This is a genomic window from Pseudomonas sp. AC070, from assembly GCF_979258635.1.
Genome location: NZ_OZ409871.1, coordinates 3,322,671 through 3,380,341 on the forward strand (window position 1 = coordinate 3,322,671; position 57,671 = coordinate 3,380,341).

The 57,671-nt window shown below is 63.4% G+C and carries 38 protein-coding genes and 1 pseudogene (2 of these 39 cut by a window edge); 11 read left to right on the forward strand and 28 right to left on the reverse strand.

Annotation, left to right across the window (positions count from 1 at the left end; genetic code table 11):
* The 3 genes from ACZZ0Q_RS14920 to ACZZ0Q_RS14930 all read right to left on the reverse strand — a co-directional run.
* A protein-coding gene (locus tag ACZZ0Q_RS14920) for an START domain-containing protein (protein ID WP_463541763.1) crosses the window boundary here: on the reverse strand, positions 1–429 show its 5' portion. 180 nt of this gene lie to the left of the window's left edge; the window shows 429 of its 609 coding nt (coding positions 1–429); it begins with the start codon at positions 427–429; its stop codon lies off the left edge, out of view.
* A gap of 63 nt (positions 430–492) precedes the next feature.
* Entirely contained in the window at positions 493–753 is a 261-nt protein-coding gene (locus ACZZ0Q_RS14925) for a YkgJ family cysteine cluster protein (RefSeq protein WP_463541762.1), read from the reverse strand.
* Between the two features lie 109 nt (positions 754–862).
* Positions 863–1,726: an NAD(P)-dependent oxidoreductase gene (locus ACZZ0Q_RS14930; RefSeq protein WP_463541761.1), complete on the reverse strand. Its 864-nt coding sequence runs from the start codon at positions 1,724–1,726 to the stop codon at positions 863–865.
* Between the two features lie 165 nt (positions 1,727–1,891).
* Here ACZZ0Q_RS14930 and ACZZ0Q_RS14935 point away from each other — a divergent pair, with 165 nt between their 5' ends.
* The 3 genes from ACZZ0Q_RS14935 to rhtA all read left to right on the forward strand — a co-directional run bounded on the left by ACZZ0Q_RS14935 (position 1,892) and on the right by rhtA (position 3,872).
* Positions 1,892–2,437: a 3'-5' exonuclease gene (locus ACZZ0Q_RS14935; RefSeq protein WP_463541760.1), complete on the forward strand. Its 546-nt coding sequence runs from the start codon at positions 1,892–1,894 to the stop codon at positions 2,435–2,437.
* 90 nt (positions 2,438–2,527) lie between these two features.
* Complete coding sequence (gene ppnP / locus ACZZ0Q_RS14940) at positions 2,528–2,809, forward strand: pyrimidine/purine nucleoside phosphorylase (protein ID WP_122497096.1); 282 nt, start codon at positions 2,528–2,530, stop codon at positions 2,807–2,809.
* Between the two features lie 163 nt (positions 2,810–2,972).
* A complete protein-coding gene (gene rhtA / locus ACZZ0Q_RS14945; protein WP_463541759.1) occupies positions 2,973–3,872 on the forward strand; it encodes a threonine/homoserine exporter RhtA in 900 nt (299 codons plus the stop codon).
* Here rhtA and ACZZ0Q_RS14950 read toward each other — a convergent pair.
* Entirely contained in the window at positions 3,856–5,649 is a 1,794-nt protein-coding gene (locus ACZZ0Q_RS14950; protein WP_463541758.1) for an ABC transporter transmembrane domain-containing protein, read from the reverse strand. The two genes, rhtA and ACZZ0Q_RS14950, sit on opposite strands and share 17 nt — an antisense overlap.
* Positions 5,650–5,798: 149 nt before the next feature.
* A complete protein-coding gene (locus tag ACZZ0Q_RS14955; protein WP_463541757.1) occupies positions 5,799–6,941 on the reverse strand; it encodes an ATP-NAD kinase family protein in 1,143 nt (380 codons plus the stop codon).
* 157 nt (positions 6,942–7,098) lie between these two features.
* Between ACZZ0Q_RS14955 and ACZZ0Q_RS14960 the strand changes: the two genes are divergently transcribed.
* Entirely contained in the window at positions 7,099–7,278 is a 180-nt protein-coding gene (locus ACZZ0Q_RS14960) for a PA1571 family protein (protein WP_463541756.1), read from the forward strand.
* A 94-nt stretch (positions 7,279–7,372) separates the two neighbouring features.
* Here the strand turns inward: ACZZ0Q_RS14960 and pdxB are convergent, their stop codons facing one another.
* Positions 7,373–8,503, reverse strand: coding sequence for a 4-phosphoerythronate dehydrogenase PdxB (gene pdxB / locus ACZZ0Q_RS14965; protein WP_463541755.1), 1,131 nt, complete (start codon positions 8,501–8,503; stop codon positions 7,373–7,375).
* A 226-nt stretch (positions 8,504–8,729) separates the two neighbouring features.
* On the opposite strand from pdxB, the gene ACZZ0Q_RS14970 reads away from it, so the two are divergent.
* Positions 8,730–10,127, forward strand: coding sequence for an MATE family efflux transporter (locus tag ACZZ0Q_RS14970; RefSeq protein ID WP_463560709.1), 1,398 nt, complete (start codon positions 8,730–8,732; stop codon positions 10,125–10,127).
* Positions 10,128–10,211: 84 nt separating this feature from the next.
* Here the strand turns inward: ACZZ0Q_RS14970 and tusA are convergent, their stop codons facing one another.
* Both tusA and rlmM read right to left on the reverse strand, forming a co-directional pair.
* Entirely contained in the window at positions 10,212–10,469 is a 258-nt protein-coding gene (tusA, locus tag ACZZ0Q_RS14975) for a sulfurtransferase TusA (protein WP_122451156.1), read from the reverse strand.
* A 22-nt stretch (positions 10,470–10,491) separates the two neighbouring features.
* Positions 10,492–11,547, reverse strand: coding sequence for a 23S rRNA (cytidine(2498)-2'-O)-methyltransferase RlmM (rlmM, locus tag ACZZ0Q_RS14980; protein ID WP_463560711.1), 1,056 nt, complete (start codon positions 11,545–11,547; stop codon positions 10,492–10,494).
* 200 nt (positions 11,548–11,747) lie between these two features.
* Between rlmM and acnA the strand changes: the two genes are divergently transcribed.
* Positions 11,748–14,489 carry an aconitate hydratase AcnA gene (gene acnA / locus ACZZ0Q_RS14985; RefSeq protein WP_463541753.1) on the forward strand — a complete coding sequence of 914 codons (2,742 nt, stop codon included), beginning with the start codon at positions 11,748–11,750 and terminating at the stop codon, positions 14,487–14,489.
* Between the two features lie 180 nt (positions 14,490–14,669).
* Positions 14,670–16,235, forward strand: coding sequence for a methyl-accepting chemotaxis protein (locus ACZZ0Q_RS14990; RefSeq protein ID WP_463541752.1), 1,566 nt, complete (start codon positions 14,670–14,672; stop codon positions 16,233–16,235).
* A 219-nt stretch (positions 16,236–16,454) separates the two neighbouring features.
* On the opposite strand, the gene ACZZ0Q_RS14995 is transcribed toward ACZZ0Q_RS14990, so the two are convergent.
* The 14 genes and pseudogenes from ACZZ0Q_RS14995 to kdpF all read right to left on the reverse strand — a co-directional run bounded on the left by ACZZ0Q_RS14995 (position 16,455) and on the right by kdpF (position 35,025).
* Positions 16,455–17,222 carry a CHAD domain-containing protein gene (locus ACZZ0Q_RS14995; protein ID WP_463541751.1) on the reverse strand — a complete coding sequence of 256 codons (768 nt, stop codon included), beginning with the start codon at positions 17,220–17,222 and terminating at the stop codon, positions 16,455–16,457.
* A 12-nt stretch (positions 17,223–17,234) separates the two neighbouring features.
* Positions 17,235–19,229: a transglutaminase TgpA family protein gene (locus tag ACZZ0Q_RS15000; protein ID WP_463541750.1), complete on the reverse strand. Its 1,995-nt coding sequence runs from the start codon at positions 19,227–19,229 to the stop codon at positions 17,235–17,237.
* Entirely contained in the window at positions 19,226–20,185 is a 960-nt protein-coding gene (locus ACZZ0Q_RS15005) for a DUF58 domain-containing protein (RefSeq protein ID WP_463542320.1), read from the reverse strand. The genes ACZZ0Q_RS15000 and ACZZ0Q_RS15005 overlap by 4 nt, the downstream gene beginning before the upstream one ends.
* Positions 20,182–21,099: an AAA family ATPase gene (locus ACZZ0Q_RS15010; RefSeq protein WP_122497068.1), complete on the reverse strand. Its 918-nt coding sequence runs from the start codon at positions 21,097–21,099 to the stop codon at positions 20,182–20,184. Before ACZZ0Q_RS15010 ends, ACZZ0Q_RS15005 begins: the two co-directional genes overlap by 4 nt.
* Positions 21,100–21,394: 295 nt before the next feature.
* Entirely contained in the window at positions 21,395–22,684 is a 1,290-nt protein-coding gene (locus ACZZ0Q_RS15015; protein ID WP_463541749.1) for an NAD(P)/FAD-dependent oxidoreductase, read from the reverse strand.
* A gap of 131 nt (positions 22,685–22,815) precedes the next feature.
* The gene (locus ACZZ0Q_RS15020) at positions 22,816–24,183 is read right to left on the reverse strand and encodes a glutamine synthetase family protein (protein ID WP_463542319.1); all 1,368 of its coding nucleotides are present in this window, start codon (positions 24,181–24,183) and stop codon (positions 22,816–22,818) included.
* Between the two features lie 667 nt (positions 24,184–24,850).
* On the reverse strand, positions 24,851–25,561 hold the full coding sequence (locus ACZZ0Q_RS15025; RefSeq protein WP_463561026.1) for an NAD-binding protein: 711 nt from the start codon (positions 25,559–25,561) through the stop codon (positions 24,851–24,853).
* Positions 25,553–26,674, reverse strand: a pseudogene (locus tag ACZZ0Q_RS15030) (monovalent cation:proton antiporter-2 (CPA2) family protein); the annotation flags it as partial. The pseudogene ACZZ0Q_RS15030 and the gene ACZZ0Q_RS15025, both read right to left, overlap by 9 nt.
* Before the next feature lie 110 nt (positions 26,675–26,784).
* Entirely contained in the window at positions 26,785–27,477 is a 693-nt protein-coding gene (locus ACZZ0Q_RS15035; RefSeq protein ID WP_463541747.1) for a response regulator, read from the reverse strand.
* On the reverse strand, positions 27,474–30,119 hold the full coding sequence (locus ACZZ0Q_RS15040; protein WP_463541746.1) for a DUF4118 domain-containing protein: 2,646 nt from the start codon (positions 30,117–30,119) through the stop codon (positions 27,474–27,476). Before ACZZ0Q_RS15040 ends, ACZZ0Q_RS15035 begins: the two co-directional genes overlap by 4 nt.
* A gap of 476 nt (positions 30,120–30,595) precedes the next feature.
* Positions 30,596–31,147 carry a potassium-transporting ATPase subunit KdpC gene (gene kdpC / locus ACZZ0Q_RS15045; protein WP_463541745.1) on the reverse strand — a complete coding sequence of 184 codons (552 nt, stop codon included), beginning with the start codon at positions 31,145–31,147 and terminating at the stop codon, positions 30,596–30,598.
* A 22-nt stretch (positions 31,148–31,169) separates the two neighbouring features.
* Complete coding sequence (kdpB, locus tag ACZZ0Q_RS15050; protein ID WP_463541744.1) at positions 31,170–33,215, reverse strand: potassium-transporting ATPase subunit KdpB; 2,046 nt, start codon at positions 33,213–33,215, stop codon at positions 31,170–31,172.
* 12 nt (positions 33,216–33,227) lie between these two features.
* Entirely contained in the window at positions 33,228–34,925 is a 1,698-nt protein-coding gene (gene kdpA, locus ACZZ0Q_RS15055; protein WP_463541743.1) for a potassium-transporting ATPase subunit KdpA, read from the reverse strand.
* Positions 34,926–34,935: 10 nt separating this feature from the next.
* The gene (kdpF, locus tag ACZZ0Q_RS15060) at positions 34,936–35,025 is read right to left on the reverse strand and encodes a K(+)-transporting ATPase subunit F (protein WP_108097287.1); all 90 of its coding nucleotides are present in this window, start codon (positions 35,023–35,025) and stop codon (positions 34,936–34,938) included.
* A gap of 365 nt (positions 35,026–35,390) precedes the next feature.
* Here kdpF and ACZZ0Q_RS15065 point away from each other — a divergent pair, with 365 nt between their 5' ends.
* Positions 35,391–36,134: a response regulator gene (locus ACZZ0Q_RS15065; RefSeq protein ID WP_463541742.1), complete on the forward strand. Its 744-nt coding sequence runs from the start codon at positions 35,391–35,393 to the stop codon at positions 36,132–36,134.
* Positions 36,134–37,174: a sensor histidine kinase gene (locus ACZZ0Q_RS15070; RefSeq protein WP_463560713.1), complete on the forward strand. Its 1,041-nt coding sequence runs from the start codon at positions 36,134–36,136 to the stop codon at positions 37,172–37,174. The genes ACZZ0Q_RS15065 and ACZZ0Q_RS15070 overlap by 1 nt, the downstream gene beginning before the upstream one ends.
* 856 nt (positions 37,175–38,030) lie before the next feature.
* On the opposite strand, the gene ACZZ0Q_RS15075 is transcribed toward ACZZ0Q_RS15070, so the two are convergent.
* The 3 genes from ACZZ0Q_RS15075 to ACZZ0Q_RS15085 are packed head-to-tail and all read right to left on the reverse strand — an operon-like array spanning position 38,031 to position 51,995.
* Positions 38,031–50,963: a non-ribosomal peptide synthase/polyketide synthase gene (locus ACZZ0Q_RS15075; protein ID WP_463541741.1), complete on the reverse strand. Its 12,933-nt coding sequence runs from the start codon at positions 50,961–50,963 to the stop codon at positions 38,031–38,033.
* 53 nt (positions 50,964–51,016) lie between these two features.
* Positions 51,017–51,775 (reverse strand): thioesterase II family protein, encoded by a 759-nt coding sequence (locus ACZZ0Q_RS15080; protein WP_463541740.1) that lies wholly within the window; start codon positions 51,773–51,775, stop codon positions 51,017–51,019.
* A gap of 1 nt (position 51,776) precedes the next feature.
* Positions 51,777–51,995 (reverse strand): MbtH family protein, encoded by a 219-nt coding sequence (locus ACZZ0Q_RS15085; protein ID WP_122451137.1) that lies wholly within the window; start codon positions 51,993–51,995, stop codon positions 51,777–51,779.
* A 255-nt stretch (positions 51,996–52,250) separates the two neighbouring features.
* Between ACZZ0Q_RS15085 and ACZZ0Q_RS15090 the strand changes: the two genes are divergently transcribed.
* On the forward strand, positions 52,251–52,784 hold the full coding sequence (locus ACZZ0Q_RS15090) for an RNA polymerase factor sigma-70 (RefSeq protein WP_122451136.1): 534 nt from the start codon (positions 52,251–52,253) through the stop codon (positions 52,782–52,784).
* Between the two features lie 61 nt (positions 52,785–52,845).
* Here the strand turns inward: ACZZ0Q_RS15090 and ACZZ0Q_RS15095 are convergent, their stop codons facing one another.
* Positions 52,846–53,832, reverse strand: coding sequence for a GNAT family N-acetyltransferase (locus tag ACZZ0Q_RS15095; protein ID WP_463560715.1), 987 nt, complete (start codon positions 53,830–53,832; stop codon positions 52,846–52,848).
* Between the two features lie 141 nt (positions 53,833–53,973).
* Between ACZZ0Q_RS15095 and ACZZ0Q_RS15100 the strand changes: the two genes are divergently transcribed.
* Positions 53,974–54,489 carry a DUF1993 domain-containing protein gene (locus ACZZ0Q_RS15100; protein WP_463541739.1) on the forward strand — a complete coding sequence of 172 codons (516 nt, stop codon included), beginning with the start codon at positions 53,974–53,976 and terminating at the stop codon, positions 54,487–54,489.
* A gap of 199 nt (positions 54,490–54,688) precedes the next feature.
* Here the strand turns inward: ACZZ0Q_RS15100 and ACZZ0Q_RS15105 are convergent, their stop codons facing one another.
* Together ACZZ0Q_RS15105 and ACZZ0Q_RS15110 are read right to left on the reverse strand one after the other, a co-directional pair.
* The gene (locus ACZZ0Q_RS15105; protein WP_463560717.1) at positions 54,689–56,146 is read right to left on the reverse strand and encodes an efflux transporter outer membrane subunit; all 1,458 of its coding nucleotides are present in this window, start codon (positions 56,144–56,146) and stop codon (positions 54,689–54,691) included.
* On the reverse strand, positions 56,143–57,671 hold the 3' portion of the coding sequence (locus ACZZ0Q_RS15110; protein WP_463560720.1) for a multidrug efflux RND transporter permease subunit. It continues 1,582 nt past the right edge of the window; 1,529 of the gene's 3,111 nt are visible here — the last part of the coding sequence; the start codon falls outside the window, past its right edge; the stop codon is at positions 56,143–56,145. Before ACZZ0Q_RS15110 ends, ACZZ0Q_RS15105 begins: the two co-directional genes overlap by 4 nt.

Below are 57,671 nucleotides of genomic sequence, written 5' to 3' on the forward strand. Positions count from 1 at the left end.
GCGCACATAGCCCTTCTCTTCCGGCTGATAGGTGGGCAAGCCTTCAAGCTTGCGCAGCACGGTGCCGTCAGGTTCCTCGGTGGTGGTCACGTGGATGATCGAATCACGCGGCGTCACCGGCCACGGTGGGCTGAAGCGGCTGTAAGTCCAGCTTTGCGCGCCTTCGCTCTTGATCAGCTTTTGCTCGCTGCATTGGAAAATCCACTTGCACGAACCGCTGACGTCTTCCTGCAGCGCGCGCAGGGTAGCGATGTCGCTCTTGATGGTGGTCACGCCCCGGTAGGCTTTGTATTGCGAGCCGGACACTTCGCTCAGAAAAACCTTGATGCCGTCTTCATCCTTGGCCAGTTTCCAATCCTCGGCATGCGCCGCTGCAGATGCCAGCAGACTTACGGCACACACACCGGCCACTCGACTTAGCAAACCCATCACGAACTCCTTACTGATGATGCGCGAGGTGCCAGAGGCCCTCGGGCTTTATTGGATTACCGCTTAGACGCCCAGGCTGGTGGCCTGTTCCAGCCAACCCAGCAAACGGATCGCCTCCTCGCGGCTGCTGCCACATACCTCAACATCGGCGCTAAACGCCGCGCACACGGTCGGGCGCTGCGGCGAACCGAACAGCGCGCACAAATTATCGACCGACAGATGCAAACAACGTTCGCCGGCCCGCTTGCCGTTAGGCAAACCGGGCATCGGCGAGCTGATGGAGGGGGCGATGCAGCAGGCACCGCAACCGGGGCGGCAATTCATGACAACGGATACCTCGTAAACCTAGCCAACCGTGCGCGCTCAACCCCGGCGCGCCGGCAACGGGCGGCGATTCTACCCGCGCGCCCGGCCACCGCAAAGCCACCGCGAACTACTTCAGACGCGTAATCAAACTGGAGGTATCCCAGCGTCCCCCGCCCTGCCCTTGTACCTCGGCGTAAAACCGGTCCACCAGCTCCGTCACCGGCAACTGCGCACCGTTACGCTTGGCTTCCTCGAAGACCATGGCGAAGTCTTTGCGCATCCAATCCACGGCAAAACCGTTGTCGAACTTGCCCTCCAGCATCGTTTGATAGCGATGCTCCAATTGCCACGACTGCGCCGCGCCGTGGCTGATGATGTCCATGGCGCTGGGCACGTCCAGGCCGGCATGGCGGGCAAATTGCAGCGCTTCGGCCAAGGCTTGCAGCAAGCCGCCCACGCAAATCTGGTTGACCATCTTGGTCAACTGGCCGCTGCCGACCGGCCCCATGCGCTTCACCCGCTTGGCGTAGCTCTCGATCACCGGCGCCGCCCGTTCGAACAATGCCGCGTCGCCGCCGACCATCACCGTTAACATGCCGCCCTCCGCGCCCGACTGGCCGCCCGACACCGGCGCATCGAGAAAACCCACCTCGCGCTCGGCCGCCAGCGCCGCCATTTCACGCGCAATATCGGCCGAAGCCGTGGTGTGATCCACCAGCACGCTGCCGGCCGCCATGCCCGCGAATGCCCCGTTTTCGCCGAGCAGTACCGCGCGCAATTGTTCGTCATTGCCCACGCAGGTCATCACCCATTCCGCGCCCTCGGCCGCCTCGCGCGGGGAAGCGGCGCTCTCGCCTGCAAACTCTTCGCACCACACTTCAGCCTTGGCCTGGGTGCGGTTGTACACGGTCACCTGATGCCCTTCGCACGCCAGGTGCCCCGCCATATGAAAGCCCATGGTGCCGAGCCCGATAAACGCCACAGTCGCCATCACATCTCTCCTTTCTTGGGTTACCACAAGCGTAGAGCGCCCTGACGATTTGGCCGGGAGAAAAACCGGGGCTTCGTCGGTCATACGCCACGCAGGCGCCTGGAATGGGGTTTGCGGGGCGTCGAAAGGCCTTCCATACTGCTTGCCCAACGGATGGAGAGAACGATGGGATATTGGTTGGTGATCGACCTGGAAGCCACGACCGAAGAAGGTGGCTGGCCGGTTACAGACATGGAAATCATCGAAATCGGCGCCAGCCTGGTGAACGCCGAAGGCCGGGAGGTTGACCATTTCCAGCGCTTCGTCCGCCCGCTGCGGCGGCCCCACCTCACCAGTTTTTGTCGGCAACTCACCCATATCACTCAGGCGAATGTCGATGCTGCGGCGCCGCTTGTAACGGTGTGGCCGCTGTTCGAGCGCTGGCTCGGCGCCCATCAACCGCGCCTGGTGGGTTGGGCCAGTTGGGGCGACTACGACCGCAAACAGCTTGAGCAGGATTGGCACCAGCACCAGCTCACCAGCCGGCTCAGCGCAGTGCCGCACGTGAACCTCAAACAGCGTTTCGCCAAGGCCCGCCAACTGCAAAAACCGGTGAGTTTGAACACCGCCCTGCAATTGGCCGGCCTGAGTTTTCAAGGCCAACAGCACCGTGCCCTGGAAGATGCGCGCAACACGGCGCGGCTGTTGCCCTTAGTGCTGCCCGCCTCGTAAACGCCGCCGCAGCGCGGCCCGCGAAGGTGACGGGGGCCAGCGCCTTGGGCATACTGACCGACCTTTTTTTCGTCCCTTAAAGGAAATGTCATGTTCAAGGTCAACGAATACTTTGACGGTACCGTTAAATCCATCGCCTTCGGCATGGAACAAGGCCCGGCCACCATCGGCGTCATGGCCGCTGGCGAGTACGAATTCGGCACCAGCCAACTCGAAGTCATGCACGTCGTCGCCGGCGCCCTGACCGTCAAACTGCCAGGCACCGACGCCTGGGAAACCTTCGAAACCGGCAGCAACTTCACCGTTCCGGCCAACAGCAAATTCCAGCTGAAAGTCGCCGTCGACACCGCCTACCTGTGCGAGTACCGCTAAGCTTCTCGCCACGCCGTTGATAAAAATTCCGGAGCGGTAAAAACCGCCCAACAGCATCGCGGCTGAAGCCGCTCCCACACAAATTCCTGTGGGAGCGGCTTCAGCCGCGATCAGCTCCAGCACCAAATTTTGCTCACTGCCACGCTCCAACCGGACACTCCCCATGCCTGGGTCCAAACCCGCCGTCTCGATTGCCATCCCCATTCTTTTGCTGATCATCGCCATGAGCTCCATTCAAGGCGGTGCGGCGCTGGCCAAAGGCATTTTCCCCGTAGTGGGCGCTGAAGGCGTATCGGCGCTGCGCCTGAGCCTTGGGGCAATCATTCTGTGCCTGGTAATGCGCCCGTGGCGCGCGCCGTTCAACCGCGCCGGCTTGCTGTCGCTGTTGGGTTACGGCGCATCGCTCGGGGTGATGAACCTGCTGTTTTATATGTCGCTGAAAACCGTGCCGCTGGGCATCGCGGTGGCACTGGAGTTCACCGGCCCGTTGGTGCTGGCCATGCTCTCGTCGCGGCGTTTTATTGATTTTGTCTGGATCGCCCTGGCCGTCGTCGGCCTGGCCTTGCTGCTGCCAGTGAACCCGGCCAATGCCGAGCTCGACCCACTGGGCGCCGCGCTGGCCCTGGGCGCTGGCGTGTGCTGGGCGTTGTACATTTTGTTCGGCCAACGCGCCGGTGCCGAACACGGCAGCCAAACCGTGGCGCTGGGCACGGTGGTCGCGGCCATCATTGTGTTTCCGATCGGGGTGGTTTCGGCGGGCAGTGCGATGTTCCACTTCACCTTGCTGCCAGTAGCAATCGGCGTGGCGATTCTGTCCACCGCCCTGCCCTACAGCCTGGAAATGTTCGCCCTCACCCGCCTGCCGGCGCGCACCTTCAGCACGCTGATGAGCATGGAACCGGCGATTGCCGCGATGTCGGGGCTGATCTTCCTGCAAGAGAAACTCAGCAGCAGCCAATGGGTGGCCATTGGCTCGATCATCGTCGCCGCCATCGGCGTGGCGCTGACCGTGAAACCGCAGCCGGCGAAGAATCCGCCGCGCGACATCAAGCTGGCTGAGTAAACGGCGTCTCGTCGCTGCTGGTGTTGAACTGCAACTCGGCCAGGCGGCGATACAGCGGATTGCCCGCCACCAATTGCGCATGACTGCCCAGCGCCACCAGTTGCCCGTTGTCGATCACGGCAATGCGGTCCGCGCTTTTCACCGTGGCTAACCGGTGGGCAATCACCAGCGTGGTGCGCCCGGCCATCAAGCTCGGCAAGGCCTGTTGAATCAGGTGTTCGCTCTCGGCGTCCAGGGCGCTGGTGGCTTCGTCCAGCAACAGAATCGGCGCATCCACCAGCAACGCCCGGGCAATCGCCAGGCGTTGGCGCTGACCGCCGGATAACCCGAGCCCGCCGTCGCCCAAATGGGTTTTGTAGCCGTCCGGCATCGCCATGATGAATTCGTGAGCGTGAGCGGCACGGGCCGCCGCTTCCACTTCCGCTTGCGTTGCAGACGCTCGGCCATAACGGATGTTGTCTTCGACGCTGCCGAAAAACAGCGCCGGGTTTTGCGATACCAAGGCAAAGCAGCGACGCAGGTCGACCGGGTCGAGCTGGGCGATGGGCAGCCCCTCCACCCGAATCTGCCCTTCTTGCGGGTCGAAAAAGCGCAGCAGCAGATCGAACAGCGTCGACTTGCCAGCGCCGGACGGCCCCACCAACGCCAGGGTCTCGCCCGGCTCCACCTGCAGACTGATGCCATCCACCGCAAAGCGATCACGGCGCGTGGGATAGGCGAACCGCACGGCATCCAGCTCGATGCGGCCACTGACGCGCTCGGGCAGCACCTGCAAATCGCTGGCGGGGGCGAAAATCTCACTGCGTGCCTGAAGCAGTTCGGCAATGCGTTCGGCCGCGCCAGCCGCGCGTTGCAGCTCGCCCAGCACCTCGCTCAAAGTGCCAAATGCGGTGCCGACGATCAGGCTGTAAAACACAAACGCCGCCAGCTCGCCGCCGCTGATGCGCCCGGCAATTACATCCATGCCGCCGACCCAGAGCATCACGCCCACCGCGCCCAGCACCAGCAGAATCACCACGCTGATCAGCCAAGCGCGCTGGGAAATTCGCTTGCGCGCGGTTTCAAAGGCGTCTTCCACCGTGCCACCGAAGCGACGTTTGTCCTGCTCCTGATGGTTGTAAGCCTGCACGGTTTTGATTTGGCCCAGGCTTTCGCCGACGTAGCTGCCGACGTCGGCAATGCGGTCCTGGCTTTGGCGCGAAAGGCTGCGCACGCGGCGGCCGAAAATCAGAATCGGCGCGATCACCAGCGGCAAGGCGGCGATTACGATCAGCGATAACTTGGGGTTGGTGACAAACAGCAGCACGATGCCGCCGACCAGCATGAGGGCATTGCGCAACGCCAACGACAGCGACGAGCCGATCACCGACTGCAACAAGGTGGTATCGGCTGTCAGTCGAGACTGGATTTCCGAACTGCGGTTGGTCTCATAAAAGCCGGGATGCAGTGTGATCAGATGGTTGAACACCTTCTTGCGGATATCCGCCACAAAGCGCTCGCCAATCCACGACACCAGGTAAAACCGCGAAAACGTACCCACCGCCAGTGCGACCACCAGCACCATAAACAGCGCGATGGACTGGTTAAGCATATGCGGCGACTGGGTGGCGAAACCCTGGTCCACCAACAGCTTCACGCCCTGCCCCATAAACAGCGTGATACCGGCCGTGAACATCAACGCCACCAGCGCGCCGATTACCTGCCAGCGGTACGGCGCAACAAACTCACGCGTCATGCGCAGCGCCTTGCGCTGGCGGGAAGACAAAATGGAGATCATGCGGCGACTCGCAGAGAGGAAGGGGCTAGCGGTAGATGGGGACGGTGGGTGCGGACCTCAAGCAAAACGCAAACAAATATCGGCATGGCTTCTGTAGGAGCGAGCTTGCTCGCGAACCCTGCAAAAGGCATTCGCGAGCAAGCTCGCTCCTACAAAGGATCGCGAGTAGCTTCGCCCCCCACCGACAGCAGATACACCAACTCCTCCTTGTACCCCGCCCACACCTTCGCCACGTCCGGAAAACTGTCGTCCAGCGCCACATCGCCGCTGTCCACCAACAACGGCCGCCCTTCCAGCGTGGCCAGTTTGCGTTTGGTCGCTACCACCCGCAGGTTGTGCAAACCAATAGCACGTAACACCCGCGGGCTGATCTGCTGATTGCCGCGCCCAAGAATATGGCCTTGGCCGCCAATGGCGGTCATCAGCACCCGCGCCGCCTGACCATCCACCAGCTCAAACAACTGAGCCTCCGTCACGTCGCGGGCCAGCACGCGGCCGTTTTCAATAACGTCCACGCCCAGCAACGTGGTGTTCAGCCCAAGGTTGTGAGCCAGGCCATGCAACGTCGAGCCGGGGCCGAAGACGTAGCGCACGCCCGCTTCCCAGGTGTCTTCCAGCCAGGCCGCAATTTCGTTGAGCACCAGCTCTTCCGATTCCACGCCGCCCTGCTTTACCTGCTGCACAAAGCCGCCTTCTTGCGGCACGCTCAATTCGCCATACCAGCGCGCCGTAACGCGCCCTTCGCGCAAGGCGCTTTCGTCGATATCGCGCACCTCGGCGCTGCTCAAGCGAACCAGCCCGCCTTCGACCAAACGCCGCGTAAGCTCGCCAGCCGCGCGCGGGCTGACGGCGTAAACGCCCGATTGAATTTTCACCCCGGCCGGAATACCCAATACCGCTTGCCCTTCGCGCGCCACCTCGCAGACATCACGCGCGGTGCCGTCGCCGCCAGCAAACAACAGCAGGCCGACACCTTCGGTTTGCAAGGCCTGAACGGCGGCGCGGGTGTCGGCAGCGCTGCTGTCAGCGCCCGCCAGTTCGCCGAGCACGCGACGGTTGAAACCCATCTGCGCGAGCAAATCGCCGCCCATGGCGCCGGGAAAAGTCAGAAACTCCAGCCGTTCCTTCAATGGCAACAACCGCTCCAGCGCAACTCGCGTGCGCTCGGCAGCACGCGGTTCAGCGCCGCGTGCCAGGGCCTCTGCAGCCATGCCGTCGCTGCCCTTGAGGGCCGCCGGGCCGCCCAATCCGGCAAGAGGGTTGATGATCAAACCCAGGTGAAAAATCGACATACGCACCCCATGCGCGGGAACTACTCGGCCCGCATCGTTTCACAAAACTACGCCCCGCTTAGCGGGAATGGCCGCGCGCTGCTGTGGCGCGCCTTTGTCATTGGGCTTTCATCAAGGCCCGCTATTGTCGGCACACCACCTGATGAGGAGACGAGCCATGAGCTTGCACACCCTGCATACCGCCGAACGCCGCGTACAACCGGTGCCTCCCCAACACCCTGTCGGCGGCGCCGTGATCGACGCCCAAGGCCGGGAAATTCCGATTACCGAAGGCATGGTTCAACAGGCTTGTGAAAAGCTGGAAGAAATCGCGCTGGGCGAGCCTGACCAAGAGTAATTCCGGGAAAAACCATCGAGGCTAAAGCCTCTCCTACAGACCATCGCGACGTGTGGGAGAGGCTTTAGCCTCGATTGCCCAACGCAGTGCTCGCCTACACCAACGTTCCACCCAACGCCCGCACCACCTGCGCCAGCTCTGGCGCTTCGCCGCTCAATTTCACATGCAGCCCATCAATTTCACGCCGCGCCGGATAGTGCTTGCGCAGGGCGTCGAACGCGCTTTTGCGTTCGGCAGCATTGCCGGTAAGGCTGCGGCGAAAATCGGCGTCGTCGCGGCGCGGGTCGTAAATGGCGCGGCATAAGGCGGCCAGTGCCATTGGCACAGAGGCCGTCGCATCCAGGCCCAACTCGGTCAGCCAAAACGGCGGCAGCAGGTCGTCCAGTTGCACCCGTGGCGGCAGGTTGAAGTGCTGGCAGAACGCCTGGTAAATCTGCGCGGTGCCGCGCAATTTGCCGTCCAGGCTGTAGCCGGCAATGTGCGGCGTGGCGATCAGGCACAGCTCGGCCAAATCCGCGTCCACCTGCGGTTCGCCTTCCCATACATCCAGCACCGCTTCAAGGTCGTGCCGTTGTTGCAGCAGCTCGCGCAGCGCGGCGTTATCCACGACGGCGCCACGGCTGGCGTTGATGAGCCAGGCGCCAGATCGCAACTGGGCCAGGCGCTCGGCGTTGAGCAAGTGGCGGGTGCTGGCGATCAGCGGCGTGTGCAGGCTGATGACATCGCAGCGCTGAATGATTTCTTCCAGGCTCACGTAATCACCACCCTCCGCCGCCTGGCGCGGTGGGTCGCACACCAGCACCTGCCAACCAAGCCCGCGCAGCACATCAACCAACCGCCCGCCCACCTGCCCGGCGCCAACAACGCCGTAGGTGCGCTGGGCCAGATCGACGCCACGCACCTCGGCCAGGCTGAGCAAACTGCCGAGCACGTAATCCACCACGCCGCGCGCGTTGCAGCCCGGCGCGCTGGCCCAGCCGATGTGTTGCTCGGCGAAATAGTCGAGGTCAAGGTGGTCGGTGCCGATGGTGCAAGTGCCGACAAAGCGCACCTTGCTGCCTTCCAGCAAAGTGCGGTTCACCTGGGTGACCGAGCGCACCAACAGCACATCGGCGCGCGCCACGCTGTCGCGGTCGAAGGCGCGTCCGGGCATGCGTTCAATCTCGCCGAACTCGGCAAAAAACTCGTCCAGCAGGGGAATATTTTCGTCGGCAAGAATTCGCATGACAGGCTCCAAAAGTCAGGCCGACATTCTAGGCCGTCAGGCGCTCAGGGGCGATCTTCAGATGCCATCGCGCGCACGTGAGGCTCTTTCCTGACTGACGCGTCAAGGCGTAAACTCGCCGCTCCTTTGCAAGCTCTGACCTGGCGCAGCTCGCGCTTCAAGTCGTATGTCTCGGACAGAGCGAGTGCCCGGCCACCACTGCCGATACAGTGCGCACGTGATAAAAATGGACTGCCTCGTGACCGCCCGCGAATCCCGTTTCAACCGCTGCCTGCGCGAATTGCGCGCCCTGCTCGTTCTCGCTCTGCCCATCATGATTGCCCAGCTTTCACATTCGGCGATGGGCTTTGTCGACGCCGTGATGGCCGGCCGCGTCGGCCCACGCGACCTGGCCGCAGTGGCTCTGGGCAATTCCATCTGGGTGCCGGTGTACCTGCTGATGACCGGCATTTTGCTGGCCACCACGCCGAAAGTGGCGCAACGCTTTGGCGCCGGCCAGGAGCGCGACATCGGCGCACTGGTGCGGCAAGCGTTATGGCTGGCCACGGCCGTGGGCATCGCCGCCGGCATCGTGCTGTGGAATGCCGAACCGGTGCTGCGCTTTATGAACGTCGATCCCGAGCTGATCGGCCCAAGCATGGTCTACCTCTACGGCATCGGCTGCGGCATTCCCTCGGTGGCGCTGTATTACGTGCTGCGCTGCTTCAGCGATGGCCTGGGGCGTACGCGGCCGAGCATGATGATTGGTCTGTTCGGCCTGCTGCTGAACGTGCCGCTTAACTACATTTTTATTTACGGCCACTTCGGCCTGCCCGCGCTCGGCGGCGCCGGTTGCGGCTGGGCCACGGCGGTGGCGATGTGGTGCATGTTTTTCGCCATGCTTGGCTGGGTGCGCTGGGCGCCGGTGTACAAAACGGCGGGGCTGTTCAGTCATTTCGAATGGCCGCGCTGGGACGTGATTCAGCGCCTGCTGAGCGTCGGCCTGCCGATTGGCATCGCGGTGTTTGCCGAGTCGAGCATCTTTGCCGTCATCGCCCTACTCATCGGCAGCCTGGGTGCCGATGTGGTCGCCGGCCACCAGGTGGCGCTGAACTTCAGCTCGCTGACCTTTATGATCCCTTACGCCTTGGGCATGGCCGTGACCGTGCGCGTCGGCCACTCCTTGGGCGCTGGCGACCCGCGTCAAGCGCGCTTTGTGGCCGGTGTCGGCATTCTCACCGCACTGGCCTTCGCCTGCGTCGCCGCCGTGTTGATGCTGCAACTGCGCACTGAAATCGCCAGCATCTACAGCCGCGACAGCGCCGTAATCGGCGTGGCCTCAGCGCTTATCGTGTTTGCCGCGCTCTACCAATTCTCCGACGCCGTGCAAGTGACGGCAGCCGGCGCCCTGCGCGGCTACCAAGACACCCGCGCGACCATGATCATGACCTTGTTCGCCTACTGGGGCATCGGCTTGCCCGTGGGCTACGCGCTGGGCCTGACCCACTGGGTCGGCGAACCCAGTGGCCCCAAAGGTTTATGGCAGGGATTGATCGTGGGCCTGACCTGCGCCGCCGTGATGCTCAGCATTCGGCTGGTGCGCAGCGCCAGGAAGCGGATACGGATTCATAACGCCAAGGCCTGAAGGCCTAATAAGGTCATGTAGGAGCGGTTGGGCGGCATTCCGCCCAACCGCTCCTACAGGTAGTGCGAGCTTGGTCTGGTCTGATCAGCCTTCAACTTTCTTACGAATCCAATACAAATACGTGCCCGCCTCTTCTTCCTGCTGAACCAGCTCATGCCCAAGAAACACGCAAAACTTGGGAATGTCGCGGCGGGTCGAGGGGTCGGTGGCGATCACTTTCAGCAGACCGCCAGCCGGCAGGTCGCGCACTTTGTTGTGCAGCATCATCACCGGCTCCGGGCAGAACAGGCCGGTGGCGTCGAGGGTGCCGTCCAGAGGCGCGGCAGGGTCGAATTCAGGCATAAACAACTCCAGAAACGGGCGGCTATTTGCTTAGCCGGCGCAGGTGGCAGGTCACTTCTTCACGGTCGTGGTACAGCTGTTTGCAGCTGATGCTGGCTTTTACGCCACGGGCTTTGAAGCCCTCTTCAATACGGTCGAGCAGCCGCTTCACTTCGGCGTAGCGCTGTTTCATCGGCAACTTCAGGTTGACCACCGCTTCACGGCAATGGCCTTCGCCAATCCAGGTTTCCAGCAACGCGGCGTTGCGCGCGGGCTTTTCGACGATGTCGCAGACCATCCAGTCCACTGGCTGCTTGGGCGTCCAGGTGAAGCCATCGACCATCAGGTGCTGCACCAGGCCAGTGTCCATCAGGCTTTCGGCCATCGGGCCGTTGTCAATGGCGGTGACCAACATGCCGCGCCGCACCAGTTGATACGTCCAACCGCCCGGCGAGGCGCCGAGGTCAACGCCGGTCATGTCGCCGTTCAAGCGCTCGTCCCATTCTTCACGGGGAATGAACTGGTGCCAGGCTTCTTCCAGTTTTAGCGTCGAACGGCTTGGCGCCTCGCGGGGGAATTTCAGGCGCGGCACGCCGCCGGGCCAGAATGCCGAGTTGTTTGTTTCGGCCAAGCCGACGAAAACTTCGCGGCCACTCTTGAAGGTCAGCAGCAAACGCGGTTTGCGCGGATCTTCCACCAGCCGGCCGGCTTTGCTGAGCGCGTTGCGCAGCGGCCCTTCGAATTTTTTGCAGAAGTTCGACAGTTCTTTGCCGTCATTGGTGTCCAGCACTTCCAGCCACAGACTGCCGCACACGGGCAAGGCTTGCAGATGGGCGAGCAGCACGCTGATGCGGTCGGTTTCGGGCAGGTCGATAAACTCACCGCGCGCCCACTGGCGGGGAAAAATCAGCTGGGCAAAGCGCTGGCCGCGCATCAGCCGCTCAGGGCCGTCGGCCTCGGTGCAGATGAATTCGGCGTACGCGCTGCTGGCCTTGGCCTTGGCGTACCCGGCCACCTCCAGGCGCGCGGCGTGGTCGCTTACTTCCGAGCACACCTCGCTTTCGAAACCGGGGCGGCAGTGCAGCAACAAAGTGGTCATCAGGCGTTCTCCTCAGGGCGCGCATGATAGCCGAGTTGGAACCGCAAGCGCTCAAGGGCAGTCAGTTGAAAGGTCCCTGGGCACCAAGCGAAAGCCGCTGCGCCAGCTAGGCTAGAGCTGTATGTGTGCGCCGCAACCGACTACGACGCAGGTTAACTGCGCACCGGGCCCCTACCGTGTAGCCCCATTTGGAGATGAGCATGCCGTCCCTGAACAGTTTCAACAGCCGCCAGCGCCTGCAGGTTGGCGACAAAACCTATGACTACTTCAGCCTCCCGGAAGCCGCGAAAGCACTGGGCAATATCGACAAACTGCCCATGTCGCTAAAAGTGCTGCTGGAGAACCTGCTGCGTTGGGAAGACGACAAAACCGTCACCCGCAGCGATGTGCAAGCCCTGGCCGACTGGCTGAAAAGCCGTAGTTCCGAGCGCGAAATTCAGTACCGCCCCGCCCGGGTGTTGATGCAAGACTTCACCGGCGTGCCCGCGGTGGTCGACCTGGCCGCCATGCGCGCCGCCATGGCCAAGGCCGGCGGCGACCCGCAGAAGATCAATCCGCTGTCGCCGGTTGACCTGGTGATCGACCACTCGGTGATGGTCGACAAATTCGCCGACGCCAGCGCTTTCGAGCAAAACGTGGAAATCGAAATGCAGCGTAACGGCGAGCGCTACGCGTTCCTGCGCTGGGGCCAGAACGCCTTCGATAACTTCAGCGTAGTGCCGCCTGGCACCGGCATCTGCCACCAAGTGAACCTGGAATACCTCGGCCGCACGGTGTGGACCAAAGAAGAAGACGGCCACACATTCGCCTTCCCCGACACCCTGGTCGGCACCGACTCACACACCACCATGATCAACGGCCTCGGCGTGCTCGGCTGGGGCGTGGGCGGCATTGAGGCGGAAGCGGCGATGCTCGGCCAGCCAGTGTCGATGCTGATTCCCGAAGTGATCGGCTTCAAGCTCAGCGGTCAGTTGAAAGAAGGCATCACCGCCACCGACCTGGTGCTCACCGTCACGCAAATGTTGCGTAAAAAAGGCGTGGTGGGGAAATTCGTCGAGTTTTATGGCGACGGCCTGGCCACCCTGCCCCTGGCCGACCGTGCCACCATCGCCAACATGGCCCCCGAATACGGCGCCACCTGCGGCTTCTTTCCGGTGGACGACATCACCCTTGGCTACCTGCGCTTGTCCGGCCGGCCGGACGCCACCGTGGCGCTGGTCGAGGCTTACAGCAAAGCCCAAGGCCTATGGCGTGAACCAGGCCACGAGCCGGTGTTTACCGACACCCTGGCGCTGGACATGGGCACCGTCGAAGCCAGCCTCGCCGGCCCCAAACGCCCGCAAGACCGCGTCGCCCTGCCCGCTGTGAGCAAAGCGTTCGACGACTTCCTCGGCCTGCAAATGAAACCAGCCAGCACCGAAGAAGGTCGGCTGCTCAGCGAAGGCGGTGGCGGCACCGCGATTAACGACGGCGCCAATGCGGGCGACGTTTCCTATGAGTTCAATGGCGAAACCCATCACCTGAAACACGGCGCCGTGGTGATTGCGGCCATCACCTCGTGCACCAACACCTCCAACCCCAGCGTGATGATGGCGGCCGGTCTGCTGGCTAAAAAAGCCGTGGAAAAAGGACTGCAACGTAAACCCTGGGTAAAAAGCTCGTTGGCGCCGGGCTCGAAAGTGGTCACCGACTACTACGCCGCAGCAGGCCTGACCGAATACCTCGACGCCCTGGGCTTCGATCTGGTCGGCTACGGCTGCACCACCTGCATCGGCAACTCCGGGCCGTTGCCCGAGCCGATCGAGAAAGCCATTCAGCAAGCGGACCTCACCGTCGCCTCGGTGCTGTCGGGCAACCGCAACTTCGAGGGCCGCGTTCACCCGCTGGTGAAAACCAACTGGCTGGCCTCGCCGCCGCTGGTGGTCGCCTATGCCCTGGCCGGCACGGTGCGCACCAACCTCAGCGAAGACCCGCTCGGCACCGGCAAAGACGGCCAGCCCGTGTACCTGCGCGACATCTGGCCAAGCCAGGCGGAAATCGCCGAGGCCGTGCAGAAAGTCGACACCGCCATGTTCCACAAGGAATACGCCGAAGTGTTTGCCGGCGATGAAAAGTGGCAGGCCATTCAGGTGCCGGACGCCGACACCTACGCCTGGCAAAACGACTCCACCTACATCCAGCATCCGCCGTTCTTCGAAGCCATCGACCAGGCACCGCCGAAAATCGGCAACGTCAACAACGCCCGCATTCTTGCCCTGCTCGGCGACTCGGTAACCACCGACCACATCTCCCCGGCCGGCAACATCAAAGCCAGCAGCCCGGCCGGCCGTTACCTGCGCGACAAAGGCGTAGAGCCGCAAGACTTCAACTCCTACGGCTCGCGGCGCGGCAACCACGAAGTGATGATGCGCGGCACGTTCGCCAACATCCGCATCCGCAACGAAATGCTCGGCGGCGAAGAAGGCGGCAACACCCTGCACGTGCCCAGCGGCGAGAAGCTGGCGATCTACGACGCGGCCATGCGCTACCAAGAAGAAGGCACACCGCTGGTGGTGGTGGCCGGTAAGGAATACGGCACCGGTTCGTCCCGCGACTGGGCCGCCAAGGGCACCAACCTGCTGGGCGTAAAAGCCGTGCTGGCGGAAAGCTTCGAGCGTATCCACCGCTCCAACCTGGTGGGCATGGGCGTGCTGCCGTTGCAGTTCCTTGAAGGGCAAGACCGCAAGGCCCTTGGCCTCACTGGCAAAGAAACCCTGAGCATCGGCGGGCTCGATAATGTGGAGCTGAAAACCTCGATGCGCCTGCCCATCACGCTCACCCGCGAGGACGGCAAACAGGAGCAATTCGAGGTGCTGTGCCGCATCGATACGCTCAACGAAGTGGAGTACTTCCGCGCCGGCGGCATTCTCCATTACGTGCTGCGGCAATTGATCGCTGCCTGACCCCGGCAGGCTCTAGCCGGCGGCGTTGCGCATGGGGCGCGGCGCCGTCCGGCCCCGTGAAAACTGTGCGCCAGTTCAAATCTGGTTACACTGCGCCCGAAAGGGTTGTAGGAAAATTCTTCTCAACTTTGCCCGACAGCGGCCGATCAGAACGGCACGGACATTACGGATATTCGCCCCATGCGCAACAATCAGCCCGTCACTCAACGTGAACGTACTTTCCCCGCTCAGCAGCGCCTGATCTCCACCACCGACCTTAAAGGCGAAATCACTTACGCCAACGACGCGTTCGTGGAAATCAGCGGCTATTCCCGCGAGCAACTGGTGGGTTCACCGCACAACATGGTGCGCCACCCCGACGTGCCGCCGGCGGTGTTTGCGCATATGTGGACGACGCTGAAATCCGGTCGTCCGTGGATGGGCATCGTTAAAAACCGTTGCGCCAGTGGCGACCATTACTGGGTGAACGCCTACGTCACGCCGGTGCTGGAAAACAGCCAAGTCATCGGTTTTGAGTCAGTACGCGTCAAGCCCACCGCCGAACAGATCCGTCGCGCCGAGGCGCTGTATCAGCGCATCAACAGCGGCAGCGCAGCGGTGCCGGCGAGCAACGTCTGGCTGCCCGTTCTGCAGAACTGGGTGCCGTTCATTCTGATCAGCCAGATTGGCTTCGTGATGGGCGCCTGGCTCGACTTCCACTGGGGCTTCCTCGCCGCAGCGGCGCTTTCCGTACCGCTGGGCTTGCTGGGCCTGAACTGGCAGCAACGCGGCCTGCGCCGCCTGCTCAAACTCGCCGAACAAAGCAACTCCGACCCGCTGATCGCCACCATGTACACCGACAGCCGCGGCCCGCAGGCGCAGTTGGAACTGGCCATGCTTAGCCAGGAAGCGCGCCTGAAAACCTGCCTCACCCGCCTGCAAGACAGCGCCGAGCACCTGACCGAACAAGCGCGCCAGGCCGACACACTGGCGCAGAACAGCTCCAAAGGGCTGGAGCGCCAGCGCGTGGAAACCGAACAGGTGGCCACCGCCGTCAACGAAATGGCCGCCACCACGCTGGAAGTAGCCAGCAACGTAGCGCGCACCGCCATCGCCACCCAGGAAGCCAACCGCCTGACCGGCGAGGGCCGCAGCATTGCCGGCGAAACCCGCGAAGCGATTCAGCGTTTGTCCGTTTCTGTAGGCGAAACCGGCGAAACCGTCACGCGCCTGGCGCAAGACAGCAACGAAATCGGCGGCGTGGTCGACGTGATCAAAGGCATCGCCGACCAAACCAACCTGCTCGCCCTCAACGCCGCTATCGAAGCCGCGCGTGCCGGTGAAATGGGCCGTGGTTTTGCCGTGGTCGCCGACGAAGTGCGATCGCTGGCCCAACGCACCGCCGAATCAACCGGGCAAATTCACCAACTGATCGCCAAGCTGCAACGCACCGCTGAAGAAGCCGTGCTGACCATGGAAATCGGCCGCAAGCAAGCCGACGAAGGCGTGGAACGTGTGCTCAAAGCCGACCAGGCATTGGTCGGCATCAGCGAAGCGGTGGCCAATATTGCCGACATGGCTGACCAGATTGCAGCCGCGGCTGAAGAGCAAAGCGCGGTGGCGGATGAGATCAACCAGAACATCACCACCATTGCTCAGCTGGCGGACCAGACTTCCGGGGAAGCGCAGAACACGGCGCAGTTGAGCCGCGAATTGACGGTGACCGCGCAGCGGCAGTCGGCGTTGGTGGAGCGGTTTAATCGGTAGGGTTGGGGCTCTTTTGGGACTCTCGCCTTGCTTCATACGGCGTTAGGCTTCAGATACTGGATTCCCGCTTTCGCGGGAATGACGGGGGTTTGGATTTAGATCTTTGGGCCATTGCGCGAAAGCAGACTCCCATCTCAATACAAACACCCGTCATCCTCGCGAACGCGGGGATCCAGTATCTGAAGCCAGGCGCGATACGAAGCAACCCGATACAAAAACCTACCCCCCAAACACCTTCCCCAACTCCTCCAACGCCCCATCCGAACGCCCTTGCGCCTCCGCCAGCTCCGCCCGCCAAACCCCCACCAACGGCGCCAACTCCGCCTCCTGCTCCGCCCGTGCCAGCCATTGCAGCCGGTCATGCCAAGCGCCCAACGCGTTCTGCGCACGCCGCAGTGCTTTCACCTGTTTGGCCGACACACCCGCCAACTGCGGGTACGTGTCCGCGCAATAGCGCACCCGTTTGATCAGAATCCGCAGCCGATGCCGATCATGGGCCGGATCGGCCATAGCCATGCTCAACCGCTCGCTTTCCTTTCGTAGCTGACGACGGACGTAGCCTTTCAAATGGTCGGGCGCCACGTCATGCAACGTTTGACGAAAGAATGAGGGCCACAGGTCCAGCGCGTGCTGTAAGCGCAGGGCCTCAGTACTGCCCAATAACTGCTGATACTGCGCCGGCAACTCGCGTTCGCGACGAGCCACCACCGCCTCCATGCCCGGATGACGGCGCAACTCGGCCAGCAGCACTTCGCTGTCGCGCACCGGGCTGCTCATGCGCCCTACCGCCGCAGCGGCGGCCACCAACGGGTCGTGTTCGATAATCTTGCGAAACGGTCGTAACAGGCTGCGCAGCTTGCGCACGGCAATGCGCACGTCGTGCAGGGCTTCGTCATCCGTGGCGGCCGCCATGCGCTCGCGGCCGGCGAGCAAATTGACTTCCAACTGCACAACCCGGGCGATCAGGGCATCGATAAATTCAGACATGGGCAACCTTATCTAGTCATCACGCTGCAACCAGCGCATCGGCAATGCGCGGCGCAAGGTTCGCAAGTGGTGCTGCAACTGCTCGGGCGCGACGGGCTTACCGCCATAGCGCTGCGCCTCAAAAGCATCGGCAAAAGCGCGAACGGACTCCCCCTGTTCGGGCAACGCCAACGCAGCGCGCTCGGCAAATGCGCGCGCGCCTTCGGCCGGCAAACGCCGAACGCCATGGCGGGCCAGCAGGCGTTCGAAGCGTTGATAAAGGCGCTGCTGCACATCGCGCTCACGGCGCCAGGGTTTGAACAGCCACAGACCAATCAGCGTCAACACCAACGCGCCGCCGCCGACCAGACCCACGAGAAAATCGCGCGAATCAAGGCGACCAAACCAGCGCTGCAACACTTCCAGTTGCGTGCCCTGCTGGTAATCCAGCACCCAGCGCTGCCAGCCGTAATTAAGGTTTTCCCAGCTCAGGCGTAGTTCGTTGAGCCAACTGATATGGCGGTAACGCAGCAGCGACAGCGGTGTGCTTTCAAGAAAGCTCTGCTCGCTGGCCAGCGCCTGTTCCAGACCTTGTTCAATGCGCTCGGGCGCCACCTGAAAGGTCGGATCGATAACTGTCCAGCCCACGCCTTCGCGCCAGTATTCGACCCAGGCATGGGCGTCGAACTGGCGCACCTGAATGTAGTTACCCGCCGGATTCAGCTCGCCACCCTGATAACCGGCCACCACCCGCGCCGGAATTCCGGCCGCGCGCAGCACAAACGCCGTGGCGCCCGCGTAGTGCTCGCAGAAACCACGGCGCGTGGTGAAGAGGAAATCGTCGATGCTGTTCTCGCCCACTTCCGGTGGCCGCAGGGTGTAGAAATACGGCTCACGGTTGAAATGGCGCAGCACGGCTTGCACCCGAGCTTGTTCGTCCGGGTATTGCGCCGAGAGCTGCTGCGCCCATTCGCGGCTGCGCGGATTGCCGTCAGCGGGCAGTTGCAATGCACGCTGCAATGCCCGTTTGTTCGCCTGCGGTTCACGCAGCGCTTGTGGCCAGGACGTCACGGTATAGACCAGGGTTTTATCCACCGGCTCGCCGCGCTCCAGACGGAAGTCACTCATTTGCCGTGTCAGTTCAAGGTCGGTGGTGGCCAGGTCGAGCCCGAATAACCATGGCTTGCCGCTCGCTTCCATGACGATGCGATATCGCAGCGGTTCGCCTGCTCGCGTCCACGGCGGTGCGGGAGCCCAGCGCACCTCCGAAGATTGCGACCAGCGCCGGCCCTCGAACTTATCCATGGTCAGCGCGCGCCAATACTGCTGATTACGCGGCGGTGGTGTGCCCTCAAAACTGGCGCGAAAAGCCAGCGCATCGGAGCGGCTCAGCTCGGCGATATCGTTAGGCGCCATGCTGTCTGACAGCCCGGTTATGCCGCGCTGATCCGGCATAGGCAGCGACCACAGCGGCCCGAAGCGTGGAAAAAACAGAAACAGCAGCAGCATCAGCGGCACGGCCTGCAGCAGCAAGCTACCGGCCAGGCGCAGCGGGGGCCACGGGGTTTGTTGTTGCGGGCTTTGTTGCAAGCCAATCAGCGCGGCCAGCAAGCCGGCGACCGGCAGCAAGGTGAAGGCCACCGTGGTCATGCGGTCGTCGAACAGGTACACCGTGACCACCGCGAAGAAGCCCAACAAGATCAGCACCAACGCATCGCGGCGGGTGCGCATTTCCACCAGCTTCAAAATAAACGCGGCGATCAGTAGCACCACCCCAGCGTCCAGCCCGATCAGGCTGCCGCGCGATAAAAACACCCCGCCGACAATCCCAACCGTGAGCCCAGACTTCAGCCAGGTCGCCGGATATTGCGCGCGCATGCGGTAGATCTGCACGCGCCAGCCAGCGCACACCAGCCACAAGGCAATGATCCACAGCGGCATGTGCTCCAGGTGCGGAACGATCACCAGCACCTGCGCCACCAGCAGCCACAACAGGCTGATGCGCGGAATCGCTTGCGCGGCGCTCATTGCCCGCCCTCCCCGTACAGCGCCAGGGCGCGCAGGCAGGCTTCGCGGTGGGTTTCGCCGATGTCCGGGCCATGCACCGAACCGGGCAAGCGCAAGGCAAAGGGTTGCTGACGCTCCGAAAACGCCAACACCCAGTGGCACAGCAGCGACAGGCGCATTTCACTGTCGCCCTGTAATTCGTCGAAATCCAGCCACAGGTCGCGCCCGGTCAGGCTGGCAAAATCCTTCACCAGCAGGCCTTGGCCACGGGAATAGGCCTTCCAGTGCAGACGCCGTTTCGAGTCGCCCGGCTGATAGGTCTTTAGGCCCTGGAAGTCATCCGCACCCTGGCCAACGGCGCGGGCGCCGTCGTCGTCATCGTCGTCTTTGATACCGGCCACCAGCGGCAACTCGCCGGGCAAGGGGCGTGGATAAACCAACAGCGCCTGGTCCAGGTCCACTTGGCTCCACGCCACCAATATGCCCAGCGGAAAGCGGCTTTCCACCCGCAGCCGGCCAGGTCGCAGCCAGCCCCGGCGGATGGCCGGCACGGTTATCTCACTTTCAGCGATGCCATCGGCGCTCACGTCGAAACGCTGCAACTCCTGCGGCGGCCACCCCAGGGCGATGGACTGGTGCACGCGGCCGTTGCTGCTCAGGCGCACCCGGAACGTCGCTTGCTCGCCGACAAACACCGGACGGCCGCCGGCCGCGTGCAACGTCAGGCCGGCCAGGTTTCGGTAGGTATGAAGAATGGCGATCACGAACACCGCCGCGAGCAAAAAGGTCAGGCCATACGCCGGGCTGTTCTGGTAATTGACGCCGGCCATCAGCATCAAAAACAGCGCCAAGCCAAACGCGGCGCCGATGCGCGTGGGGATGATAAAAATCCGCCGTTGGGTCAGCAGCACGCTGTTGGCCGGTGGAATACGACGGTGCAGCCAGCGCTGCCAACGCTGCTTGAGCATTGCCATCAGAGCGCGGGCACTTCGCGTAGCAACCACTGCACCAACGCGCCGCCGCCGTGTCCGGCCGGGTCGGCGCGCTCACGCAAACGGTGACCGACCACCGAAGGCAGCACCGCCTGTACATCTTCGGGAATCACATAATCGCGCTGCGCCAGAAAGGCCCAGGCGCGCGCTGCCGCCAACAGCGCCAGGCTCGCCCGTGGCGACAAGCCCCAGGCAAATTGCGGCTGCGTGCGCGTGGCTTCAACCAAGCGCAGCACGTAATCCACCAGCGCATCGCTGGCGCGCACCTTGGGCACTTCGGCTTGCAACTCGGCGAGTTGTTGATGACTGAGCACCGCATCCAAACGTGGCAACATCTCCCGACGCGCTTCGCCGAGCAAAAGGGCCTTTTCCGCCGCCTTGGCCGGATAGCCCAACGACAAACGCATCAGAAACCGGTCCAGTTGCGACTCGGGCAACGCAAAGGTGCCGCCCTGGCTGACCGGGTTTTGCGTGGCAATCACAAAGAACGGCTCCGGCAGTGGCCGCGTCGCGCCCTCGATGGTCACCTGCCCTTCCTCCATTGCCTCCAGCAGCGCGCTCTGACTTTTCGGGGTGGCGCGGTTGATCTCATCGGCCAGCACCAGCTCGGCAAAAATCGGCCCCGGATGGAACACAAAAAGGCCGCTGTCTTTATCGAAGACCGAGGTGCCAAGAATGTCGCCGGGGAGCAAATCGGAGGTGAACTGAATGCGTTGAAAGTTCAAGCCCAGCACATTGGCCAGCGCATGACTGAGCGTGGTCTTGCCCATGCCGGGCAAGTCTTCGATCAGCAAATGGCCTCGCGCCAATAAGCAGGTCAGCGCCAGGCGAACCTGGGGTTCCTTGCCAAGCAGGATTTGATTGACTGCATTCAGGCAGGCGTCGAGTTTGGTAAGCATGCGTCACCCCGTAATCCACGAACCCCGGATGCTACCGGGGTGTGGCGTGATGGCAAAGGTTCTGCAACCTTTGCTGACGTATTGAGCGGTGATGTGCGCAGTGGCGCACATCATGGGCAATACGCTGCCGACGTCAGCTGCGGTAACTGGCTCTATGGGTTTTGATCGTGGGCTGGGCTTTTCGAGCGGAACATATTTCGCCCGCCGTTTTTCAGCACATGCGCAAACCGATCAACGCCATCGCGGCTGAAGCCGCTCGTACAGGAGCGCGGATCAGAACCAGCGGCCCTCGGCCTCAACGCAACCGCTCAAGCATCTGGTAGTACCACATGCCGACCGCCAGCATCTGATTGCCCACCCAGTCGCCAAACGGCAGGCGGATATGGCTGACCCCGGCAAAGGTGTCGAACTTTTCCAGGGAACCGGTCACCGCGTTGGCCATGATTTCGCCGACGATATGTGTCGTCGCCACGCCGTGCCCCGAGTAGCCCTGCGCATACCAGACGTTTTTCGACAGCTTGCCGAGCTGCGGAATGCGGTTGATGACGATGCCCATCATGCCGCTCCACTGGAAGTCGATTTTCACGCCTTTCAAACGCGGGAAGGTGTGTTCGATGGCCGGGCGCAGTTCGCCGGCGATGTCGCGCGAGTCGCGGCCCGAATAGTTGGCGCCGCCCCCAAAGAGCAAGCGTTTGTCAGCGGTCATGCGGTAGTAATCGAGCACGAAGCGGCAGTCGTAAACCGCCAGGTCTTGCGGGTTGAGCTTGGCGGCCACCTCCTCGCCCAGCGGTTCGGTGACGACGATGCCGCCGGAGGCCGGGAAGATCATGCCGGCCAACTTGCGTTTTTCCAGCTTGTGGTAGGCGTTGCCAGCGAGGATCACCGAGTTGGCGACGACGCGGCCGTGCTCGGTGACCACCACGGGCACGTCGCCGTGGATGATGTCGACCACGGGGGAGTTTTCGAACACCACGGCGCCCAGGCTTTCAGCCGCTCGCACTTCGCCCAGGCACAGGTTCAGCGAGTGCACGTGCATGTTGCGGCGGTTGTGCAGCGCGCCGTGGTAGATGTTGGTTTCCAGCAGGCTGGGCATTTCGGCGGCACTGACCATGCGCACGTCATCGCCCATTCCCCGGCGCACGGCTTCGTCGTAGTTAGCGCGCAAGCCGTCCATGTGGCTGGGTTTGTAGGCGGCGTGCAAATGGCCGTGCTTGAGGTCGCACTGGATGTTGTACTTCTCGACGCGCTTTTTGATGATTTCGTGGCCGCGCCAGCGCAGGTTCCAGATGAAGTCGTCGACGTCATCGCCGAGCTTGGCGCGCATCTGTTTGCGCATCGCTTCATCGCCCGACAGGCTGCCGGTTACTTGCCCGCCGTTGCGCCCGGTGGCGCCCCAGCCGATTTTTTTCGCTTCGATAATCGCCACTCTCAGACCGCGCTCGGCCAGTTCCAGCGCTGTGGAAACGCCGGTGAAACCGCCGCCGATAATGGCCACGTCCACGCGCACTTCGCCTTCCAGGCGCGGGTAATTGGTTTCTTCGTTGAGCGTGGCGGTGTAGTAGGAATTGCTGCGTTGCGAAGTCATAAGGTCATCCAGATCTCTCGGCCGTTGCGCGGTCCTGTAGGGGCCAGCTCGCTCGCGAAGCGGTTGCTTGAAGTGCTTCGCCAGAGAGATGGCTGTTACGGGTTCGGCGTCGGCTCGACGGTAAAAATTAATCAGGCCTGTTGCAGGTACCAGCGCCAGTCTTGCTCGCCCACTTCGCCCATGAATTGGCGGTATTCGGCGTTCTTTACCGCCAGGTACACACGCAAGAAGTCTTCGCCCAGCGCGTCTCGCGCCCAAGCGGATTTCTCCAGGGCGCGCAGGGTGGTCAGCCAGTCGGTGGGCAGCACGTCGGTGGCTTGGGCGTAGCCGTTGCCTTCAATCGGCGCGCCGGGGTCGAGTTGTTCGCGAATGCCGCGATGGATGCCGGCCAGAATCGCCGCCGCTGCCAGATACGGGTTGGCGTCGGCGCCGCAAATGCGGTGTTCGATGTGCCGGCTATTGGCCGGACCGCCTGGCACACGCAGGCTGACGGTGCGGTTATCGACACCCCAGGTCGGCGCCAGCGGCGCGTAGCTGTTGGCCTGGAAGCGGCGATAAGAGTTGGCGTTCGGGCAGAAGAACAGCAGCGAATCGAGCAACGTCGACAGCATGCCGGCCACCGCCTGTTTCAGCAGCGGCGTGCCGTCCGGGGCTTCGCTGGCGAACAGGTTGTTGCCCTGTTTATCAGCAATGCTGACGTGCATATGCATGCCGGTGCCGGCGATATGGTCGAAGGGTTTGGCCATAAAGCAGGCGCTCATGCCGTGCTTGTGGGCCACGCCTTTGACCAGCCGTTTGTAGCGCACCGCTTCGTCCATGGCTTGCAGGGCATCGGTGCGGTGTTCCAGGGTGATTTCCACCTGGCCGGGCGCGTATTCGGATATCGCCGTGCGCGCCGGAATGCCTTGGGCTTTGCAGGCGGCGTACAGGTCGGCGAGGAACGGTTCGATCTGCTCCAGCTCACGCAAGCCGTAAACCTGGGTGCTGTAAGGCCGACCACCATCGGCATCCAGCGCCGGTTGCGGACGGCCATGGGCGTCGCGTTTCTGGTCGAGCAGGTAGAACTCCAACTCGGCCGCCATGACCGGGTAATAGCCGTCGGCTTGCAGCTCGTTAATCACCTTTTCCAGCAAGCGGCGCGGGTCGGCCACCGCTGCCGGCATGCCCTGCCCGCTGTGCATGCTGACTTGCACGGCGGCGGTGGGCATCAGGCGCCATGGCAAGCGCGTCAGGCTGCCGGCCACCGGGTAGGCGCGGCAATCGATATCGCCCACGTCCCAGACCAGCCCGGAGTTTTCCACGTCATCGCCGTTAATGCTCAGGCCCAGAATAGTGCTGGGCAGCGGCCGGCCGGTTTCGTACACAGCCATCAACTCGTCGCGGTGCAACAACTTGCCGCGCGGCACGCCGTTGTTGTCGATGATGAACAGCTCGAACATCTCGATATCGGGGTTCTGTTGCAGAAACGTTTGGGCTTCTTGCGGATCGGCAAAACTCATGGGGCGTTCTCTTGATTGGCGCCCAGCGCCACGGCGTTGGGCAATCAGCCAGGCGCGGGCGAACCGCCACTTCTGTTGGCGTTCGGCTGGGCGCTGGCGATACAGGAAACGTGCGCGGGGCACGTAGCGGGCAAAGGCCCGATCAGAGAGAAGCGGCGTCTGGCGGACGGGCATGGCGGCAGTGCCACAAGGCCCAGAATGCCAGTTCGATGGGAAGCGAAGTGCTCAAAAGAAAGGCTCTGTAAACAGATGCCTGGGAGAGTCACATAAGGGGGATGGGGGGTTAAATTCAAATCTGAGTATGTTTAGTTTTGGGTGGGGTAAACATTGGCGAAGGCGGGTGTTTTGTTTGGGGGAGTCGTACTCCTGCGATTCGTCAGGCGAAACTGAGTCAGCCCTCAAACCCTCCGTCATCCTCGCGAAGGCGGTGGTCCGACAATTCGGGATCCAGTATCTGTCAGGGAAATGCGATTCCTCCGAAATACTGGATTCCCGCCTGCGCGGGAATGACGGGTGTTTTGTTTGCGATTCTCGTACTCCAGCAGTGCGTCGGTCGACACCCAGCCAGCAGGAAAAACGTCCGTCATCCTCGCGAACGCGGGGATCCAGTATCTGTCAGGGAAAATGCGATTCTTCCGAAGTTCTGCATTCCGAACTGCACCGGCCCTTAAGACAACTCCCCCCGCACCGCCGCCCGCTCTTCTATCAAGTCCGCCTCAAACAAGTTCTCCAATTCCGCCCGCGCCTCGCGCGCTGTCTGGTTCACTTTCGCCGCGTCGTTGTAAACCAAGTGTTGTTGGCGCAGCACCTCTTCGTCGTGGCGTTGGAAGCGGCGGATGCGGGCTTCGGCTTGTTCGTTGGTGAGCCCCAGCTGCAGCAAAATCAGGCGGCCCATTTCCAGGCTGGAGTGGAAGGTTTCGCGCACGGCGGTGGCTTCCAGGTCGACCAAATGGTGCACGTGCTGGCGGTTGCGGGCGCGGGCGATGACTTTCAGGTGCGGGTACAACTTGCGCACCAGGCGCGCGGTTTCGATGTTGGTTTCCGGGTCGTCGGTGGCGACGATAAACAGCTCTGCCTTGTCGACATGGGCGGCATGGAGAATTTCCGGGCGCAGCGGGTCGCCGTAGAAGATCGACATGCTGCCAAGGCTGCGCTGGTATTCGACGCTTTCCACCGAGGTGTCCAGCGCCACGAATCGCACGCGCTGGGCGCGCAGTACGCGGGCGATGATCTGGCCCATGCGGCCCATGCCGGCGATCACCACGCGCGGGGCGTCGGCGTCGAACTGGCTGTATTCCTCGGGCGCTTCACGCTCGGGCACCGGCTGCGGTTTGCACAGCGCGGCGATGGCCAGCAGCAACAGCGGTGTGATAGCCATCGACAGCGTGATCGAGAGCACCACCAGCCCCAGCAGGCGGTCGCTGAACAGGCCGTTCTGGTGCGCCATGTTGAACACCACAAAAGCAAATTCCCCGCCGGCCGCCAGCACCACGGCTAGCGACAACGCGGCGCGGCGATCCAGCTCGCCCAGCCAACGGCCGATGGCGAACAGCAGCGGCAACTTGGCGCAAATCAGAATGGCGGTGAAGCCCAGCACCACCCAGGGTTCGTGCATCAGCAAAGCGAAGTCGGCGGTCATGCCCACGCTCATAAAGAACAAGCCGAGCAGCAAGCCTTTGAACGGTTCGATCTGAGCTTCGAGCTCATGGCGGTATTCGGAATCGGCCAGCAGCAGCCCGGCGAGGAATGCGCCGAGGGCCATGGAAATACCTGCCAGTTCCATCAGCCAGGCGGTGCCCAGCACCACCAGCAAGGCGGTAGCGGTGGACACTTCGCGCAAGCCGGTTTTGGCCACCACGCGGAACACCGGGCGCAGCAGGTAGCGGCCGCCGACCACGACGATGGCAATGCTGATGATGATTTTCACCACCTGGCTCACTTCCTCGCCGGCCGAGGTGCCGTGGTGGGCGCTGCCGAGCAAGGGAATCAGGGCGATCAGCGGAATGGCGGCGATGTCTTGAAACAGCAGAATGGCGAAGGCCAGGCGGCCGTGGGGTTTGTTCAGTTCCTTGCGTTCGGCAAGAATTTGCAGCCCGAACGCGGTGGAGGACAAGGCCAGGCCCAAGCCAAGAATTACCGCGCTGTTCCAGGCCTGATCGAAAAATGCATAGGCGATGCCGCCGATTAACAAGGCGCTGCACGCCACCTGCGCGAGGCCGACGCCGAACACCGATTTGCGCATCACCCACAGCCGACGCGGCGACAGTTCGAGGCCGATGATAAACAGCAGCAACACCACCCCGAGTTCGGAAATTTGCGCAACGCTTTGCGGCTGGCCGATCAGCCCCAACACCGACGGGCCGATCAGCACACCGGCGAGCAGGTAGCCCAGCACCGAGCCCAATTGCAGGCGCTTGGCCAGTGGTACCACCAACACTGCGGCCAGCAGGAACACCACCCCTGACTGCAGAAAACTATCGCCGTGCTCCACGCCCGTACTCCCATTGCTTGATCGACCTATGGCCGGGGGCGGGGATTATCGGCAAAAACGCCGGTCGCTGCACGGCGACCGACAGACGCGGGCATTTTTTTAGGCGCGGCTCAGACGCTGCTCAGGCGGTAACCCACGCCCGCTTCGGTGCTGATAAAGCGCGGGTTGGCGGGGTCGTCGGCGAGTTTCTGGCGCAGGTGGCCGACCACCACCCGCAGGTAGTGGGTGTCTTCGGTGTGAGTGGGGCCCCAGATGTCTTTGAGCAGTTGCTGCTGGGTGACCACGCGGCCGGCGTGCTGCGCCAGTTGTGCCAGAACCGCGTATTCCTTGCGGGTCAGGCTGATGTCCTGGCCGTCCAGGGTTACGCGGCGGTAGGCGAAGTCGACAGTCAACGGGCCGACGCTGACCGAGGCTTGCGGCGCATCGCCGGCTTGAGCGTGGCGCAACAAGGCACGCACACGGGCGAGGAATTCCTGAATGCCGAACGGTTTGGTCACGTAGTCATTGGCGCCACTGTCCAGCGCCTTGACCTTCTCGCCCTCGCCTGCGCGCACCGACAGCACCAGCACCGGCACCTGCGACCACTCGCGCACCTCGCTGAGCACCTGTTGGCCGTCCATGTCCGGCAAGCCGAGGTCGAGCACCAGCAAATCCGGCTTGGCCAATGCCGCCTGTGCCAGGCCTTCGGTGCCGGTGGCGGCTTCGATCACTTTGTAGCCCTGCGCGGCGAGGCTGATGCGCAGGAATTTGCGAATCTGCGGCTCGTCGTCGATAAGCAAAATGGTGCTGGGGTTGCTGGTCATAGGAGGTCGTTATCGGCAGACGGTTGCGGGTGCAGCGGCAAGTGTAGGGTCAAGCTGGCGCCGCGCCCATCCAGACCGTCGCCGACCGTCACGCGGCCGCCATGGGCGCCGAGCATGCCTTGGCAAATGGCCAGGCCCAAACCGGTGCCCTGCCCGCCCCGGTCGCCTCGGACGGCGGTGTAGAACATGTCGAAAATCTTCGCCCGCTCGGCCTCGGGAATACCCGGCCCCTGATCGCTGACGCTGATGCGCAGCTCACTGGCATCGCTGCTCACCGCCACGCGCAAGCGACCGTGGGCCGGCGAAAAGCGTGCGGCGTTTTCCAATACGTTGATCAGCGCCTGTTCAATCAGCGCCGCGTGCACCCAAAGCAGCGGCAGTTCGGCCGGCACTTCCGTTTCCACTTGCAACGGCGCCAACAACGGCCGCAAACGTTGCAAGGCGCTGGCGACGATATCGACCGGCGCCACCCAGTCACGCGCGAGCTTCAGGCTGCCGTGGCCGAGTCGGGTCATGTCGAGCAGGTTCTGGATATAGCGGTCCAGGCGCTCGGCTTCATCGCGGGTACTTTCCAGCAGTTCGATGCGGTCGCTGTGGGGCAACTGGCCGTCCAGAGTCAACAAACTGTCGATGGCGCCGCGCATGGCCGTGAGCGGCGTACGTAGGTCGTGAGACACCGAGGCCAGCAAGGCACTGCGCAGCTGTTCGGTTTCGCCGTGCAGGCGTGCGGCTTCCAGGTCTTGCGCCAGTTGCGCGCGAGCCAGTGCCTGCCCCAGCGGCTGACCCAGGGCGCTGAGCAAACGCCGACGCTCCATGGCCAGCGGCTGCTGGTCTTTGGGGCTGACGCCGAGCAGCAGCAGCGGCCCGTCTTCGCCGGACAACGGCCACCACCACCACCGCCCGCTCGGCAAGGTGTCGGTGCCCAGGCCGGCGGCCTGATCATGCTGCCAGGCCCATTCGGCGGCCATGCGCTCGGCATCGCTGAGCAGGCGCGACACACCGCCCTCCACTTTCCACATGCCCTCGTCGCTGCGCCCGAGCAGGCACACATCGACATCGGTCCAGCTCGCCAACTGCTGACTCGCCGCCAGCACCACGGCCTGGCGGTCGGTGGCGGCGGTGAGCTTTCGCGACAGGTCGAGCAGCGCCGCCGTTTCACTCTGGGTTTCCCGCAGCGCGCGCAATTGCCGGCGCTGACGCGCGGCGAGGTTGCCGGTGAGGGCCGCCATGAGCAGGAAGAACAGCAGCGTCAGCACATCTTCGTGCCGGTGAATGGCCAAGGAGAAATGCGGCGGAATAAACAGGAAGTCGTAAGCCAGGAATGACAGCACCGCGCTCAGCAAAGCCGGGCCGGAACTGGTGCGCACGGCCACCAGCAACACGGCGGCCAGCAGCACCAAAGAAATATTCGGCAGCGGCAACACCTGCGCCACGGCCCAGGCCACCAACGTCGCCACGGCGGTGGCGGCCATGGCCAGCAGATAATCGCCGCGTTGCAGCGCATGACGCGGCCGCAGCGTACGCGTGCGTGGCACCGCGTCGCTGTCGAGCACGCTGATTTCCAAGCCATCGCCATGGCGCAACAAGCGCTGCGCGACGCCGGCACCGAGCCAGCGCTGACGGCTGCGTCCTACCAGAATCAGACTGGCGCGGCGCTCGGCGGCATGTTGAATCAGGGTTTTGGCCACCTCGCCGGCACGCAGACTCACCACTTCGCCGCCCAGGCGCTCGGCCAATTGCTGCGCGGCTTGCAACCGCGCACGGGCCTGTTCGTCACGGGCGGCGCCGGTGTCGACATGCACCAGACTCCAGGGCAAATGCCGGCGCTCGGCCACCCGGCAAGCATGGCGCACCAGGCGCTCGGCCTGGGCGTCGGCATCAATGCCCACCAGCAACCGACCGCGCACGGTTGGCGCTTCCTGGCCCAGTTGGCGATAGCCCTGATTAAGGTCGGCATCCACCCGCGCGGCGGCGGTTTGCATGGCCAGTTCGCGCAGGGCGGTGAGGTTGGTCTGGCTGAAAAACGCATCAATGGCGGCACGCGCCTGTTCAGGCACATACACCTTGCCGTCGCGCAGACGCTCCAACAGCTCGCGCGGCGGCAAGTCAATCAACAGCAATTCATAGGCTTCTTGCAGCACCCAATCGGGCACGGTTTCGCGCACGTGCACGCCGGTGATGGACTGCACCTGGTCGTTGAGGCTTTCGATGTGCTGCACGTTGACGGTGGTGTACACGTCGATGCCGGCGGCGAGCAGGTCTTGCACGTCCTGCCAGCGTTTGGCGTGGCGGCTGCCGGGGGCGTTGGTGTGGGCGAGTTCGTCGACCAGCACCAGCTTGGGCGGTTTTGCCAGCAGGCCGTCGAGGTCCAGCTCGGTGAGTTGCATGCCGCGATAATCGAGGCGTTTTAGCGGTTGCTGCGGCAGGCCCACCAGCAGGGCTTCGGTTTCGGCGCGGGAATGGGTTTCCACCACGCCGGCTCGCAGGTCCACGCCCTGACGCAGCTGGGCCTGGGCGGCCTGGAGCATGGCGTAGGTTTTGCCGACGCCAGGGGCGGCGCCGAGAAATACTTTCAGGCGGCCTCGGCCGTTGGCGCTGTTGACTGCTGCCAGGAGGGCGTCAGCGCGTTCGCTGTTGCTCATGGGGCTCCGTTGGGTTGGTGCTTTAGTTACTGCCGTTATTCCCGCGAAGGCGGTGGTTCGACAATTTGGGATCCGGAATTTTGCGACTTGCTTCGATCCATCCAAAACTCTGGATCCCGAATTGTCGGACCACCGCGTTCGCGAGGATGACGGAGGTTTTTATATAGATTCGTGTAGGAGTACTTCGCCTTACGCCCCTCCCACCGTCATCCTCGCGCACGCGGGGATCCAGAATGTTGCGACTGACACCGATCTATCCGAAATTCTGGATCCCGAATCGTCGGACCGCCGCATTCGCGAGGATGACGGAGAACGTATGAAAAACTTCCGTCATCCTCGCGCACGCGGGGATCTAGAATGTTGCGACGTACACCGGTCCATCCGAAACTCTGGATCCCGAATCGTCGGACCGCCGCCTTCGCGGGGATGACGGTGAAAGTCTGAAAAACCTCCGTTATTCCCGCGCACCCTAACGTCTATTCCCCCTCCCCAGCCAGCACCCTATTCAACGCCAGCACATTCACCACCGCCGGTCCAATCAGCGGCCGCTTCACGTTCTGTTCTATCAACCGTTCAAGCGCCTTGCCATCGATATTCATCGCCGCCGCAATCCGCGCGATCTGGTACTGCGCCGCCGCCACCGGCAGGTCCGGGTCCAGGCCGCTGCCGGAGGTGGTCACCAGCGCCATCGGCACAGCGCCCTGCCCGGCCACGGCGAGTTTTTCGCTGTCGCCCGCTACCCGTTCGCGCAGTGCGGGGTTGCTGGGGGCCAGGTTGCTGGCGCCGCTGGAGACGGTGGCAAAGCTACCGGCCGAGGGGCGCGATTGGAACCACTGCGCGCCGTCAAATGGCTGGGCGATCAGGCTGGAGCCGCGCAGGCGGCCTTGTCGGTCGTGAATCAGGCTGCCGTTGGCCTGGTCGGCGAAGGCCAGTTGGGCCACGCCGGTGACGGCCAGCGGATAGGCCACGCCGGTCAGTACGGTCATCAAGGCAATCAGGCTTACCGCAGGACGCACATAACTGTTCATTTCACTTCTCCAAAACCTGGCCTTACGCCAGGCCAATACTGGTCAGTAACAGGTCGATCAATTTGATGCCCACAAACGGCGCCACCAGCCCACCCAGGCCGTAAATCAGCAGGTTGCGGCGCAGCAGGCTGGCGGCATCTAAGGCTTCTACTCGCACACCGCGCAGGGCCAGCGGCACCAGGGCGATGATGATCAGGGCGTTGAAGACGATGGCCGACAAAATCGCGCTCTGCGGACTTTGCAGTTGCATCACGTTAAGCACGCCCAGCTGCGGATAAATACTGGTGAACAGTGCCGGCAAAATGGCGAAGTACTTGGCCACGTCGTTGGCGATGGAAAAGGTGGTCAGCGCGCCACGCGTTACCAGCAGCTCCTTACCCACTTGCACCACGTCGAGCAGCTTGGTCGGGTCGGAGTCGAGGTCCACCAGGTTGGCGGCTTCGCGGGCGGCCTGGGTGCCGTCGTTCATGGCCATGCCGACGTCGGCCTGGGCCAGCGCCGGAGCGTCGTTGGCGCCGTCGCCGCACATGGCGACCATCTTGCCGTCGGCCTGCTCGGCACGAATACGCGCCAGTTTTTTCTCCGGTGTGGCTTCGGCAATCACGTCGTCCACCCCCGCTTCGGCGGCGATGGCGGCGGCGGTCAGCGGGTTGTCGCCGGTCACCATCACGGTGCGAATGCCCAGCTGACGCAGCTCGGCAAAGCGCTCGCGAATGCCGGGTTTCACCACGTCTTTCAGGTGAATGGCGCCGAGCAATTTGCCGTCGGCACACACCAGCAACGGCGTGCCACCGCTTTGGGCGATTTTGTCGATCTCCCGGGACAGCACGGCCGGCATTTCGCTGCGCGGCATGCCGATAAAAGCCAGCAAAGCATCGACTGCACCTTTGCGGTAGATGTGCCCTTCGAAGTCGACGCCCGACAGCCGGGTTTCGGCGCTAAACGGCACGGCATGCACCGCCTCGCGCACCGGCTCGTTCATGGGGTGCAGACCGCGCAGGTACTCGACAATGGATTTGCCTTCTGGCGTGTCGTCGGCCAGCGAGGCCAGCAACGCGCCTTCAGCCAGGGCTTTGCCGGTAACGCCGGGCGCGGCATACAGCGCGCTGCAACGGCGGTTGCCGAAAGTAATGGTGCCGGTTTTATCCAGCAGCAGTACGTGCACGTCGCCGGCTGCTTCCACGGCACGACCCGATTTGGCGATCACGTTCAGGCGCACCAGACGGTCCATGCCGGCAATGCCGATGGCCGACAGCAACCCGCCGATGGTGGTGGGAATCAGCGTCACCAACAGCGCCACCAGAAACACCAGCGGCAAGGCGCCACCGGAGTAAATCGCGAACGGCTGCAAGGTGACGACCACCAGCAGGAAGATCAGCGTGAGGCCGATCAGCAAGATATCCAACGCCACTTCGTTGGGGGTTTTCTGCCGCTTGGCGCCTTCCACCAGAGCGATCATGCGGTCCAGCGTGGACTCGCCGGGGTTAACGCTGATGCGTACCAGCAGCCAGTCGGAAACCACGCGGGTGTTGCCGGTGACGGCCGAGCGGTCGCCACCGGATTCACGGATCACCGGCGCCGATTCGCCGGTAATCGCCGCCTCGTTAACGGCGGCGATGCCTTCGATGACCTCGCCGTCGCCGGGGATCAGCTCGCCGGCTTCCACCCGCACTACTTCGCCTTTGCGCAGCGAGGCAGCCGGCACGGTTTCGAAGGTGCCGTTTTGCAAGCGGCGGCGTGCGCAAAGACCCTGGGTGCCGGCACGCAAACTGTCGGCGCGGGCCTTGCCGCGCCCCTCGGCCAGGGCTTCGGCGAAGTTGGCGAACAACACCGTGAACCACAGCCATACGGCGATTTGCACGGCGATAAAGGTCGGCACCGGCTGGCCCGGCAAGGCGCACAACACGGTGGTGAAAATGGCGGTCAGTTCCACCACCAGCATCACCGGCGAGCGCACCAGTTGGCGCGGGTCGAGTTTGACGAAGGCTTGCACCATCGCCGCCTGCCACTGCTTGCGCGGCGTGGCCGGCGCGCTCGGTACTTGCAAGGGTTGAGTCTTGGCGTTCATGGCTATTCCTAATTAATGACCGAGCAGGCTGAGGTGTTCGGCCACCGGCCCCAGGGCCAATACCGGCAGGAAGGTCAAACCACCCACCAGCAAAATGGTGATGGTCAGCAGGCTGACAAACAGCGGGCCGTGGGTCGGGAAACTGTTCTGCCCCACCGGCACTCGGCGCTTGGCCGCCAGGCTGCCGGCAATCGCCAGCACCGGCAGGATGTAGCCGAAGCGCCCGAGCAACATGGCCAGGCTGAGCATCAGGTTGTGGAACGGCGTGTTCGAGCTAAAGCCGCCAAAGGCCGAGCCGTTGTTGGCGGTGCCCGAGGTGTAGTTGTAAAGAATCTGGCTCAGGCCATGGGCGCCGGGGTTGCTCACCGAGGCGTTGGCAAACGGCAGCACGGCAGTCAGCGCGCCCAGCACCAGCACGCCCAGCGGCATGACCAGCAAGGTCAGCACCAGCAAACGCACTTCGCGGGCTTCGAGTTTTTTGCCGAGGTATTCCGGCGTGCGGCCAACCATCAGGCCGCAGAGGAATACGGCAATCAGCACGAACAGCAACATGCCGTAGAGGCCGGCACCCACACCGCCGAAAATCACCTCGCCGAGCATCATGTTGAACATCGGTACCATGCCGCCCAAGGCGCTGAAGCTGTCGTGCATGGAGTTCACCGAGCCACTGGACGCCGCCGTGGTGGCCACCGCCCAGAGCGCCGAGGCGCCAATGCCGAAGCGGCTTTCCTTGCCTTCCAGCGAACCGCTTTGCTCGATGTTCAAACCGGCCAGCGCCGGGTTCGGTTGCAGCTCGCTGTACAGCGTCACGCCAACGCCGAGCATCAGCAGAATCAGCATGCAGCTAAGAATCGCGCGGCTCTGACGCAGGTCTTTAACGTAGTGGCCGAAGGTGAACACCAGGGCGGCTGGAATCAGCAGAATGGAGGCCATCTCAAACAGGTTGCTCCACACCGTCGGGTTCTCGAACGGGTGCGCCGAGTTCACGCCGAAGAAGCCGCCGCCGTTGGTGCCCAGTTGCTTGATGGCAATCTGGCTGGCCGCAGGACCGAGCGGCAGGCTTTGCTCGCCGCCTTGCAGGGTCATGGCGTCCAGGTAATGGCTGAACGTTTGCGGCACGCCCTGCCACACCAGAAATACCGCCAGGGCAATGCACAACGGCAGTAAGACGTAGAGCGTGCCGCGGGTGAGGTCGACCCAGAAGTTACCCAGCGTCTGACTGGAGCGGCGCGAAATACCGCGGCACAGCGCAACCAGGACCGCCAGGCCGGTGGCGGCGCTGACAAAGTTCTGCACGCCCAGACCAACCATCTGGCTGAAGTAACTCAGACTGGCTTCGCCGCTATAAGCCTGCCAGTTGGTGTTGGTGACAAAGCTCACCGCCGTGTTGAACGCCAGCGTCCACTCAAGCCCCGGCATGTGCTGCGGATTCAACGGCAACACGCCTTGCAGCAGCAAAATCGCGAACAACAGCAGCAAGCCGGCCAGGTTGAAGGCCAGCAGCGACAAGGTGTACGTCTTCCAGTCCTGCTCTTGCTTGGCATCCACGCCCGCAACGCGGTAGCTGAGGCGCTCCACCGGCTGCAACACCGGCGAAAGCCAGGTACGCTCGCCCTCCATCACCCGATAGAAAAAGCGCCCCAGCCACGGTGCCGGCAACAGCACCAATGCGAAGAACGCCACCAGCAATAAAACGACATGACTGTCCATTGGCGGCTCCTCAACTACGCCCGGCGCGCAACAGCGCAACCAGCAGGTAAATGAACAGTCCGCTGGCCAACAGCAGGGACAACCCGTCCAGAAGATGCATGGATATTTCTCCGTCATACGGCGACTGCCGCTTAAGGAGGATTGTCCGCAGGGGGGCGTAAAGGGACGAGATGCGAAGGCAGGCTTGGGCGTAAAGAACCCGTAAAAAACGCAACGGCTTTGCTCCCCTCTACCGCCTACGGGAGAGGGGCCGGGGGTGAGGGCAAAACAAACGCAACGGCCCCCCTCACCCCAACCCTCTCCCCGAGGGGCGAGGGAGCTTGATCGGAGACGTTTTCGGATTGTGTATTGCCCGGCTACGCTTTGTATCAGCCCGGATACAGTAACGACATGTTGTCGATACGCCCCACCCTCAGCATGGCGCCCGCTTGCCACCCGTCCCACGAATTACGGAGCTCACGCCCGATGGAAGCTTTTAACGAACGGGACGTCCGCTCACGTACCACACGCGCGTTGATCGTCGATGACAACGTCGAGCTGCGCGAGCTGCTCAGCGGTTACCTGACCCGTTTCAACATCAGCAGCGAGGCCGTCGGCGATGGTTCCGGCATGCGCAAAGCGCTGGCCGCCAGCCGCTTTGACGTGGTGATTCTCGACCTGATGCTGCCCGGCGAAGACGGCCTGGAACTGTGCCGTGAACTGCGCAGTGCTTCCGACATTCCCATCCTCATGCTCACCGCCCGCTGCGAACCCACTGATCGCATCATCGGCCTGGAACTGGGCGCCGACGATTACATGGCCAAGCCCTTCGAACCGCGCGAGCTGGTGGCGCGCATCCAGAGCATCCTGCGCCGCGTGCGCGACGACCGTGAGCCGCCGCGCAATGACGAGCGCAACAGCATCCGTTTCGACAATTGGCAACTCAACGGCGTGTTGCGCCAACTGCATGCGCCCGACGGGCTGGTGGTGCCGCTGTCCAACGCCGAATTCCGCCTGCTCTGGGTATTTCTCGAACGGCCGCGCCGGGTGCTGAACCGCGAGCAACTGCTGGACGCCGCGCGGGGCCGCTCGATTGAAGCGTTCGACCGCAGCATTGACCTGCTCGTCTCGCGCCTGCGGCAGAAGCTGGGCGACGACCCGAAATGCCCGCGGCTGATCAAAACCGTGCGCGGGGAGGGTTACCTGTTCGACGCCCGCGAGATTGGCTGATGCGCTCGGCCAACACCCTGTTTGCCCGCCTGTTTGGCATGTTGCTGCTGTCTATCGTGCTCGCCCATTTGCTCGCATTCGCCTGGTTCAGCTACTACGGCGGCCCGCAACCGCCCGGCCCGCCGCCCGAACACCGCGCCGGCCAAGCCCCACCGCAGCGCCCCGGTTTAGGGCCGTTGAATGGACCGTTGGTGCCCTTGATTACGCAAATGCTGACGCTGGTAGTCGCCGCCTGGTTCGGCGCGCGGCTGTTGAGCCGGCCGATCCAGCGCTTGTCTGAAGCGGCCGAACGCCTGAGCGAAAACCTCGACGCCGCGCCGCTGCCCGAAGAAGGCCCGCTGGAAGCACGCAAGGCCGCGCGCATGTTCAACACCATGCAAGAGCGCATTCGCGAGCAGGTGAAACAGCGCGGGCGCATGTTGGCAGCGGTCTCCCACGACCTGCGCACCCCGCTCTCACGCCTGAAACTGCGCCTGGAACAAGTACCCAACGCCCACCTGCGCGAACGCATGGGGCAAGACCTTTCAGAAATGATCGACATGCTCGACGCCACCTTGCGCTACCTGCACGAACAGCGCGCCACCGAAGCGTTGCAATGGTTCGACGTGCAGGCGCTGGTGGAGTCGCTGGCCGAGAACGCGCAGGACCAGGGCGACGACGTCACCCTTGAAGGGCATTGCGCACCGTTAAGGGTGCAACCGTTGGCGCTGCGCTCAGCCATTAGCAACTTGCTCAACAACGCACTGCGCTATGCGGGGCATGCGCGGGTTGTGTTGGTCGATTCGCCCACGGCGGTGGAGGTGCACGTGTGTGACCACGGGCCGGGTATTGCGCCGGAGCAGCGGGAATGTGTGTTTGAGCCGTTTTTTCGGGTGGAGGGGTCGAGGAATCGGGATTCGGGTGGCGTGGGGCTGGGGCTGACGATTGCGCGCGAGGCGGCGCAGCGGCAAGGGGGGGATATTGCGTTGCGGGAGACGGTTGGGGGTGGGTTGACGTGTGTTTTGAGGTTGCCTCGTTCAACGCCCAACCCCATTTCGTAGGTTGGGTTGAGCGTTTAGCGAAGCCCAACGTTTGGAAGTTAGTGCGTCGGTATTTTTTACCGCCGCGCGCTGAACGCTTTGTTTCGCGCTTTACGCGCATCTCAACCAACCCCCCGTCATTCCCGCGTAGGCGGCGGTCCGACGATTCGGAATCCAGAATTTTGAGCCTTACACGCATTTCGACCAACCCCCCGTCATCCTCGCGCACGCGGGGATCCAGAGTTTCCAGCCGTACATCGCTGTGAAGTGCGGCGGTATTCATTACCGAGTGCGCTGAACGTTAGCTTTCGCGCCTTACGTAGATTTCGCACCCGAACTCCGTCATTCCCGCGCAGGCGGCGGTCCGACGATTCGGAATCCAGAATCTTGAGCCGTATGCATATGGCACGGGCGGCGGTATTCATTACCGCGTGCGCTGATCGTTTTGTTTCGCGCCTTACGCGCGAGTTTCTTTTTCCAGTCGACGAAAAAGAAACCAAAAAGTCTTGCCCCTACCTTGGGTCTCCGCTGCGCTCCGACTTCCCTCCCTCCGTCGCCGCTCCAGGGGCACGGACTAGGCGTCCCCGCGATAAGGGCCATCCATGGCCCGACACGCCTTTCGCGGCTCCCGGCCGCTCAACCCCCTCCACGTCGACTCCACTCGGCCTGCGATGAATGGGGCGGGTAGATCACAAACCAGATCAAAAGCGGTGGATCAAAAGCCAGGTCAAAAGCCAGGTCAAAGCCAGGTCAAAAGCCAGGTCAAAAGCTGTAGAACAACATCAAAAACTCGCGGCTGAAGCGGATCGCCGCCCGGCCGCTCCCACAGGGTCGGCATTGGCTTTGTGGGAGCGGCTGTAGCCGCGATGCTCTTGATCTACATCGCCTCAAACCGCGCCATCAAATCCATCACCCGCTCGGCCTTCTCTTCCACCACGGCCTGGCTGTCTAACCCTTCCACGTATTCGGCCAACTCGGCCACCGAGCTGCATTCGAACATGGCCCGCAGCGGCACGTTGCGTTGCAGCAAGGTTTGCATCCGTGAGGCGATTTGCGTGGCGAGCAGGGAGTGGCCGCCCAGTTCGAAGAAGTTGTCGTGCACCCCTACCCGTTCGACTTTCAGCACCTGCGCCCAGATGTCAGCCAGTTGCTGTTCAAGCGCGGTACGCGGTGCGACGTAGTGTTGGCTTGGCGAAAGCCCAAACTCCAGGGCCGGCAAGGCGTTGCGGTCGAGTTTGCCGTTGGCGTTGAGTGGCAGGCGGTCTAGCAGGTGCCAGTGCAGCGGCACCATGTAGTCCGGCAGGTCGGCACGTAGCCGTTGTTTGATTTGGTCGAACCACACACCCGGTTCACGCTCCGCAGCAACCGGCACCAGGTAGCCGACCAGGTATTTGCCAGTCGGTCCTTCCTGCACGGCCACGGCGGCATCTCGTACGTCGGCCTGTTCATGCAGCCGCGCTTCGATTTCGCCGAGTTCGATACGGAAACCGCGAATTTTCACTTGATGGTCGATACGCCCGACATATTCCAGCACGCCGTCGGCCCGACGTCGGGCCAGGTCGCCGCTGCGGTATAGGCGCTCGCCCGTGGCAAACGGGTTGGGCACGAAGGCCTGGGCGGTGCGCTGGGGGTCGCCGACGTAGCCGCGCCCGACGCCCGTGCCGGCGATGCACAGTTCGCCTACGGCGCCGACCGGCACCAGTTCGAGGGCGTCGTCCAGCAGGTACAGGCGGTTGTTGTCGGTGGGGCTGCCGATGGGCAGGTAGGTGCTTTGGGTGGAGGCCTGGTCCACGCGGAAAAACGCGACGTCGTCCGAGCACTCGGCCGGCCCGTAAGCGTTTACCAGGCCGACGCTGGGGTAGCGTTGCAGCCATTGGCGCGCCAGTTCCGGCGGCATCGCTTCGCCTGTGGGCAGCAGCCAGCGCAGGTTTTCGAGCGGCTGGGCGATGTGTTCGGCCAGCATGCCCTGGATCAGCGACGGCACGCTTTCCAGCACACTGATGCGCTGCTCGGCGACATGCGCGAGCAGCGCCTGCGGGTCGTGGGCGATGGTGTTGGGCACGATGGCCACGCGAGCGCCAAACAGCGGCGCGGCGAGGAATTGCCAGACGGAAATGTCGAAGCTTTGAGAAGCGGTTTGCGCGATCACATCGTCGCTGCCGAGGTTCAGGTACGGCACTTTGCTCAGTTGGTTGTTGAGCATGCCGGCCTGCTCGACCATCACGCCTTTGGGCAAACCGGTGGAGCCCGAGGTGTAGATCACGTAGGCGAGGTTGTTCGCCGCGCTGTAGACGCCGGGGTTGCAGTCCGGCGAGGCGCTTTCCTGTATTTCCTCCCATACCAGCAAGCGCGGACGGCCGCCACAGCCGAGCTCTTCCAGCAGGGTCATCGCCTGCTCGCGGCACGCGCGGGTGCACACCAGCACCGGCGTGCGGCTCAGTTCGATGATGCGCGTCAGCCGTTGCACGGGGTGGCTGGGGTCCAGCGGCAGGTAGCCGGCGCCGGCTTTGAAGCTGCCGACGATCATGCCCAGCAGTTCCAGACTGCGTTCGGTCAGCAGCGCCACCGGTTGGTCACGGCGCACGCCGGCAGCGATCAAGGCATGGCCCAGACGGTTGGCGCGCCCGTTCAGTTGTTCATAGGTCCATTGCTGGTCCAGGCAACTGGCGACGACGCGCTGCGGCGCGGCGGCCACCTGCGTTTCGAACAGCCGTGCGTAGCCCTGCTCCAGCGGATAGGCGCGCTCGCTGGTGTTGCAGTCGACAGTCAGCAAGCGTCGCTCGCTTTCGCCCAGCAAGGGCAGTTCGTCCATGTCGCCGTGGAAGTGTTCGGCCAGGGCCAGCAGCAGCCGTTTGAATTCGGCGAGCAGGCGTTCGATGGTTGCCACGTCGAAGTAGCGCTGGTCGTAGGAAAGGTGCAGGCCCAGGTCGTCGCCCGGGTAACACACCACGGTGAGCGGGAAGTTGGTGTGGGTGCGGCCTGAGTCGGAGGTGGCGTTCAGGCTTTGCGCCTGGTCGAGCACGGTGGTTTCCACCGGGGCGTTTTCGAACACGAACAGGCTGTCGAACAGCGGCTGGCCCTTGGGCAATTCGCTGCATTCCTGAATTGCCACCAGCGGCAGGTATTCGTGTTCGCGCAGGTCCATGTTGCTGGCGAACAGGCCGTGCAGCCAGTCGCGCACGCTGAGCGGTTGCCCGGCGTGCGGCAGTGTCACGCGCAGGGCCACGCTGTTGATAAACAGGCCGACGGTGCGCTGCATGGCGGGCATGCCCACCGGGCGACCGGCCACGGTGACGCCAAACAGCACGTCGCGCTCGCCGCTGTAACGGCGCAGCACCAGCGCCCAGGCGGCTTGGGCAAAGGTGTTAACGGTGAGTTGGTGGCGCTGTGCCAAGTCGCGCAGGTGCGCGCCTTCGCTCGGTTGCAAACGGGTGTAGCAGTCGCCAACGACCATGCCGCCACTGTCGCCGCTGTGGTCCTGAACGATGGGCCGGTCGCTGGGAATATGGGTGCGGCGCTCAAAGCCGGCCAGGTTGCGTTGCCACCACTGGCGCGCCTGGTCGAGGTCCTGGCGTTGCAGCCAGCTGATGTAGTCGCGATAACGCGGCGCTTCGGGCAATTGCGGCGCCCGTTGTTCGCCGAGGGCGCTGTAGATTTCAAAGAAATCGCTCATCAGCAAGCCCCGGCACCAGGCGTCGATGAGGATGTGGTGGTTGCTCATCATGAACCAGTAGCGCTGCGCTTCCAGCTTGATCAAGCGCAGGTGGAAAGGTGGCCGGTTGAGCAAGTCGAAGCCGGCTTCACGCTCGCGTTTGTGCAGGGCTTGCAGGCGCGCTTCATGCTCGTGTTCGGGCGAGGCGCTCCAGTCGAGCATCTCCAGGTCGGCGGCGCCGGGTTTGTGAATGATCTGCAGCATGGCCTCGCCGGCATTCCAGGCGAACGACGCGCGCAGCGCTTCATGGCGCGCGACCACGGCCTGCCAGGCGCGGGCGAATCGCTCGGGGTCCAGCGCGCTGTTGATGCGGTAGCGGTCCTGCATGTAATAGATGCCGGTGCCAGGTTCCAGCAGCGTGTGCAGCAGCAGCCCTTCCTGCATGGGCGTGAGCGGGTACAGGTCGTCGATGTGCGCCACGGGCACCGGCAGGTTGTCGAGCTGCTGCTGGCTGAGGTGCGCAAGGGGAAAGTCCGACGGTGTGAAGCCGCCATTGCCGGTTTGCAGGCAATGGTCGATGACGCTGTGCAGTTCATCGATCAGCGCCTCGGTCAGCCCCTGCACCACCTTTGCGTCGTAGCGTTCGCGGCTGAAGGTCCAGCGTACTTGCAGCTCACCGTTGTGCACCTGGCCGTCGATGCTCAGCTCATTGGCCAGTGGCGCCAGCGCGCTGTGGATGGCGCCGGGGCTGTCTTGCAGCAAGGTGAACAGGCCATCGGCGCCGGAATCGAGTTGGCCAAGGTAGTTGAAGGTCACCTTGGCCTCGGGCAAATCGCTAATGGCGGCGCGGCTGGCCGGGTCGGCGAGGTAACGCAATACCCCATAGCCCAGGCCTTTGTGCGGCACGCTGCGCAGGTGTTCCTTGGTGGCTTTGATGGCGGTGGCGAGGTCGACGTGATGGTCGATGCGCACCGGATAAGCGCTGGTAAACCAGCCGACGCTGCGGGTCAGGTCGAGGTCGTCGAACAGCGCTTCGCGGCCGTGGCCTTCGATTTGGATCAGCGCCGAGGTCTGCCCGGTCCAGTGGCACAGCACGCGACTGAGCGCGGTCAACAGCAGGTCGTTGACCTGGGTGCGATAGGCCGCTGGCGCCTGCGCCAGCAGCTGGCCGGTGCGTTCGGCACTCAGGCGCACGGTGAAGGTTTCGGCGTCGCGTTCAAGGTTGCTGCCCGCGCGGCGAACGCCTGGCAAATCACCGCCCTGCCCGCCCAGTTGCCGTTGCCACCAGCCCAGTTCTTCGCGCAGCGATTCGCTGCTGCCATACACGTTAAGGCGCGCGGCCCATTCGCCCATGGCGCTGGTTTTGGCCGGCAGCTGCGGTTCTGTTTCGCCGCTTACCAGTTGCTCATAAACGGTTTGCAGATCATCGAGCAGCACGCGCCACGACACGCCATCAACCACCGTGTGATGAATCGCCAGCAGCAGTTTTTGCCCGTCCACCAGCACGGCACGCAGCAGCGGGCCGTGTTCGAGATCGAGGCTGCGCTGGGCGTTTTCAAACAACGCTTGAGCCTGCTTCGCGCTGGTCTGCCAGAGCAGCGCGTCGTCTTCGGTGTGCTCGCGGTAAAACGCACGCCATTGGCCATCGGCATCGGTAAAGCGCAGGCGCAACGCGTCGTGCTGCTGCACTAAACGCCGCACGCTGCGCTGCAACAGGTCGGCGTCCAGCGGTTGTTGCGCGTGCAGCACCAGCGCCTGGTTCCAGTGGTTGCGCTCGGCCATTTCCCGAGCGAAGAACCAGTGCTGAATCGGCGTGAGCGCGGCCTCGCCAGTTAACGCGCCCTGCTCGCTCAGCACCTGCTGTTGATGCGTGGCGACGCTTGCCAGCGCCTGCACGGTTTGATGCTGAAAGAGATCGCGGGGGCTGAAGTGAATGCCTTGCTGCCGCGCGCGGCTGACCACTTGAATCGACAGAATCGAGTCGCCGCCCAATTCGAAAAAGTTATCCGCCAAGCCCACTCGCTGCACGTTCAGCACGTCGCGCCAGATCGCCGCCAAGCGCTGTTCCATCCCGCTGCGTGGGGCCACGAACTGCTGACGGTTTTGCGCCAGGTCGGGCGCCGGCAAGGCGCGGCGTTCGACTTTGCCATTGGCGGTGAGCGGCAAGCTCGGCAGCAGCACGGTGAAGGTCGGCAGCATATGGTCCGGCAGTTGCGCCAGCAGGTGCGTTTTCAGGCTGTCGCGCAGGGCTTGCTGTTGCTCGCTGTTGGCCTCCGCCAATGCGGTACCGATATAGGCGACCAACTGTTTACCGCTGGGGCCATCAAGCGCCAGCACCACGCACTCGTTAACGTCGCGGTGTTCAAGCAGGCGCGCTTCGATCTCGCCCAGTTCGATACGAAAGCCGCGCACCTTCACTTGTTGGTCGATACGGCCGACGTATTCCAGTTGCCCATCGGCGCGTTGGCGCACCACGTCGCCCGTGCGGTACAAGCGTCCACCTGCGCCACTGTTGGCAAACGGGTTGGGCACAAACCGCTCGGCCGTCAGTGTCGGCCGCGCGTGGTAGCCAAGGGCCAGGCCGGCGCCGCCGATATACAGCTCGCCGGTGGAACCGGGCGGCACCAGCGCCAGATCCGCGTCCAGCACATAGGCGGTGCGCGCGCCGACTACACGGCCGATGGCCACGCTGCTGGCACCCTCCGGCAGATGCTCCGGCGCCAGGCTGGCGAGCGGCATGACTACCGTTTCCGTCGGCCCGTAGGCGTTGAAGAACTGCGTGGGCGCGAAACCTGCGCGGATGCGGTGCAGGTGCTCGCCGGTCAACGCTTCGCCGCCGGTGATGCACAGGCGCACCGGCAACTGTTCCTGCCGGCTGGCCAGCCACTGCGCCAGTTGGCTGCCATAGCTGGGGGTGAAGCCGAGGATGGTGACGCGGTGCTGGCGGATCAGCGTGCAGATTTCCTCGGCGCCCCATTGGCCCTGGCCGCGCAGCACCACTTCGGCGCCACACAGCAGCGGCGTGAGCAGGCGCTCGCTGGCGGCGTCGAAGTTAATGGAATACACGTGCAGCTCGCAGTCGTCGCTGCGCATGCCGAAGCGGGCGATCACCGCGCGGCAGTGCATGGCGATTTCGCCGTGGCTGACCACCACGCCCTTTGGCTTGCCGGTAGAGCCGGAGGTGTAAATCAAATACGCCTGATTCAGCGGCGAGCTGAGATCGGCCGGCGCATGGCTGGGGAAGTGAGCGAGGTTGAGTTCATCCACACAACCGAGCACCACGTTGCCTGGCAAACCGCCAAGGCTTGCCAGCCATTCCGCGCGGCCCAGCAGCAGCGCAATGCCGCTGTCTTCGACCATGAACTGCAAGCGCTCCGGCGGGTATTCCGGGTCTAGCGGCACATAGGCACCGCCGGCTTTGAGAATGGCCAGCAGGCCGACGACCAAGTCGGTGGAACGCGGCAACGCCAGCCCCACCCGCACTTCCGGGCCGACGCCGTTGGCGCGCAGCCACTGGGCCAGACGGTTGGCCTGGGCGTCGAGTTCGGCGTAGGTCAGGCTGTGTTCGCCCACGCTCAGCGCCCGAGCGCCTGGCGTGGCGGCGGCCTGCGCGGCGAACAGTTGATGCACGGTCGCGTCGAGCGCGTATTCGCCCGGCTCCTCACCGAGGTTGTCTAGCAGCGCATGCTGTTCGGCCGCCGACAGCAGCGGCAATTCGGCGAGGCGTTGCTGCGGCTGCTGGAGCATGGCCTGCAACAGATTGACCAGATGCTCGGCCATGCGCGCGATGCGCGCTTCGTCGAACAAATCGCAGCTGTAGGTAAAGCAGCAGCCCAGGCGATGGTCGAGGTCGGTGACTTCCAGGTTGAGGTCGAACTTGGTCGCCCGCGCATCGTTGGCGAGGTATTGCACCGTCATGCCGGCCAGCGTGCGGGTTTGCTGGAATTCCCAGCGCTGCACGTTGCACATCACTTGGAACAGCGGGTTATAGGCGGCGCTGCGAGGCGGTTGCAGGGCGTCGACCAAGTGATCGAACGGCAGGTCTTGGTGGGACTGGCCGTCGATCACGGTGTGCCGCACATGCTCCAGCAATTGCATGACGCTGAGTTGCCCATCGACCTGACAACGCAGCACCTGCGTATTGAGAAACGCGCCAATCAGCCCTTCACTTTCCGGGCGAATACGGTTGGCCACCGGCGCGCCAATGCGCAGGTCGGTTTGCCCGCTGTAGCGATGCAGCAACGCGGCCAGGGCAGCGGTCATGGTCATAAACAACGTCAGGCCATGGGCGGCATTGAACGCGCGCAAGCGCTGGGCCAGCTCCGGCGCGAGATCGAAGCGGTACAACTCGCCGCGATGACTTTGCCGCGCCGGTCGCGGACGGTCGCTGGGCAATTCGAGCACGGGGTGTTCGTGGCCGAGCTGAGCTTTCCAATAGCTGAGCTGACGGTCCCGCTCGCCGGCTTCCATCCACTGGCGCTGCCACTGGCTGTAGTCGAGGTATTGCACCGGCAGCGGCGCCAATGGCGACTCGTTTCCTTGCACAAAAGCCTCGTACAACGCTGCCAGTTCACGGGCGAAAATATCCATCGCCCAGCCTTCGGTGGCGATGTGGTGCAGGGTTAACGCCAGGTAATGCTCGTGCGCGGCGCATTTGATCAGCGTGGCGCGCAGCAGCGGTCCGGTTTCCAGATTGAAGGGTTGATGGGCGTCGGCGTCGGCGAAGTGCTGCAAGCGTTGGATGCGCTCTGCGGCATCGAGCGCGGAAAAATCCTGCCAACCCAGGCGCACGCTGGACTGCGGGGAGACCTGCTGACGAGCGATGCCGTCCGTGCTCGGGAATGTGGTGCGCAGGGTTTCGTGACGTTCGATCAGCGCCCGCAACGCCGCCTCGAAACACGCCACATTCAGCGCCCCGCTGAACTTGGCCAGACCGCCGACGTTGTACGCCGGGCTGTCCGGTTCCAGTTGCCAGAGAAACCACATGCGCTGCTGCGAATACGACAGCGGCTGCGGCTGCGCGCGGTCGACGATGGCGATGGCCTGCTGACTGTTGCGTTGCCCGCTGGCCTGAATGGCGGCCACCTGCGCGCTAAACCCTGCAACCGTACTGGCTTCAAATAACGCCCGCAGCGGCAGCTCGACATCGCAGGCTTGGCGCACGCGGGAAACGATTTGCGTGGCCACCAGCGAATGACCGCCCAGCTCGAAGAAATCATCGGCAAGGCCAACCTGCTCAAGCCCCAGCACATCGCGCCAGATGGCGGCGATCTGCATCTGCAATGGCGTGCTCGGTTCGATGTGATCGCGTTGCTGCCATACCGGTTCGGGCAGCGCCTGGCGATCCAGTTTTCCCGCCGGGCTCAGGGGCATTTGCGCCAGGCGCAGCAGGTGCGCCGGCACCATATAGTCCGGCAACTGGGCGGCCAGCGCGGCGAGCAATCGGGCGGTTTGTTCGGCCTCATGTTCAGCCGTGGTGCCGGTGTAATAGGCGACTAGCTGTGCGCCGGCATGACCGTCGCGAATCAGCACCACAGCCTGCCCAACGCCAGCCTCGGCCAACAGTCGCGCCTGAATTTCTTCCGGCTCGATGCGAAAACCACGCAGCTTCACTTGCTGATCGAGGCGGCCGAGGTATTCCAGCGCGCCATCGGCGCCCCAGCGCACACGGTCGCCGGTGCGGTACAAACGCGCGCCCGGCTCGCCCAATGGGTCGGCGACAAAGCGCTCGGCCGTGAGCCCTGGCCGCCCCAGGTAGCCACGCGCCAAGCCGGCGCCACCGATGCACAGCTCGCCGGCAACGCCGACCGGCACCGGTTGCAGCTCGGCGTCCAGCACATGGCAATTCACATTGCCCAACGGCCGGCCGATAGGCGAGCGCTCGCCGTCGCCGGTGTGGCAGTGCCAGTGGGTGACGTTGATGGCGGTTTCGGTCGGGCCGTAGCGGTTGTGCAAGGCCACCTGTGGCAACGCCGCCAATACGCGGTCGCGCAAAGCAGCGGGCAGCGCTTCGCCACCCGAGAACACGCGGCGCAGGTTGATGCACTGCGCCACGTTTGGCTCCTGCACAAACAACTGCAACAGCGGCGGCACGAAGTGCACGGTGGTAACGCCGAAGTCGCGCACCAGCTGCACCAGGCGCTGCGGATCGCGGTGCTCGCCCGGCGCCGCCAACAGCAACCGGGCGCCGCTAATCAACGGCCAGAAGCACTCCCACACCGACACATCGAAACTCACCGGCGCCTTTTGCATCAGCACATCGCTGGCATCCAGCGCGTAGGTGCGTTGCATCCAGTTCAGGCGCTCGGTCAGCGCTGCGTGGGTAACGCCGACGCCCTTGGGTTGGCCGGTGGTACCGGAGGTGTAAATCACATAGGCCAGGTTGTCACCGCGCACGCCCGACACCGGCGCGGCGCAGGGTTCGCTGCCCGCCTCCAGCGTGTCCAGCTCCAGCACTTGAATGCCGCTCGGCACGGCCAGGGTTTGCGCGAGGTGACGTTGCGTCAGCAGCAGCTTCGCGCCGCTGTCGTGGAGCATGAACGCCAGGCGCTCGGCCGGATAATCGGCATCCAACGGCACATAGGCGCCGCCGGCTTTGATGATCGCCAGCAAGCCGATCAGCAACTGCGGCGAGCGTTCGGCGGCAATGGCGACGCGCACGTCCGGGCCCACGCCAAGGTCGCGCAACCGGTGCGCTAACCCGTTGGCCTGGGCATGCAGCGCGCCGTAACGGAGGCTGCCGTTTTGCCAGAGCAGCGCGGTGTTTTCAGCGTTGTAGTGTTCCAGCCATTCGGGCAGCAACTGCTGCGCGGCGGGCATGGGCGCGCGGCTCCATTCGGCAAGTTGCTGCTGTTCGGCCTCGCTTACGATCTGCAACGCGCCGAGGGTAATGTCTGGCTGCTCCGCCACCTGCTGCAACAGGCTGACCATACGCTCGGCGAGGCGCTCGATGCTGGCAGCGTTGAACAACTCATCGGCGTAGTCGAATGACAACGTCAGGCTTCCACGGGCGTCTTCTTCGCTGTGCAGTTGCAAGTCGAACTTGGCTTCGCGGCTGTGCCACGGCAGTTCCTTGGCGAGCAAACCGGGCAGGCGACGCAGGCTGCCGAGGTCGCGCTGCTGGTGGTTGAACATCACCTGAAACAGCGTTTCGCCTCCGAGGGCGTGCACCACCTGGTCGAACGGCACGTCTTGATTGGCTTGCGCGTACAAGGTGGCGGCGCGGGTGTTTTCCAGCACGTCGGTGAAGCGCTGGCGGGGGTCGAGCTGACCGCGCAGCACCAGCGTGTTGATAAAGAAGCCGAGCAAGCCCTGGGTTTCCAGGCGCTGACGGTTGGCGCCGGGCACGCCGATGCGCACGTCGGTTTGCCCGGTATGGCGCAGCAGCAGGGTTTGGAAACTGGCGAGCAGCAGCATAAACAGCGTGGCGTTCTGGCCGTTGGCGACCTGGCACAGGCGCTGGCTCAGGGCGTCGTCCAGCTTGAAGCGATAACGCGCCGCACTGTGCCGGCGCTGGTGGCTGCGGGGTTGGTCCAGGGGCAATTGCAGGACCGGCGCCTCGTCGGCCAGGTGCGCAGTCCAATAGTCGAGTTGGCGCTGCCCTTCTGCGCCTGCCAGCCACTGGCGCTGCCAACTGGCGAAGTCGGCGTAGCCCAGCGGCAACGCCGGAAAATCGGCCGGCTGGCCGCCGCAGCCTTCGGCGTACAGGCGGGCAAATTCGTCGAGCAGAATATTCAGCGACCAACCGTCGGCCACGATGTGGTGCAGGGTTACCAGCAACTGCTGCTCATCGTCAGCCAGGCGCAGCAGCGTCACGCGCAGCAGCGGGCCGGTGGTGAGGTCGAACGGTGCGTTGGCCTCCTGCTCCCGTTCGCGGGCGGCCTGCTCGGTTAGCGCCGTGCCGCTCAGGTGGCGAAGGTCGACATCCCGAACGTGCAGCGTGGCGTCGGGCTGCACGCGTTGCAGGGCCTGGCCGTCGCGCTCGAGGAACACCGTGCGCAGCGCTTCGTGACGCTGAATCAGGCGCGCAAAACTGCTGCGCAGGGCGTGGTCATCCAGTTCGCCGCGCAGGTGCAGGCCGCCCGGAATGTTGTAGGCGGCGCTGGCGGGGTCCAGTTGCCAGAGGAACCACAGGCGATTTTGTGCGGGCGATTGCGGCAGATCCTGATCGCGCGATAGCCGGGTTATTGCATCGACTTTGCCGCCGCCGAGGGCGATGTGTCCGGCCACGTTGTTGGTAAAGCCAGCGAGGTTCGGGGTTTCAAACAGCTCGCGCAGTTGCAGGTTGATGCCCAGCTGTTCACGCAACTGAGCCATGACCTGCGCCGCAGAAATCGAGTTGCCGCCGAGCAGGAAAAAGTTGTCGGCGCCGCTGACGCTGGGCACGTGCAGGTGCTCGGCCCAGACGGCGGCGATCTGTTGTTCAAGCCCTGCGGCACCTGGCGTTGCGTCGTCTTTCTTGGCTTTAGCCGAGGGAAAATGCGCGTAGCTGTCGAGGCTGCCATCGGCCAGGCCGAGCGCGCACGCCGAACGCTGCAACTTGCCGCTGGAGGTTTTCGGCAAGGCGCCGGGGTTGAGCAATACCACTGCCTGTGGCGCTTGCTGATACGCCCCGGCCACGGCCTGGCGAATGGCATTGATGACATCGTCGGCGGGCACATTTTTCTGCACGCTGCGGCCAATTTCGGCAGCAATGCCGATGCCCTCTTCGCCGTTATGACGAACCGCAAACGCCGCCACCCGCCCTTTTCGCACGTGGGCCACTTCGGTTTCGACGGTGCGTTCGATGTCCTGCGGGTACAGGTTTTGGCCGCGCACGATCAGCATGTCTTTCAGCCGGCCGCTGACAAACAGCTCGCCGTTGCGCAAGGCGCCGAGGTCGCCGGTGCGCAGCCAGATTTGGCCGTCTTGCTGGATAAATGTCTCGGCGCTGGCGTGCGCATTGCGCCAGTAACCGTGGGCGATGCTCGGGCCGCTGGCCCAGATTTCGCCGACCTGGTTGTCGCCCAGCACGGCGCCGCTAACGGGTTCGACAATGCGCACCTCGTGCAACGGCCGCACGCTGCCGCAGCTGAGCAAAACGCCGTCGCCGCCCGCTGCAATGCGCTGTTGCGCCAAGGCTTGAGCGCTCACGCCCAGGGCGGCGATGCCCTGCCCGCGCGTGCCGCTGGTGACATACAAGGTGGCCTCGGCCAGGCCGTAGCAGGCGAGGTAGCTGCTGGCGGAAAAACCGCTGGCCACGAACTTCTCGGCAAAGCGCTCGAGGCTGTCCTGGCGGATCGGTTCCGAGCCGGAAAACGCCACGCGCCAGCGACTCAGATCAAGCGCGGCCAAAGCGGATGCGCTGACCCGTTCGCTGCACAGGCGATAGGCGAAATCCGGTCCGCCACTAACCGTGCCGCCGTAACGGCTGATGGCTTCCAGCCAACGCACGGGCCGCTCAAGGAATGATTTGGGCGACATCAACACGCACGGCACGCCGCTGAAGATCGGTTGCAGCAGGCCGCCAATCAGGCCCATGTCGTGGTACAGCGGCAGCCAGCTGACGATCACGTCGTCGGCCTCGATGCCAAAGCCCTGGCGAATCAGCAGCTCGTTGGCGACCAGATTGCCGTGGGTCACTTGCACGCCTTTGGGTAAGGCGGTGGAGCCGGAGGTGTATTGCAGAAAGGCGATATCGTGGTCAGCTAGTTCGGGCGTTTGCCAATTGGCGGCCAGCGTTTGGGTTAAAGCATCGACCAGCAGCAACGCAGGCGCGTTATCGAGGTGTTGTAGGGTGCTGTGCCCGTCACTGCTGGTGAGCAGCACGCTGGGTTCGGCGTCGGCCAGAATCGACAGCAACCGCAGCTGATGCTGGTGGCGCGATGATTCAGGCGGATACGCCGGCACGGCAATCACACCGGCATACAGGCAGCCGAAGAATGCGGCGACGTAATCCGGTCCGCTGGGGAACAGCAACACCGCGCGGTCGCCCGGCTTGGTTTGCGCTTGCAGCGCGGCAGCGATGGTGCGCGCGCGCTGGTCGAGTTCGGCATAGGTGAGCACCACGCCTTCGCCGTCATCGCCGTCCAGAAAACGCAGGGCCAGGGCGTGCGGCTGCTCGGCGGCGCGGCGTTGCAAAGCGTGAACCAGAGTGCGGGGACGTTCGAACGAAGGCATGGCGGAATCCTGCTGAAATCGGGCGGGCGGCGGACGGAGCGTTGGGGTTTCGGTTAACTGGCCACGCGGGGAACGGGCCGGGTCTGTTGCGCGCGATGGCGCAGCAGGTGCTGCTCGGCATAACGGCGGATGCAGCGCAGCAACGGCGCTTCCTCGGTCTGCAAAAAGAAGTGGCCGCCACTGAACATGTCGAGGGAAAAGCCGCTGGCGGTTTCGCATTGCCAGTCGAGCAATTCATCGACGCTGATGCTGTCGTCTTTGCCGCCGAACACGTGGATCGGCGCTTGCAGCGGCGCGCGCTCGGCGTACTGGTAACTGCCGGCGACAAGGAAATCGGCGCGCAGGATTGGCAGCATCAGATCGAGCAATTCCTGGTTGGCCAGGGCGTCTTCCGGCGTGCCTTGCAGGCTGCGCAATTTAACCACCAGCTCGGCATCGGACTTGGGCTCGCGGTACTCGCTGACATCACGGCGCGCCGGGCCGGCGGTGGCGGATACCAGCACACACAGCGGCTCGGGTAGGCCATGGGCTTTGAGGGCGTGCACCAGCTCGAAGGCCAGCAAGCCGCCGAGGCTGTGGCCGAACAGGGCGTACGGCGCGGTGAGGTCGAGCGCAATTTCATCGGCGAGCTGGTTGATCAGCGCATCGAGATTGCGCTGCAAGGGCTCGTCCATGCGCAGGCCGCGGCCGGGCAATTCCAGCGGCTGTACGTGCAGCCATTCGGGCAGCCGTTTGCGCCAGCGGTGATAAAACATGGCGCTGGCGCCGGAGTACGGCAGGCACAGCAAACGCAGGGTGGCGGGCGCGCTCATGTCAGGCGCTCACGGCGTCCTGGTCCATCTTCTGGCGCAGGCTCAGGGGGCGCATGTCGGTCCAGTGTTGTTCGATGTAGGCCAGGCAGTCTTTCTTCAAACCGCTCATGCCCACGGTGCGCCAGCCGGCAGGAATGGCTTTGTAATCGGGCCACAACGAGTACTGCTCTTCGTCGTTGATTACTACTTGGAAAATCACGTCATCACGATCAAACACCATGGTCGCTCTCCGTTGCGCCCGTGCCGGTTGCGCGGGCCTTCACAGTGGAGAACGGACGGCAGCGGGAAATAATTAAGCGGATTTCGACAGGTGTTTTTGCCATGCAAACATCACGTTCACGTCACCACTTTGCAACCAGACGAAATCTATTATCTCTCGCAATTGACAATCATTATCATTGGACATAGTTTGTTACCCCGCTCGCAGGCAGCCTCCTGCAAGCGCTTAACCGCCCCCGGTAGCAAGGTGAATTCCATGACGGAACAACTGTCCACAAGCAGGTGCGATACACCCCTATTCCAAGCATTCGTTGATAACCGCTCGATTCTGGTCAAGGTGGCCACGCGCATTACGGGCTGTCGTTCACGCGCAGAAGATGTGGTGCAAGACGCCTATTTCAGGCTGCATTCGGCACCGCAGATCACCTCGTCGTTTAAAGCCCAACTGAGTTACCTGTTCCAGATTGTGCGCAATCTAGCCATCGACCATTACCGCAAAAACGCGCTGGAACAGCGCTACGCCGGCAGCGAAGAAGAAGGCATGAATGTGGTCACCCACAACGCCTCGCCCGAAGCCTTGCACATCAATTACGCGACCCTGGAACACATCGCCGACGCCCTCGGCCAGTTGCCCAGCCGCACCCGCTACGCCTTCGAAATGTACCGCCTGCACGGCGTGCCGCAAAAAGACATCGCCAAGGAACTGGGCGTGTCGCCGACGTTGGTGAACTTCATGATTCGCGACGCGTTGGTGCATTGCCGAAAAGTCAGCAAAGACGCGGCGGCCTGATCCGGCTTCATTGGGCTTCGCTGCGCTAAGCGAAGCCCTTTGCGATCAACGCACCACCGCTTCAGCGCAACACACACCGATCAAAAAACCGCTCGCGCTCGATACTCATCAAGGCGGCGCGTTTGTGTGGGAAATCGAATTCCTTTTCGCAGTGAAAACCGGCGCTGTGCATGTGGCCGATCATGCGGGCGTTGTCGGCGCGCGGTTCAGCGACGATGCGCTGGGTGCGTGGGTCGTCGAGAAATAAAAAGTGCGTGAGCGCGGTCAGCCAGCTCGCCACTTTGTGCGGCCCGCGATGGTTTTCCTCGCCCACCAGCATGTGGATGCCACGGTCGTAATCGCCGGCCGGGTAGAACGGCGCGATGCGATCTTCCTTGGCCCAATAGGCTTCGAAATAGGCGAATGGTTGGTCGTCGAAACTGCCGATCAACGTCAGCGTGTGCGGGTCGCGATCGAGCTTTTCCAGGTACTGGCGATGCTGCGCCAGCGTGCCGCCTTCCTGCCAGAACTCGAGTACGCGCGGGCTGTTTTGCCAGCGGCTGAAGCGCTCAAGGTCGGTTTCAATATCCAGCGCGCGCAGGGAAATCCAACTGCCCAAACGCGCGTCGAAACGCCGGTACAAATCGCCCGTCGGCTTTGGCGGTCGACGCGGATGGCGTTTGCCGTCGCTGATGATCATCTGCTGCGGATACGCCACGCCCTGCCCGCTCAGTAACCACGGTTCAGCCAGTTGCCAAAACGTCGTGCGCGCGGTGGTGAGCGCGCCATCGGCCGCGCGAATCAGCAGGCCGCTGTGCAGCGCGTCCATCGGCGCTGCGGGCAGTTCCCAGCTCACTGACTGGCATGCCTCGTCGCGGGCAAACAGCCAATAGCTGACCCACCACAACGCCTGCGCCGACAAGGCTTCACTGGCGCTTACCTGCAACCGCTCACCAGGGCGAACGCGCACGTGAATCGGCTCATGTAAATCCAGCTGAAGATGCAGCTCGCCGGCGCTTTCGTCGCCGTGCAGGCATTGGCCGTTGGGGAGTGGCAGGGTGTGCATCATGGGTGGCTCGCGCAGAGGGGTGGTGACTGTGTGACGTCGAAACGCGCAGGAAATTTAGGTGAAGTGCACGCACGGCCTGCATCAGCCCACGCAACAAAGCCGGCGCGCGTATACTCGCGCCACCTTCAACCGGAGACTGCCATGACCATTTCTCTGTACGCCGCATCCGTTCCCGTTTTCAAGCAAATGCTCACCAGCCTCAGCGCCGTGCTGAGCAAGGCTGAAGCCCACGCCACCGCCAAAAATATCGACCCGGCGGCCCTGCTCCAGGCCCGCCTGTTCCCCGATATGTTTCCCCTGACCCGCCAAGTACAAATCGCCTGCGACTTCGCCCGTGGCGTGCCGTCGCGTTTGGCCGGCGTAGATGTGCCAAAGCATGACGACGTGGAAACCACGTTCGAGCAGCTGCAAGCCCTGCTGAAAGAAACCCTGGATTACCTGGGTACGTTTACCCCGGCTCAGGTCGATGGCAACGAAGAGCGCGAAATCGTGACGCGCCCGGGCACGCCGAAAGAGCGCAAGTTCACTGGCCAGTCGTATTTGCTGACGTACGGGCTGCAACACTTCTTCTTCCACGTGACCACCGCCTACGCGCTGCTGCGTCATAACGGCGTTGAAGTGGGCAAGATGGATTATGTGGGTCAACCGCAAGCCTAAGATCGCCTGATCTCTGGAAGCTCTTGTAGGAGCCACCTTGGTGGCGAATCCTGGAAAAGGAATTGTCGAAATTCGTTTGCAGGGTTCGCTAGCAAGCTAGCTCCTACGGGGCGGTGTGGCGGTTGGGATCTTGGTTCGCAGGCTCGGACAATCGCGGCTAAAGCCGCTCCCACAAATGGTGCACAACCAGGGGACGCAGCTACTCCATCTCCCCCAACTGCTGCACATTCCACCCCCCGCCCATCGCCGCAATCAGCTGCACGCTCGCGGTCAGCCGACTGCCCTGCAACGTCAGCACCGTGCGCTCGTTCGACAGCGCGGTGGTTTGCACGGTTACAACATCCGAGAAGTCCACGGTTCCCGCTTTGTATTGGTTGAGCATCAGGCGCAGCGATTCGCGTGATGAGTCGAGCGCTTCCTGCTGCACCACGTTTTCTTCTTTCAGCACGTCGAGTTGAACCAGGTAGTCCTCCACTTCGCGAAAACCATTCAGCACGCTCAGGCGGTATGCCGCCACGGTGGCGTCGTAGCTGGCTTCGGCCTGCTCCACGCGCGAGCTGATAAGGCCACCGTCGAACAAGGTCATGGCGAAGTCGGGGCCGATGGACCAGTAGCGGTTCGGCGTGGTCAGCAGTTGCGAGAGGCTGTCGTTGCGGTAGCCGCCGCTGGCGCTGAGGGTGATGTCGGGGTAGTAGGCGGCTTTGTTCACGCCGATAAGCGCGTTGGCGGCGACCACGTCGCGCTCGGCCGAGGCAATGTCGGGGCGGCGTTGCAGCAGTTGTGAGGGCACGCTGGCAGGAATAGCCGGCAAGCCTGGAATGTCGTTGGTTTCGGCCAGTTGGAAGCTCGACGGCGGTTCACCCACCAGCACGGCGATGGCGTTTTCCAGCTGCGCGCGTTGGTATTTCAGGTCGATGGCTTGGGCCTGGGTGGTTTTCACCTGAGTGCGGGCCTGGGCCACGTCGGCCTTGGTGACGATGCCGGCGCGGTATTGGTTTTCGGCGAGTTTGAAGGCTTTTTCGTAGGCCGAAACGGTGTCGTCGAGCAAGCGTTTCTGGGCGTCGATCACCCGCAATTGCAGGTAGTTCTGCGCCAGTTCCGATTGCTGGCTGAGTTTGGTCGCGGCCAACGTCGCCTGGCTGGCGGCGGCACTGGCGTTGTCCGATTCCAGCTGGCGGCGCAGCTTGCCCCACAGGTCGAGTTCCCAGCTGACGCCCAGGCTGGCCTGGTAGCTGTCGCTAATGCCGCCGGAGCTGCCGCTGCTCACCGTCGAGCCGTCAGACAACGACACCGTGCCACCCCCGCCTGTGGCCTGGCCCGAGCGGGTTTTGCTGAACGCCGCGCTCAGGCTCGGAAAAAACGACGCGCGCGCGCCGCGGGCCAAGGCCTGGGCTTGGCGGTACTGGGCTTCAGCTTGCGCCAAGGTTTGGTTGGAGGTTTCCAGGCGCTGTTGCAATTGGTTCAGCGTTGGGTCGCCGTACAGCTCCCACCAGGCGCCACGTTGCAAAGCATCGCTGGGCGTCGCCTGCGTCCAGCCTGCCTGGTATTTGAAGCTGGCAGGCACGGCCACCTCCGGCTGCTCATAGTCCGGGCCCACGGCGCAACCGGCCACAGCCACGGCCACCGCGAGCAACAGGCTGCGCGAATACAGGCTCATAACGAAGTCTCCAACGAAGCATCAGTGCGCACGCCTCTGCGGCGGTTAACCCAGTGGCGCAAACGATCCAGGTACAGGTACACCACCGGCGTGGTGTACAGAGTGAGCAATTGGCTGGCGATCAGGCCGCCGACGATGGTGATGCCCAGCGGCCGGCGCAAACCGGCATCGCCGCCGATGCCGAAAATCAGCGGCAGCGCGCCCAGCAGCGCCGCCAACGTGGTCATCATGATCGGCCGAAAGCGTTTCACGCAGGCTTCCAGAATCGCTTCGCGCGGGCTCATGCCCAGGCGCCGCTCGGCTTCCAGGGCAAAGTCGATCATCAGAATGGCGTTTTTCTTGACGATGCCGATCAGCAAAATAATGCCGATCAAGGCGATCAAACTCAGCTCGCTGCGGCACAAAATCAGCGCCAGCAAAGCGCCAACGCCAGCCGACGGCAACGTGGACAAAATGGTCAGCGGGTGCACATAGCTCTCGTACAAAATGCCCAGCACGATGTACACCGCCACCAGCGCCAGCAGGATCAGCCACGGCATATTGTTTTGCGTGTCTTGCACGGCGCCGGCGTTACCTTCGAAGGTGGCTTGCACGTCTAGCGGCAATTGCAGCGGTTCGATGGCGGCCATGACGGCGTCGCGGGTCGGGCCTATCTGCGCGCCGGGCGCCAGGTTGAACGACAGCGTAATAGCAGCGAACTGGCCCTGGTGGTTGACCGACAACGGCGCCGAACTCGGCTCGAAGTAGCTGAACTCAGCCAGCGGCACACTCTGCCCGTCGCTGCCCAGCACGTACACCTGGCGCAGGATTTCCGGGCTCTGCTGGTACTTCGAGCCCACCTCCATAACCACGTGATACTGGTTCAACGGGTTGTAGATATTGGCGATTTGCCGCTGGCCGAACGAGTTGTTCAGCACCTCGTCGACCAGCGCCATGTTCACGCCCAGCGTGGCGGCGCGGTCGCGATCCACCACCAGCCGGCTTTGCACGCCTTTGTCTTGCGAGTCGCTGTTAAGGTCGACCACTTGCGGCAGTTTGCGCATCGCCGCTTCCACTTTCGGCGCCCACTGGCGCAGCAGCGTGAGGTCGTCGCTGCGCAAGGTGAATTGGTTGCTGGCGTTGCTATCACGCCCACCCAGGCGCACGTCCTGGCCGGCGTTCAGGTACAGCGCGGCGCCGGGAATTTCCGCCAGTTTGGGGCGCAAGCGGGCGAGGATGGTGTCGACATCGTCGCGCTCGCCAATCGGTTTCAGGGTGACGAAAAACGAGCCGGTGTTGCTCGACTGCCAGCGCCCACCGCCAAGAAAGCCCACCACGTTTTCGATGTCTGGATCAGCGCTGAGAATGGCGCGGAACTTGGCCATCTTCGCCTGCAATCCCTGGAACGAAATGCTCTGGTCGGCAATGGCATAGCCGCGCAACCGCCCCGAGTCCTGCGCCGGCAGAAAGCCCTTGGGCACCACCACGAACAGGTAAACGTTGAGCACAATGCAGGCGAACATGATCACCATCATCAGCCGTGAAT

What these genes read in the sequence shown, in the direction of transcription:
- ACZZ0Q_RS14925 (WP_463541762.1), bottom strand. Translation starts at nt 753, where the DNA reads ATGAATTGCCGCCCCGGTTGCGGTGCCTGCTGCATCGCCCCCTCCATC.
- ACZZ0Q_RS14930 (WP_463541761.1), bottom strand. Translation starts at nt 1,726, where the DNA reads ATGGCGACTGTGGCGTTTATCGGGCTCGGCACCATGGGCTTTCATATG.
- ACZZ0Q_RS14935 (WP_463541760.1), top strand. Translation starts at nt 1,892, where the DNA reads ATGGGATATTGGTTGGTGATCGACCTGGAAGCCACGACCGAAGAAGGT.
- ppnP (WP_122497096.1), top strand. Translation starts at nt 2,528, where the DNA reads ATGTTCAAGGTCAACGAATACTTTGACGGTACCGTTAAATCCATCGCC.
- rhtA (WP_463541759.1), top strand. Translation starts at nt 2,973, where the DNA reads ATGCCTGGGTCCAAACCCGCCGTCTCGATTGCCATCCCCATTCTTTTG.
- ACZZ0Q_RS14950 (WP_463541758.1), bottom strand. Translation starts at nt 5,649, where the DNA reads ATGATCTCCATTTTGTCTTCCCGCCAGCGCAAGGCGCTGCGCATGACG.
- ACZZ0Q_RS14955 (WP_463541757.1), bottom strand. Translation starts at nt 6,941, where the DNA reads ATGTCGATTTTTCACCTGGGTTTGATCATCAACCCTCTTGCCGGATTG.
- ACZZ0Q_RS14960 (WP_463541756.1), top strand. Translation starts at nt 7,099, where the DNA reads ATGAGCTTGCACACCCTGCATACCGCCGAACGCCGCGTACAACCGGTG.
- pdxB (WP_463541755.1), bottom strand. Translation starts at nt 8,503, where the DNA reads ATGCGAATTCTTGCCGACGAAAATATTCCCCTGCTGGACGAGTTTTTT.
- ACZZ0Q_RS14970 (WP_463560709.1), top strand. Translation starts at nt 8,730, where the DNA reads ATGGACTGCCTCGTGACCGCCCGCGAATCCCGTTTCAACCGCTGCCTG.
- tusA (WP_122451156.1), bottom strand. Translation starts at nt 10,469, where the DNA reads ATGCCTGAATTCGACCCTGCCGCGCCTCTGGACGGCACCCTCGACGCC.
- rlmM (WP_463560711.1), bottom strand. Translation starts at nt 11,547, where the DNA reads ATGACCACTTTGTTGCTGCACTGCCGCCCCGGTTTCGAAAGCGAGGTG.
- acnA (WP_463541753.1), top strand. Translation starts at nt 11,748, where the DNA reads ATGCCGTCCCTGAACAGTTTCAACAGCCGCCAGCGCCTGCAGGTTGGC.
- ACZZ0Q_RS14990 (WP_463541752.1), top strand. Translation starts at nt 14,670, where the DNA reads ATGCGCAACAATCAGCCCGTCACTCAACGTGAACGTACTTTCCCCGCT.
- ACZZ0Q_RS14995 (WP_463541751.1), bottom strand. Translation starts at nt 17,222, where the DNA reads ATGTCTGAATTTATCGATGCCCTGATCGCCCGGGTTGTGCAGTTGGAA.
- ACZZ0Q_RS15000 (WP_463541750.1), bottom strand. Translation starts at nt 19,229, where the DNA reads ATGAGCGCCGCGCAAGCGATTCCGCGCATCAGCCTGTTGTGGCTGCTG.
- ACZZ0Q_RS15010 (WP_122497068.1), bottom strand. Translation starts at nt 21,099, where the DNA reads ATGCTTACCAAACTCGACGCCTGCCTGAATGCAGTCAATCAAATCCTG.
- ACZZ0Q_RS15015 (WP_463541749.1), bottom strand. Translation starts at nt 22,684, where the DNA reads ATGACTTCGCAACGCAGCAATTCCTACTACACCGCCACGCTCAACGAA.
- ACZZ0Q_RS15020 (WP_463542319.1), bottom strand. Translation starts at nt 24,183, where the DNA reads ATGAGTTTTGCCGATCCGCAAGAAGCCCAAACGTTTCTGCAACAGAAC.
- ACZZ0Q_RS15025 (WP_463561026.1), bottom strand. Translation starts at nt 25,561, where the DNA reads ATGGCTATCACACCGCTGTTGCTGCTGGCCATCGCCGCGCTGTGCAAA.
- ACZZ0Q_RS15035 (WP_463541747.1), bottom strand. Translation starts at nt 27,477, where the DNA reads ATGACCAGCAACCCCAGCACCATTTTGCTTATCGACGACGAGCCGCAG.
- ACZZ0Q_RS15040 (WP_463541746.1), bottom strand. Translation starts at nt 30,119, where the DNA reads ATGAGCAACAGCGAACGCGCTGACGCCCTCCTGGCAGCAGTCAACAGC.
- kdpC (WP_463541745.1), bottom strand. Translation starts at nt 31,147, where the DNA reads ATGAACAGTTATGTGCGTCCTGCGGTAAGCCTGATTGCCTTGATGACC.
- kdpB (WP_463541744.1), bottom strand. Translation starts at nt 33,215, where the DNA reads ATGAACGCCAAGACTCAACCCTTGCAAGTACCGAGCGCGCCGGCCACG.
- kdpA (WP_463541743.1), bottom strand. Translation starts at nt 34,925, where the DNA reads ATGGACAGTCATGTCGTTTTATTGCTGGTGGCGTTCTTCGCATTGGTG.
- kdpF (WP_108097287.1), bottom strand. Translation starts at nt 35,025, where the DNA reads ATGCATCTTCTGGACGGGTTGTCCCTGCTGTTGGCCAGCGGACTGTTC.
- ACZZ0Q_RS15065 (WP_463541742.1), top strand. Translation starts at nt 35,391, where the DNA reads ATGGAAGCTTTTAACGAACGGGACGTCCGCTCACGTACCACACGCGCG.
- ACZZ0Q_RS15070 (WP_463560713.1), top strand. Translation starts at nt 36,134, where the DNA reads ATGCGCTCGGCCAACACCCTGTTTGCCCGCCTGTTTGGCATGTTGCTG.
- ACZZ0Q_RS15075 (WP_463541741.1), bottom strand. Translation starts at nt 50,963, where the DNA reads ATGCCTTCGTTCGAACGTCCCCGCACTCTGGTTCACGCTTTGCAACGC.
- ACZZ0Q_RS15080 (WP_463541740.1), bottom strand. Translation starts at nt 51,775, where the DNA reads ATGAGCGCGCCCGCCACCCTGCGTTTGCTGTGCCTGCCGTACTCCGGC.
- ACZZ0Q_RS15085 (WP_122451137.1), bottom strand. Translation starts at nt 51,995, where the DNA reads ATGGTGTTTGATCGTGATGACGTGATTTTCCAAGTAGTAATCAACGAC.
- ACZZ0Q_RS15090 (WP_122451136.1), top strand. Translation starts at nt 52,251, where the DNA reads ATGACGGAACAACTGTCCACAAGCAGGTGCGATACACCCCTATTCCAA.
- ACZZ0Q_RS15095 (WP_463560715.1), bottom strand. Translation starts at nt 53,832, where the DNA reads ATGATGCACACCCTGCCACTCCCCAACGGCCAATGCCTGCACGGCGAC.
- ACZZ0Q_RS15100 (WP_463541739.1), top strand. Translation starts at nt 53,974, where the DNA reads ATGACCATTTCTCTGTACGCCGCATCCGTTCCCGTTTTCAAGCAAATG.
- ACZZ0Q_RS15105 (WP_463560717.1), bottom strand. Translation starts at nt 56,146, where the DNA reads ATGAGCCTGTATTCGCGCAGCCTGTTGCTCGCGGTGGCCGTGGCTGTG.